Source organism: Pseudomonas sp. GW821-FHT05D12 (assembly GCF_059419825.1).
Genome location: NZ_JBWKSN010000015.1, coordinates 54,807 through 112,477, shown reverse-complemented (window position 1 = coordinate 112,477; position 57,671 = coordinate 54,807). Strand labels below are relative to the sequence as shown.

Sequence of the window (57,671 nt, the reverse complement as noted above, 5' to 3'; positions counted from 1 at the left end):
TGAGCGCAACGAGAGGGCTGCCCGGAACTGGAAAGCGGGCAAGCATTTACCTTCCCTTCCTGCGCTGGTGAAAAACTTGGAGGACTCTTTCAATGCGCAAGCATTGATTGGAAATCCAGTTGAGCAACGGCTCCAAGACGGTATTGTTACCTGCGCTGTAATTGCACGAATCACCACCTTCATTACGCAGGATGTTCAAAAGGTCTTTGGCAGGGAGTTTCTGAAGGAGACCTTGAGCCAGACACGGCTTTACGCTGGATGGATGGCGGTAGAGATCAAGGAATACCTTGCCAATCTAGATCAACACCTTATTAAACATGCTTCAGAAATTGAGCCACCCGACGAGAGTGGGAAAAAGTTTGGACTAGAGAGCCAGGCTTCAATCCGCATGAAGAAGAGAGTCAGTCTAGGTATCAAAATGGCACCTCACTTTTGGGGGGGCTTTGAAGCTAAATGCCAGACTGCAAGCGACCTTATGATGGAACACACAGACCATGATGGGCATGTGCCCGATAACGTTACTTTGTGGTTGGAGAAGCGCTACGGCGCCTATGCAGCGCGGATCCGCGCAGACGTTATTTCTCGCTGGAGATTAGACAAGCCCGCTGATCTTGACACGTATGTGCAGCGAGGCATGGTGATGAGGAACCTCCAAAATTTAACCTTGGAGGACGTAAATTCTTTCCACGAAGAGTTGAGCTGCGCCTCCGTAGCAGGGCGTTTGTCATGGCTTGTGGAATGGCTTAAGGGGATCGTTTTCTACAGGTCAGCCGATTACGCCGCTTCCTCTATTTACTACACCCAAGCATTCAAGTTGGCTAAGTATTCAGCTGGGGATCTGCAGTACCCACTGGTGAATCAATATCTGGAGGTAATGGCAAAAACCAATCGGTGGCTGGACTTCAAGCAAGGGGCGCTGTGGGCTAGCTATCTCGACTTACCTGTGAGGTGGTTACGGGATAGAGAGCCCACTAACGCAAACATTCGTAAAGCATTCAACGTCTTGGGGCTATCACAGATGCAATACACGCGGATGTGATTCGCTTGCCGCTAAGGAAGATCTGGATATTGAGGTTCTACAAGCTCATTGATAATGGCGTTCAATGTTCCAGTCGTTTTGAGGGACCAGACCTTCATGTCAGTGATGCATACACTGATAAACCGTCCACGACTCCGAGTGATGCGTCGCTCGGAGCAAAATCACATTCCGGGAATGCCTCTTTGATCGCATCGATCACGTAGGGCGCTCGGGAAATGCCCCCAATCAAGAACAGCACTGGGGAATAGTCTTGGGTTACATCCGTACCTCTCCAAGAAGCTCTTGAATGAACGCATGAGGCGTTCTGCTCCGAGTGCTAAGTCGGCTTTCGGCATACGATCGCTACCGATTTGATGAAGCAACCCAAGAGCAACCTTCACATCTTCTAGGACCTGTTGGGGTACCGAATTATCGCCACGACCCTGAAATATGTTCATGTGGATGTTGAGCAGATGAGGCATGCACTGGAGGCAATGCGGTAGCGGGCGATTTACTGTCTGGATTGAGAACCTAGCTTGAGAAGAGCCTGCAGCCATGCAGGTTTTTTGATTGGCCTAGCGATTAGAGTGCTTGGCTATATTTACAGAGCTCGTCTCAATTTCCTCCATGTACGGCTGAGCGGCGGTCCCAATTTTCCATGTATCGTCCCGAAAACAAATTTGTACATTTAATTGACGCCACTATAACGCCACCATATGATCGCCGCTCATTGATGGCACTTGGCTATATAGAGGGATCTACACATGTGGCGTTGCAGGCGTCGGACCAGGCTCAGCCTGCTGTCCGTTTTTTTATGCCTGGGCTTAGCCGGGACGGCCCAAGGCGCAACCCCGCAGAACACGCCGGGCGTTACCGACCTGATCCGCGATCGTCAGGATCGCCTGCTCGAAGAGCAGCAGCGCCGCCTCGAAGAACTCAAGGATCTGCCCGGCAAAACCGCTGCCTCCGCCAAACCGACAGCCCCGGCAGACACCCGTTGCTTCCTGATCAAAACCATCGAACTCACCGGCGCTGACGCGCTCTCCGAAGGCGAGCGCAACAGCTTGCTCAAGCCGTACATTGGCCAGTGCCTGGGCGTACCTCAGCTCAATGATCTGCTCAAGGTCATCACCGACCACTACCTCGCCAAAGGCCTCGTCACCAGTCGCGCCTACCTGCCGCAACAGAACCTCGCCAGCGGCAACCTCAAGGTGCAAGTGGTGGAAGGCCGTCTGGAAGGCATGAAGGGCGCGGAGGGCAGCGGCATCACCGACCGCCAACTCGCCATGAGCTTTCCAGGCAAACCGGGCGACCTGCTCAACCTGCGTGAAATCGAGCAAATGGTGGATCAACTGAACCGTCTGCCCTCGAACCAGGCCCAGATGGAGTTGGCGCCCGGCAAAGAAGTGGGCGGCAGCGAAGTGCTGGTCAAAAACACCCCGCAGAAACCCTGGCGCGTCGGCCTGTCGCGCCACAACGGCGGCCAGCGCGCCACTGGCGAGCAGCAGTGGGGCGCCAGCCTGGATTGGGACAATCCACTCGGTCTGGCCGATCAATTGTCGCTGCGTGGCGGCCACGATGCGGTCAGTGACCACCAGAAAACCTCGCGCAACTCTATGCTCAACTACAGCCTGCCGTTCGGTTGGTGGAACCTCAATTACAGCTACAGCGAAACCGAATACCGCTCACTGGCCCAAGCCAGCGGCTTCAACTTCAAGCAATCGGGCGATAGCCAGAACCATCAGTTACGCCTGGAACGGGTTATTCACCGTGACGCCCTGAGCAAAACCTCCCTCAACACCGGCGTGGCCTACCTGCGCACCAACAACTTCATCGAAGACAGCAAGCTCGCTCTGAGTAGCAACCGCCTCAGCGAAGCCCAGTTCGGCATCAACCATGGTCGACGTATTGGCGGTTCGTTCCTCAACATCGACCTGGGCATGCAGGACGGCATCGGTGCGTTCGACGCCCAGGCCAATCACAACCCACGCCCCGGCCAGGCCGATGCGCGCTATCGCAAATACACCGCGACGCTCAGCTACCTGTACCCGTTCAAACTGTGGGGCGAGTCGTTCAGTTTCAGCAGCCTGATGACCGGCCAGCGCAGCGAAGACGTGCTCTTCAGCCCACAACGCATGAGCCTGGGCGGGCAGTCATCGATTCGCGGCTACAAAGATCAGACGCTGACTGGCGACAGCGGCGGCTATTGGCGCAACGACCTGCGCTGGAGTCGCCCGGTGACCTGGGCGTGGATGCAGCCAGTATTCAGCGAGTACGGCACCAGCCTCGGCTACGACCAAGGCGCGATCAGTCACGGACGATACAACGCCGAACAGCATGGGCGTATGAGCAGCAACTCGGTCGACCTGTTTGCGCGTGGCCAGAACGTCGCCGCCACTGTGACCTTTGCACACTCTTTGGAACGACCGGGGCCGATCACTGAACGTGAAGCGCCGATCTATTTCCGTATGGATTTCTTCCTTTAAATTTTTACCGCCCTTTGGGCATCGAGACATCACATGGACGTTCGCCAGTTCGCCTTCCTCGCGCGCCAACCTTCTGCGGCCCTGAAAACCCGCTCCAGCTTCCTCGGGCTACCCAAGCGCGGGTTGGCACTGGTACTGGCCAACGCCATGTTCTGGCAGCCGTTGCTGGCTCAGGCAGATGGCATCGTGGTCAGCGCGCCCGGCACCAGCCTGGGCCAGGCGGCGAATGGCGTACCGATCGTCAATATTGCAGCGCCCAATGGCAGCGGGCTTTCGCACAACCAGTTCAAGGATTACAACGTCGGCCAGCAGGGACTGATCCTAAACAACGCCACCAGCCGCACCCAGTCCACGCAGTTGGGCGGGATCATCCTCGGCAACTCCAACCTCAAGGGCAATGCCGCAAATGTGATCCTCAACGAGGTGAACGGTGGTAGTCCGAGCCAGTTACGCGGGTTTACCGAAGTGGCGGGGCAGTCGGCACATGTGATCGTCGCTAATCCCTATGGCATCACCTGCAATGGTTGCGGCTTTATCAACACACCGCAGGCGACGCTTACTACTGGTAAAGCGGTGATTGAAAACGGCCAGGTCAGTCGGTATCAGGTCGATCAAGGCAGTGTTTCCGTCGACGGCGCTCAACTCAACGCAAACAATATTGACCGCTTCGAGATCATCACCCGCTCGGCCAAGATCAATGCCGAGATCCAGGCCAAGAACCTGACAATCATCGCCGGCGCCAATGACGTCGACGCCAAGACCCTGAAAACAACGGCACGTGCCGCTGACCCAGCGACCACCCCTCAACTGGCCATCGACTCTTCGGCGTTGGGCGGTATGTACGCCGGTGCAATCAAATTGGTGAGCAGCGAAGCCGGTGTCGGGGTAAAACTCGACGGCAAGATGCTCGCCAGTGGCGGCGATATGCAGCTGGATGCCAATGGTCACCTGAGCCTGGCGCAAGCCACGGCGGCTGAAGCGGTTGTAATCAACGCCCAGAGCCTCGATGCCCAAGGTGCGATCTATGGCGGTACTCGAGTCGAAGCAACCACCCAAGGCACACTGACCAACCGCCGTTCCATCGCTGCTCAGGACAGCGTCAAGCTGACCAGCGACGGTCAGCTCGACAACCTCGGCATGGTCGAGGCCGGGGTCACCCCGGAGAACACCCGCAATCAGACCGGTGATGTGAGCCTCACCGCCAAGAACATCAACAACCATGGACAGAGCGTCATCGCCAGCCGCGACCTCAAGGTCACTGCCACTGAAACCCTCGATAACCGTGCCGGTACACTCTCGGCCAACACAGGTCTGACGCTCAATGCTAAGGACACCGACAATCGCGGCGGGACCCTGACCAGTCAGGGAACGGCCAAAACTACCCTTGGAGGTACGCTCGATAACCGCGACAACGGCACCCTGGCCAGCGGTGGTGAGCAAACGCTGAAAGCGACAGCGGTGAAGAACACCAGCGGCATCATCAGCAGCCAGGACACTCTGGGCCTGGACGTGGCCAGCCTAGACAATAGCAGCGGCAAAATCACCGCCAAAGGTGCGCTGACCCTGGACGGCACCACCGTCGAAAACGTTAAGGGTCAGATCACCAGCCAGGGCGACATTCTCGCTACCGCCAAAATCTTCAATCAGCAAGGCGGCAAACTGATCAGCCAAGGCCAGCTCACTCTGACCGCCGACATCATCGACAACAGCCTCGACGGCTACATCGCGTCCGCCAATGCAATGGGCCTCACGGCCCACCAGCAACTGATCAACTCCGGCAAAGGCATCATCAGCACCCAGCAGGGTCTGACCCTCAACGGCGGTGCGGTGGACAACGCCACCGGCAGCCTGCTCAGTCAGAGCGGAATCACCGCGACTCTGAGTGAGGGACTGAACAACCAAGATGGCAGTGTCATCACTCAGACCGGCGAACTCGATATCGATGCCAAGAGTGTCGATAACCGTGGCGGCGTTTTAGCCAGCGTTGCAGGCAAGCTTAAAGCCACCCTGGCAACGGTGCTGGATAACGGCAAGTCGTTAACTGTCGTGGGCGACGCGGGGCTGATCCAGGCCGATTCGCTCGACTTGGGTGCGCAACAATCAGTACTCAATAACGGCGGCCAAGTGTCCGCCTTGAGTGGCGATGCACTGATCACCACTGCCACCCTCGACAACCAAGACGGCGCCCTGCTGGCCAAGCAAAAGCTGACGGTTCGTGCTCACGACCTCAACAACATCCAAGGCCGAGCGGCCTCAGACGCCATCGATTTTGGCCTCACTGGCGAGTTGAGCAACCAATCTGGCCTGGTCGAAGGCAGCAGCGGTTTGCTGATCGACGCCGCGTCCATCAACAACCAGAACGGCAAGCTGCGTTCTCTTGGCCAGCAAGGTACCGCCAGCGTGGCCAGCCAGCAATTGCTGGATAACCAGAGCGGCATGATCGAAGCGGCTAACCATGACGTGTCCCTGCGCATGGCCAGCTTCAATAACGCGGGTGGCAATATCCAGCACGTCGGCACCGGGACCTTTGGCGTCGATCTGGCGAAGTTCAGCAATATCGGCGGAAGCGTTGCCACTGCCGGCACACTGACCGTCGATGCCGCGACCTGGGACAACAGCACTGACGTTAAAGCTGATGTGCTCAATGTCACCGTCGGCCAGTTCAACCAGGCATCCACCGGCAAGCTTGCAGCCAGCCAGAGTTTCACCGGTAAAGCCGACACGTGGATCAATGCCGGGCGTATCACCAGCGGCGGCGCGTTCTCCCTGACGGCTACCAACGTCACAAACACCGGTACCCTGGGTGGTGCCGGCAAGGTTGATGTGAACGCTGACGCTGTACGCAACGACCACGGCCTGATCTTCAGCGGCACTGACATGGCGCTGCGCCTCAAGAACCTGACCAATTACTACGCCGATATCTACAGCTTGGGCGGCCTGAGCGTAATGGCTCGCGACGGCGTGGAGCGCAGTGCGTCGTTGGAAAACATCTCCAGCCATATCGAGGCCACCAACGACGTATTAGTGCGCAGCGACAGCGTGATCAACCGCAAGGATGTGTTCAGCACTGTCGACGAAGCCGTGTCGGGCTACCTCAGCGTAACGTGCTACGACTGCAGTGGTGATCATCACAACGTCGACTACGTTGCGCATGAAGTCTCCAAGAGTGTGGTGGCGACAGATTCGGCCAGCTCTTTGATCCAGAGTGGCGCCAAACTGACCGTCGAAGGATCAAGTGTTCTCAATAAATACAGCACTATGGCCTCGGGCGCGGACCTGCTGATCACCGCTGACAACTTCGCAAACATCGGCGCGACTACCGGCACCAGCACGCGTACACGTACTTGGAACACAGGCCGCATAACTGACGGTACCGATGACCGTTTCCGTGCGAACTGGATCTACCCCTACAACGCACAACCTAACCCCAAGGTGTTGCCAGTTGGCGCACTCAATTCCTTCAGTCTCGTAGGTGATACCACCACCGTGACCCCGGGCGATCCGATCGCCTCGGTGATTCAAGCGGGTGGCAACGTCAGTATCTTGGCTACCCAGCAGTTGGAAAACAGCAGCATCGTACAGTTCGCGCCGCCTACACCTGTTCCGGACAAAGGCGGCGCCACTGCGGTGACCAAACCCGCCGTGGTCGTGCTGAACCCACAACTGCCACCCGACCTGGCACAGCAACAAGTCAATCCAACCACCATGCCGGGCTTCGCTTTGCCGAGCGGTGCGAACGGGTTGTTCCACGTGGTCGATAGCGCCGCCGCAGCCAAAAGCAGTCAGGACCTGAGCCAGGCCTACATCCAGGGCTCGGACGCCAGCCGCGTGCTCGTAGGCCCTAAATACCTGGTCGAAACCAACTCTGCCTTCACCGACCTCAAGCAATTCATGAGCTCGGATTACCTGTTGGGCAAACTCGGCTACGACCCTGAAACCAGTTGGAAACGCCTGGGGGACGGCCTTTATGAACAACGCCTGATCCAACAAGCCGTTACTGCCCGAACCGGCCAACGCTTCATTGCTGGCCAGACCACCGATGAAGGCATGTTCAAGTATTTGATGAACAATGCCATTGCCAGCAAGGATCAACTCAACCTTTCCGTGGGTGTAAGCCTCACCTCCCAACAAGTCGCCGCACTGACCCACGACATCGTCTGGATGGAAGACCAAGTGGTGAATGGTGAACACGTGTTGGTGCCCGTGTTGTACATGGCCCAGGCGAACAACCGCCTGACGGCGGATGGCGCGCTGATTCAAGGCAAGGATATGACGCTGATTGCCGGGGCGGATTTGAAGAGCTCTGGGACCTTGCGCGCCAGTGAAAATCTCTCGGCAGCCGCAGGTAACAATCTAGTGAACACGCGGCTAGCTGAGGCAGGGGAGAAGCTTAAGCTGGTGGCGGGCAAGGACCTGGTGAACATGCAAGGCGGCATCCTCAAGGGCAAGGATGTTGACCTGAGCACGTTGACCGGCGATATCCGCAATGACCGTACCATCACCACGATTGAAAACAGTGGGAAAGGGTTCAGCTCCAAGACTGCGGTTGTGGATAGCGCTGCGAGCATTGAAGCCGGAAACAACCTGACGATGCATGCTGCGCGGGACCTGTTAAACGTGGGCGGGGCCATTACGGCAGGCAAGAGCGCGTCGTTGAGTGCGGGTAACGATGTTGTTATCGCTGCGGCTCGCGAAGAAACCGGGTCGATGCGCCAGGACAAGCGGCATTTCTGGGAACAAAGCCAGACGGTGCAGCACGCTAGTGAGATCAAGGTCGGTGAAGATCTTGATGTTAATGCAACGAATGAACTGACGATGGTTGCCAGTCATGTTAAAGCAGGCGGCGACGTCAACTTATCAGGCACCGACGTGAACCTCCTCGCGGCTGCCAACGAGGAGTCGAGCGAGTATCGCTACAAACGTAGCGGCAAGAAAATCAATCAGGAAGAAGACCATGCTCGGCAGCAGGGCACAACGATTGAGGCCGGCGGTGATGTAAAGGTCGCTGCACTACATGATGTGACGATGGTCTCCAGCAAGATCGACGCCGGAAATGAGGCCTATCTGGCTGCCGGGAATAAGCTGAATTTGTTGGCAGAGCTCAACCGCGACTACTCCCTCTATGACATGACCAAAAAAGGCAGTTGGGGGAGCAATGCGGCGAAACGAGATGAGGTGACGCAGCGCACTCACGTCGGAAGCGAAATAAAGACGGGCGGCGATCTCACACTCAAAAGCGGTGGCGATCAGCGTTATCAAGTGGCAAGCCTGAACAGCGGTAAGGACCTGACGCTGGATAGCGGTGGCCGTATCGTGTTCGAAGGTGTGAAGGACTATCACGACGAGAGCCATACCAAGAGCAAGGGCGACTTGGCTTGGTACAAGATGAAGGGCGAAGGAAAGACAGACGAGACCCTGCGGCAAAGTGCATTGATTGCTCAGGGTAAATTGGTGATCAAGGCTGTTGAAGGCGTTCGAATCGACATCAAACAAGTCGATCAGCAGAGTGTAAGTCAAACCATTGATGCGATGGTTCAAGCCGATCCGAATCTCGCCTGGATGAAGCAAGCAGAAGCACGTGGCGACATCGATTGGCGCCAGGTCAAGGAAATTCACGATAGCTTCAAGTACGAGTCTTCTGGGTTGGGGGCAGGGGCGAAGATTGCGATCGCAATCTTGATGTCGTTCATCATGGGCCCAGCAGGTTTCGGGTTGCAGGGCGCCAATTTGGCCGTAGCGACAAGCCTGGGGACTACTGCTGCCACGAGCACCATCAATAACAAGGGCAATCTTGGGTTGGCGGTGAAAGAAACGTTCAGTGCGGGCAGCTTGAAAAACGCTGCAGTTGCGGGCGTGACGGCGAGTCTCATCAACTACGCAGACACCAAGTGGTTTTCCGACGCGAGCGGAGCGACTAATGGCGGCTCAACAGTTGCCTCCAGCGGGCCGATACAGAATCCTGGCTATGCCTCAAGCATGCTCAAACCGGAAAACTGGGCCAATACTCTCCTGAGAAGTGGCACTCATGCACTCATCAACGGCAGTGTTTCTACGGTCATTACCGGCGGAAGCTTAGGTTCTAATCTGGGAGAGGCGTTCATTGGTGAAGGCATTGAGCTAGGCGCCGCAATTGGGAACAAGAAGATTGGTGACTTGGCGGCGAATCTGGATGTTACCCCCAAGATAGCTGAAAAGCTGGTTTTGCATGCGGCATTGGGTGGGTTGATCGCCAAGGCTCGCGGAGAGAGTTTTGCCAGTGGAGCAATTGCTGGTGGTGTGGCTCAAGGGCTGACGCCTATTGCGAATGGCCTGTTGGCGGAGTATGTCAGCTCACGCTTTGAGGCGGCCGACCTGAGTGCCGCAGGGAGCCAGTTGAAGATCGGAACTGCGCAGATCATTGGTTTGATTGCTGCGGGAGCCGCGGGTGGGAACCCGGCGACAGGTAGCCTGATTGGCGGAACGGCGGAAAAGTACAACGATCAGGGGTTTCACCTTGACCCTACCGATCAGTTTAATGACGATGGCTTGCCACCGCAGAATACGCCGTCTGACGTCGATAAGCTCAAAGCGGAAATATCGTTATTCATCCTGATGGGGCTTGTCCCTGAATTGCTGGGCGGGGCTGCCGAGGGGTTCATAGCTAGAATCACTGGGATGTTCAGTAAGTCTCCAAGTGAAGCATTAGCTGGAGCGGGGACCAGGGCCGGTGCGGGTGGCGCGTCAGAGATTGGTGCGAATGTTGGAGGTGCAGTCGCCGAGGATGTAGGAGCTGCGGCAGAGGAGATAGTAGCCGGTACAAAAGATAGTGCGTTCGCTGGGAAAAACATTGATGATTTGTCGAACGCAGGAAAACTACTTGATCCGGCCGATAAATCAGGACAACTTTCATTAGCTGGTCGAGCACTCCAAAAACACGGTAGTCGTGAAGGCAGTGCGTTTCCTAGCGTTAAAGGAAGCCCTTCTGAAATCAACGCCCAAGGTCAAAAAATAGCTGACGAGATCTTGAGCAATCCGGCGACCACCGTAACCTATAAAGACACCGGTAGATTTGGGAAGGTCATGGATGTGATTGCCCCCGATGGCCGCGGGCTTCGCTACGATTCGAATGGAAAATTTATTGGTTTATTGGAGCCGCCGAAGCTATGAATATTTTATCTACTGTGATTACAAGCCCCCCAGATCGGGAGAATTGTGTATTCGAGATTTGGGCGGGGGCGAGTCAGTTGGCTGAGGTATCACATGAGCCAGGAAGACCAATTGAAATAGAAATATATCCCCCTGTTGAGGGAGGTAAATGGAATTTCAATCTTGATGACCTTATGACGGCTTTGCATCAGGCGACTAAGAATTTAGCTTCTCACGAATAAGTTGGCGCAAAAGCGACAGGCGAAGCTTCAGGATCGGCAAAAAACTTCTCAATTGCCGATCGTGTCTTTGGTCAGCTCAATGATCCTCGAATGGGGCGACTTGCAGGAAAGCTTGATGCCGATGTCTTACAGAAGCTTGCTAATAATCCCAGCGCTACTCGCTTCATGGACGCAAGGACAGGGCTTATCAATGTAATTCAAGAAGTTGAAGGGAAGCTGATTCGAATTACCGTGCCAAGAGACGAGATGAAGATTATTTCTGTTGGCCCAATTAGACCTAACCAAGTTAAAAAATTGTTAGGAAAGGGCGATTTTGTCCCGCTACCTTGAATTTTCGGAGGGCTTGTGGCTTCAATTCATATTGAGGAAATTAAAAAAATCCTGTTTGCGCAAGGCAATAAAGATTCCTTGCCAAATCAAGATAATGGGGAGGGCTACTTTGTAGAGATTAGATTTGACAGCTCTACTCGCAAGGCATCTGGGATTCTTGATGAAGAGTATAAGGATAAAGTAATAACTCTGGACTGCCCTTACGGCACAGTAGTTATTTTGTGCGATGAAGAAGGGCAGTTAAAATCAATTGAGTTAAGTTAGCTGCACTAAATTGACATTCCCAGCACCGGCCTTGCGCCGGTGTTTTGCACCCTATTTGCACCCTTTTTTCCGCCTTCCTGCACTTATCCTGTAGCCTTCTTGTACTCAAGTTGTAACCTTTCGAGCACGTTCAAAGACATTACCAGCAAAGACGCAATGAAAGGCTACGTTGTTTCGGGCTTTATGGGAGGTATCGGCGGCTCTCTTGGCTACAACCCGACTACCTTAGGGTTTGACTGGAACAGCGTGGGTCAGGTGGTCCTAAAGACCGGCGCCGAAACAGTCGTCCAGACGGCCGTTAACGGCGGTAGCCTGGGCGATAACTTTGCAAATAATCTGCTGGGCTCAGTGATCAATATTGCTGGGGCGGTGGCCGCCAATCAGATAGGTAACACCAACCTGGTCGACGGCAGCCCTACCAAGATCGCTGCACATGCGCTGCTGGGTGGGTTGAAGTCGATGGCCATGGGCGGCGACTTCCAGACCGGTGCGTTGGCTGGCGGTGCCAATGAAGCGTTGGTGCAATACCTCGCGAAGCTGGCACTGCCAGACAACTACAACCCGAATCTGCCGGGTAATCAGCAGGCGCAAGTCAACCTGTTGGCGATGTCGCAGCTAATGGGCGTATTGGCTGCCGTGGTGACAGGAGGCGATCCGGAAATTGCGGCGAACATCGCCGCAAACGCCACGCAGTACAACTACCTGAGCCATTCGGATTTGGAGCGGGCGTCCAAGGAGCTTTTAGGCTGCGGTAACGACACAAAATGTGCAGAAGATGGTTATACGAAATACCGCGACCTGAGCGCGAAGCAGACGGCTGAGGCCTTTGTCGCCTGTGCGGATGACATAAACGCCTGTGCACGCATCTCGAAACTGGTCAACGACGCGGAGATGGACTCGGCCAGATTCAAGGACATGGCCGCCAGTGCACCTCCTGCCGTTGCGAACATGCTTAATAGGCTGATTGCCGAAAATTATGGCTTTCAGAATGACTTGGCAGGCGTTACATCGGGTACAGTTACCGAGCTTTTGGCCTCCAAGTTTGGTATGTCTCCTGAGCGTGCTGCAGCGCTTGTCGTTGCAGTCAGATTGGGCGTTGCGGCGTTCAATGCGGCAAAAGGTGGTGGTGGTACTACAGTTGACAGGAGTGGGCCAACTGTTGCACCTCCCTCAAAACCTGGTTCCCCTGCGTCGCAAGCCGATGGTGACTTTGGCTACTTAAATCAACCTGGACCAAGTAAACCACCGGCCTTTTTTGATGCTCAAGCTTCAGCTAAGGGTTTTATTAATAATGGTAGGATTAACGCCGCAGACTTACAGAAATTGGTTCCGCCTGGCACGCCAGATCTATTCAAACCTTCAGCTACTATCACCGACGGTAGCAAGTTCCAGTACACATTGAATGGCCAGCGGGTCGAGATAAAGTGGCATGCTCCGGATGCGAACGCTGCCATAAATCATGTAGGTTCGAACTCGGGAGCTGGATGGACCGCGCAAATAAAAATAGGAAATAAATTGCTGGGTCAAGACGGCGTGCTGTACCGGAGGCCTTCGAATACAACGCATATACCTGTGGATTTCTAAGCATGAAAAATTTTGAATATTATGCGTCGCTGCCAGATTTCATGACCAAGGAGGGACTTGAAATGGCGTTTGCAGAGTTGTTGAATGAGTTCGAACCTGAAAAAAACGGCAGCGCGGAGCTTATAAAGTCATTGGTGCAATTGAGTGAACGACAGTGGCATACCTACAGTTTGTTAGACGATAGTCTCAGAGAGCGAATTGAACATTGCTTGTTGTCTTTATGGAATGGTCATGATTTGGAGCAGGCTGAAGAGGTTATTAGCATAATGGCGAGCTTAGGGCTTGAAGCGATCAATACTTTCCTGGCCTCTCGCTCGCCTAAAGACGTGTCACCGGAGGTGTTTAACGAGATATCACTCGCGTTATCCGAGTTTGGTGGCTCTGTATCAGACCCGTATATTGGTATGCGCTAATTAGCGGCGACATAGTTGCGAATAATTGCCTGCCTTCCTAAGGATAATCAATGTTGAAACTCCTGATACCCGTTATTGTTCTTTCATTTCTGACGGGCTGTACAAACCACTTAGCTATCAATCAAGAGGCCGTCAGCTCGTCCACTACGCCTATTGCACATTCATTCGAGCAAGCCATCCAGTTGGCTAGTGCAACGCCGTTGCCGGTTGATCGTGGTCTATTTCCAAAACGCTGGGAGATCGGCGCAACTGACCCTCGACTCGAGGTTGGTCAGGCGCCCGGTAACTACCGGGTGTTCGACTTTACTCTGCGCAAAGGCCAAACCTACGTCATCAACGTCATTTCGATGTGCAATAACATGTGTTTCGGATTTTCGAAAACAATACTGAAACCGCGCGTAACGGTAGTCAATGCGCAGGGTAATCTCGTTGCAGACCACCTCGCCGGGCATAATCCGTTGGTGATCGAATGGTCCGGCGTTGCTTCAGCCGACGGCACATATTTTCTGATTGTTGCTGCGGATAATCAGGCGCCAGGCGCGACGGTATTGACCGTGAACGCCCCCGTACCTGGATATACCGGAATGGCAGTCCCGGTGGGTATGGCGAGCGCCCCGTTCGGCAAGGTCATAGCCTATGTGGAGTTTCCTGATGGCTGAGGTTTTTTAAAGTAAAAGCATCTGTGATGGTCCTTTGCCAATACCCGCTTAAGCTAGAGAACTCTACGATGCTGGGAGGGGCGGCACATCACGGCCTAGGTGGTCGGTATGTGAGGGTAGACGATAGCCTACGAATTAGGAAAATAAGTTCAGATCCACACCGCTTGCGGGACGCGGAAATTCGTCGACTTGGGACGAGCAAGCTGTAAGATCAAAGTCGGCCGCCGATATCGGCGTTTTTCAAGGTAGTTGTCGCGTCCACCGTCGTACTACGGGACCTTTATTACCACGCTCAGCTCCCTTCCAGGGTTCAGATACACCGTCCCGATAGGGTTCCAGTTGCGGGTCTCACCTGACCATCGCTCCGGTTTTTTCTTTCTGGCTTGCACGTATAGCGCATCTCGGCGAGCCAAGATTTCCCGGTCTTTCCCTTCGTGACGTTGAGCGGGTGTAATGAGGCTGCTGCTCCGGACGCTGCAAATACCTATAGTTCAGAAAGTCTTGACCGGATGAATAGAGGGCTCGCGCCTCAGCGATATAATACGGATTTTACGAGGAGGCTAAGGGTGACGGTAAGTAAGTTAATTTCCTCGACGATAATGGGGGCGGGTATTTTGGTCGTCATGTTGTCCGTAGGATGCATGTTGGCATTGTTTCCAGTCCTGTTTATTTCCGCAGCGTTTGATGTGGAATTTGATGTGTTATTTGTATGGTTGGGAATGCCATTCTCGATTTTATTTGCGGTGAGTTGGTTTTATAGGTATGCGGACTTCGCAAAATTAATCATCTTTAGGCGTTAGTGAGGTGTGCTTATGAGCAAGGCCCGAAACGCGACGAGCTGCTGTTGGCTCATGCTCATGGCTGTGAAGCGCTTGGCCGAGTGTAGTGACCGGTCAACTCGGGCGAGATACGAGGTTGAGCGCGAGATGGCGTCAGGTACTCGTGATGCCTTGGCGCATCAGGTCGATGTCAGCCGAAAAGCGAGGATAGTCGAATGTGCGGCCCCGCGTATCCCAATGATTCAATGACTAACAGTGAGGCTGTGGTTGATGACCAGTTGACTGTCGCCACAGCCCGTACCGAAATTGAGGGACGTTGTCTTCGGACAACAGCCCTGGTCTACAGGGTTTCGGCGGCAGTAGGGGGGGCGATTTTCGCACCCGCAGGCTGATGCGAAAAAATTATGATCCCCTCGGGAATTTATACCAATAGTTTTGGTAGCGATCAGGTTCTGCGCTCTTACAGCGCTTATATGTTAACTGCTTCGTAAGCGTCTGGAGAATACACCTGTCCCAAAACCCCGTCTTGGTGTGTTCACTGGCGATGGAAAGGTACAATCTATCTCTTATATTTCGCTGAGACGGATTTCATGCATTTATACATCGTGCGGCATGGTGAAACCTGGGCTAATGCCGAACATCGATACCTTGGATCTCTTGATCCAGAACTTACCGCGCTGGGCCGCCAGCAAGCTCAAACGCTTTGCGAGCAATTGCCCGCAAGCCTTGATGTACTTGTCGTTTCTCCACGCCTCAGGGCGGTACAAACCGCGAGTATTCTGAACGAACACCTCAAGCTCTCGCCTGAAATAATGGACTGCTTCAGAGAGCGGGATGTCGGCGTTTTCGAGGGTTTGACCCAAGGCGATGCCAAGAAGCGCTATCCGCAACTCTGGTCGCAGAACATCACTCGACTTTGGGATGCTGGGCCGACCGGTGGTGAGTCGATCTCTGACGTTGTGAAACGAGTGCGAGACGGTTTAGCTGAGCTGGAATCTAAATATTCCTCCAAAACTGTTTTGCTTGTAGCACACGGCTTCGTTGCAAAAGTAGTCAGAGCACTGGCCATAGGAGACTTTTCAGACTTCTACGAATGGCAGCTTTCAAACGGTAACATGCTGTTTTTGCAAAGCTTCAATATGCCTACACAAGATCTTGAAACTCTGAGGCGCTCTCTACCCATAGCGTGATGTGGGCTGCTGCCATTTTGCGGCAGATTCCCGCTGCGGTGAGTTTTCGTCGCGCTGCAACAGAGGGCGTAAGCGTCCTTTCAATGGTGATCTACGAGAGTGGCTGGGCAAACAACGTTCGCGCCTCTCCAGCAAGAGTAATTGAGATCAGCAAAGGGGTAATGATGTGTGGGGCTTTCATTGGCTGCATCAGCAGGCAGTGCATGCTGGTGTGTTCATTTAGGAAAGGTACACGGTATCAAACCGCACAGGTATGCGCACCAGACAAACGGGTATGGAAAGACTCGGGTTTATTGATTTTTATTCATTTTGAGAGGCGCGCTGACTTAGTTAGAAGACAAACCTCAAGCTAAAGGCAATGTGGTCGATATCGAGACGTTCGTAAACCTAACGTGTTGATTTGGAAGGGAGACCAAGCTGTTGAGTGAATCATTTAGATATTTCCATATTGGTGCAACTGTCCTAGGCGGTATAGGCGCAGCTGTTATGTTGATCGCCATACGTGACCCAAAGACTCCCAAATGGATGGATGTGGCGGCGTCAATTCTTCTGCTTCTGTGGGCGGCGCTTTTTTTGGGGATGGTTCAGAGTATTTTGGGGCTCTTGCCGGACTCTTCTATAGAGGACAAGGATCTCAGAGACCAGTATCAGGTCGCGCTGTATTTGATCCCGTTTTTTAGCGCTGGGCTCGCGACCAATCTGTTGTCAAACGTCATTCTTAGCCAGCGGGATTACAACGGTACGATGTCATTTTTCGAGGCCGCACAAAAGACGCTTTGGGCGATCTGGATGTGCTTTCTTGTCAGCACATTGGTTGGGCTAGTCCTGTATGTCTTCTACAAGAAGGTCAGGAGTAAGGAAGGGTTCTCGACCCTAAGCTAGCGAATCTCTTCGAGAAATCTTCCCGCGCAGGACCTTCGCACTATTATGAGTTTGCGAAGGTCTTACTGTGCTGACCCACTGAGAGACCTCGTCGACTCGAAAGGTCGATATTCGTGCTGTCAGAATATTTAACGATTTGGGCCGCGATTAGTGGAGCTGAGACAGGAGATACATCCACTTATTTGGCCTCACTTTTGTAAGGCAAGTAGATTCACCACCACCCTCGCCAGGTGGTCGAAATCAAGGCGCTGAATCCTCCGTCGAAGGGCCGCTGAAAAAATTTTCAGGGCGCCGCTTGAAATTTTTCCCCCTGAACCTATTTAGGTTTTACGCGATGCCGAAGACGGGTCGCGGCTCAAATCACTTGGAGAAAACTCAGGAGATTTTGCAATGGCTACTACGCTTTCGTTGGCCCCACTGTTCCGCCACTCCGTTGGCTTTGATCGTTTCAACGACCTTTTTGAATCGGCGCTTCGCAGCGAGGCCGGTACGACCTACCCACCGCACAATGTCGAGAAGCACGGTGATGATCACTATCGCATTGTCATCGCGGCTGCCGGCCTGGTGGAGGACGACCTGGACATCCAGGTGGAAAAAGGTGTGTTGACCGTCGCCGGCGGCAAGCGCGAACACAATGAGGGCATCACTTACCTGCACCAGGGTATTGCCCAGCGGGCATTCCGTTTGTCGTTCCGCCTGGTCGACCACATCGAAGTGCAGGGCGCGCAGCTCGCCAATGGCCTGCTGAGCATCGACCTGCTCAGGGTGGTGCCGGAGGAAGCCAAGCCGAAACGCATCGCGATTGGCGGTGCTGCCAAGGCCGATGTGAAATCCATCGGCGAGCAGTAAGGTGAAATGAATAAAGGCGCTCCTTGGAGCGCCTTTATTCTGCCTGGCGATTGACCGTCTTAGCGGCAAATCGGCCGACCTCAACGCATGCCGAATTTTTCCAGCGTCGGCGCCAGCCCCAGCAGATCCACGGTGCTTTTGCCGGCTTCCAGCCCCGCACGGATGCCATCTTCCTTGTCCTCGCGATTGCGGCTCAGGCGAATCACTTCCTCGACCCGAGACTGCTCCACCACCACCAGGCCGTCGCGGTCGCCGACAATAATGTCGCCTGGGTTGATGTGCACGCCGCCGATCACGATAGGTACGTTGACCTTGCCCGGTTGGCACTTGTTGGTGCCCTTGATGCTCAGGCCGCGCGAGAAGGTCGGGAAGCCCATCTCGATGATGGCGTTGGCGTCACGCACGGCGCCGTTCATCACCAGGCCGACGATCCCGAGTTTCTGCGAGGCCAGGGTCAACAGGTCGCCCCAGGGCCCGGCTTCCATGAAGCCCTTCGCGTCCACCACCAGCACGTCGCCGGGCTTGGCCTTGGTCAGGGCGTAGTGGATGGCCAGGTTGTCGTCGGGGCGGCAATCCACCGTCAGGGCCGGGCCGGCCAGGCGCAGGCTCGGGTCGACCGGGCGCAGTCCGCTGTCCAGCGCGCCTGTCTGGCCCTGGGCTTCGTGGATGGTGGCGGTGCCCAATTGCTTGAGGGTGTCGAGTTGGTCTTGGGTGATAGGCATGATGCTTTCCGTTTTTATTGAAGGTCGGTTTTTCAGGCGGCAGGGGTGTGGCGGCCCAGCCAGTCGAGTGCCTGGTCGAGGCTGGGTTTTTCTTCGCTGATCGGCTCAACCGCCAGGCCCTGGCTGCTGTGGCTGAAGCGCTGGCGCACGCCACCGAGCACGCTGCTGGCGATGCCCAGCGAGGCGAGCTGGCGCTCGGCGTCTTCGACTTCGTGCAGGCGCCGCGTGGCATGCACCACATGGGTCGACACGAGCATTTCGAGGAAGGCGGGCAGGGGCGCCTGGTCGATATCGGCCAGCACTTCGTACAGCGCCCCCCGCAATTGCTGGCGCTCGGCGGCCAGCAGCACTTCCACGGCCAGCGCCTCCATGCCTTTGGTGAACACGCTGCGCAGGATCTTCAGGGTGATCGCATCCCCCGGCTGGCTGGCCGGCAGGGCGCGTGCACGGGCACCGGCCGCGTTCAACAATTCGACCAGCGCATCGGCCTTGGCGCCGGCACACAGCAGCGGGGTCTGTTCGCGCAGGTAGGCAATGGCGCCCATGATCGCCACGTCGACGTAATCGATCTGTTGCTGTGCGGCTTCCTCTGCAGCGATCCGTTTGCGTTCGGGCGCGGCGGTGGTGAGGTCGGCAAACAGGGCGCCGGGCTTGAGGTGCGCCAGGCATTCGCGGGTCACCTCCAGCGACTGGGTACCCACCACGCAGGACAGCACGCAGTCCGAGTCGGCCAGCCATGCGCCGATGGATGAGTGGATCGGCACGCCGATGTTATCCGCCAGTGTCTGCGCTGCCGGGGCAATGCGTTGCTCACACAGCAGCAATTGCGCCGTGGTGGTATTGGCCAGGGCCTGGGCATAGCAACGGCCCACTTCGCCGAGCCCTACGATTGTTATTTTCATGTCGCCTCCGGATTCAGGTGGCAATACAATTAAAATACAATCTGGCCGATTGCAAACGATTTTTGTACAAAGTGCCAGAAGGGTGCCCAGGCGCAGGTGACGAAATCGACTGCTTGCATGGCGGGGGCGTCCACGGTAGAACCGCTGAAATTCAAATGATCAGAAGGGAAAAATGGCCAACGATCTCATCTACGAGACCTTGCGCAACCGCATCATTGCCGGCCAGTACGAGCCCGGCACGCAGCTCAAGGAAGAACCGCTGGGCAAGGAGTTCGGCCTCAGCCGCACGCCGGTGCGCGCGTCGCTGAAGAAGCTGGTGGACGACGGGCTGGCCGTGATCGAGGCCAATCGTGGTGTGTTCGTGGCCGGCTGGACCCAATGGGATCTGGAAGAGATGTTCAGCTTTCGCGAGCTGCTCGAGCCCCATGCGGCAATGCTCGCGGCCCAGCGTGCGACGCCACAGGACGTGGCCGAGTTGCAGCGTATCAACGAGCAGATGGCGGCTGCCATCGCCGGCAAAGGCGCGGATGTGACCCTGCGTGTGCAGGAAGCCAATCGGGCGTTTCATGGCCAGGTGCTGGAGATCGCCCGCTCGCAACGGCTCAAGTCGATGCTCGCCACCCTGATCGACATGCCGGTGATCACCCGCTCGTTTTTCCTCTACCGTCCGGCGGACCTGGAGCGCAGCCTGCAGCAGCACCTGGACATCACCTACGCCATCGAGCAGAACGACGGCGAGCTGGCCCGGCACGCCATGCAGACCCATATTCGCATGGCCTACCTGCGCTTTATGGCACGCCGCAGCGAGTCGCCCATTCGTCGATAAAAAAATACAAAACTAAAACAATATGCGTTAGAGTCGGCGCCACGAGACCGGGCAATGACTCCTGCCTGAGATTCACAAGGACCCGAAGAAACACCTGACGTGAGGCTTTCAACACGCCTCAGCGGGAGCCTGCACCCCGGATTCGGCACACACGGCACATTCCAATAATAAAATCAGGTATTCCGTATGAGTATTCAGGACTCCACCACTGAAAAACCGTCGCGTTTTCGCTGGATCGTCGCTGGGCTGTTTTTCCTCGTGTACACCGTGGCGTCGGCCGACCGCGCCAACCTCGGCGTGGCCTTGCCGTTTATCCGCGAGGAATACCCCATGACCAACGCCGAGGCCGGGGCGCTGCTGAGTGTGTTTCTGCTGGCCTACGCCCTGGCGCAGATTCCCTCGGGCTTTGCCTCCAGCCGCTTCGGGGTGCGCAGGATTTTCTCGTTTTCGATGATTGCCACGTCGGTGTTCACTGCGCTGATGGGCACGGTCAATTCGGTGCTGGCGCTGAAGATCTATCGCTTTGCCCTCGGCGTTGCCGAAGGCCCGCTGCCGATTGGCATCGCCTCGACGATCAACCAGTGGTTCCCGGCGAAAGAGAAGGGCACGGCCACCGGTATCTTCCTTGCGGCGGTCAAGTTCGGCCCGGTGATCGTGCCGCCGTTGTGCGTGGCGATCGTGGCGATGTGGGGCTGGCGCGAAATTTTCTACATCTTCGCCGTACCGGGGATTTTGCTGTCCATCGCCTGGTATTTCCTGGTGGCCAACCAGCCCGCGCAAAGCCGTTTTGTGAACGCCGGCGAGCTGGCGTATATCACCGATGAAAGCAACAACGTCATCACCCAGAAAACCGCAGGCGCCCAGCGCCACTTCAAGCGCCTGGATAGGTTTATCCGGGTCCGGCCGGTGGCGCCGATCGCCACCAGTCGTCGCCTGTTTCGCTCCTGGAACGTGGTCGGCTGCGCGCTGAGCTACAGCTTCCAGGTGGGTATCACCATGGTGCTGTTGTCGTGGATTCCCACCTACCTGATGACGGTCAAGCAGTTCTCGATCATGCACATGGGATTTGTCTCGGCCGCGCCGTGGGTGGGCGCCATTTGCGGCAACCTGCTCGGCGGGATCCTGTCCGACCGCGTGCTGGGCAAGCGGCGCAAGCCGGGGATGATGCTTTCGGCGCTGGCCACGGTCGGCACCATGTACGCCCTGATCAATTCACCGAATGATCCCACGCTGTATGCCGCGCTGTTGTTCCTCACCGGCACGCTGATCAGCATTGGCTACTCCTCCTACATGGTTTACCCGATGGGCCTGGCGACCAAGAAAACTTTCCCGATTGCCAGCTCCATCGTCAACATGGGCGGGCAGTTGGGCGGCGCGGCAGCACCGTTCCTGGTGGGTTTGCTGCTCGACAGTTATGGCTGGTCCCAGGTGTTCCTGTTCATGGCCATCGGCTCGTTCGCCAGCTTCCTGGTGTTGCTGACCATCGCCGAGCCGGTGCCGGTGAGCGACTGACTGTCATATTTTTAAAGTATCCAAACCCCGTTATTTAGATATTTTTCATAGGTGGACGGCACTGATAGGCTCGTAAAAAAACAAGAGAAGTGCCCGGTCATGTTCATACGCCTGTCCACCTCCATGAAACCCTTCACCACCCTGCTGGGTACCCTGGCCCTGATGGGCACGCTGACCAGCTGCGCCAAGGTCGATGTGCACACCGAAAGCGTCGACAAGCCCGAGGCCGATGCGCGCCAGGTGCTGCGCCTGGGCCATGACGGCAATGCCTACCCGTTCCTGGTCTACGCCAACGCCGACCTGTACAACCCGCCCAGTTCCATCGAACGCGCCGTGGTGATCCTGCATGGCGTGCAGCGTGACGGCGACGAGTACTTCAAGACCGGCCGCAAGCTGCTCGGCAATGCGCACCTGCAGAACACCAGCACACTGCTGCTGGCGCCGAATTTCCTCACGCCGACCGACGCGGGCATCAGCGATGACATGCCGCTGTGGCCACGCGACAAGTGGATGCACGGCATAGAATCGCAATACGGCCACAAGGGCATCCCGGCGTTCCAGGTGCTGGACGATCTGGTCGCCTATTTGTCCGATCGCCAGCGTTATCCTGCGCTCAAGGAAATCGTGATGGTCAGCCACTCGGCGGGCGCGCAGTTGATGCAGCGCTACGCGGTGATGAATGACCTCGACGGCGGCCTCAAGGCCCACGGGCTGAGCATTCGCTACGTGGTCGCCAGCCCGTCGAGCTACGTGTATTTCGAAGACAGTCGCCTGCAGGACGGCGCGTTCAAGCCGGTCGTGACCATCATGTGCCCCAGCTACAGCCGCTACCGCTATGGCCTCGACGGCGCGCCGACGTACCTGCTCAAGCAGCACCTGACCAGCCGCCAGGTGTTTGCCCGCTATGCCGCGCGCGACATCACCTATCTGGTCGGCGCCCAGGACAACAATCCCACCAGCCGTGTGCTGGACAGCTCCTGCGGGGCCGGCTACCAGGGCGCGACACGGCTGGATCGCCAGTTGAACTACGTGAGCTACGAGCAGTTCCTGGCCAGCCAATGGCAGATTCCCCTGCGCCATCCCCAACACACGATCCCGGGGATCGGCCACAACGCGGCACGCCTGCTGGGTGACAAAGCCGTCGCGCGGATGCTGTTTCCCTGAGTTCAACGCTGCTGCCTGACGCCGCGTCTCGATAAAAACAATAAGAGCATTGTATGAGCCAACCTCTCCCGTATACCCGGGCGCCCCGCGCCTGGGGGCCTGGCGCGTTGTCGCTGCTGGCCGCTGCCCTGATCGCCGCCCATGCCCAGGCCGATACCCTGCCATCGTCCGGCACCCTGTTCGATAACAGCCGCTCGGTGCTGCGTCCCACGGACAACGCCCAGCCGGCAGCGCCCGGCAGTGTGCACATCGAAAGCCAGCGCGATGAGCCGGCGCCCACAGCCAGCGCCTCGACCTTGCAGCTGCAGGTCAAGCGCTTCGTGGTGAGCGGCAATCGCGAACTCAGCGATGCCCAGTTGCAGGCCGTGCTGCAACCCTATGTGGGCAAGACCCTCGGCCTCGACGGCCTGCGCGAAGCCGCGGCGCAAGTCACCGCGCTGTACCGGGCACGGGGTTACCTGGTGGCGCGGGCGTATCTGCCGGCCCAGGACATCCAGGACGGCCAGGTCATCGTGGGCGTGTCCGAAGGGGTGATCGGTCAGGTCAGCGCCTTGCCGGACGCGAATGTGCGCCTGCGCCCCGGTGTGCAGCAGCAGTTCGTCAACGCATTGCCGACCGGCACGATCATCCGCGAGCAGGATCTCGAGCGCGTGCTGTTGCGCCTGTCCGACATCACCGGGGTGTCGGTGCACGCCATCCTGCGCCCCTCGCAACAGCCGGGCGCGGCCGACATCGTGCTCAAGCTCAGCGAAATGACCGCCTGGACCGCCCGCGCCGCCATCGACAACTACGGCAACTACTACACCGGCACCAACCGCCTCACGTCGAGCGTCAGCCTCAACGATGCACTGGGGATTGGCGACAGTTTTACCGTCACCTCGCAGAACTCCTTCGAAGGCCTGGATATCAAGGGCGTCGGCTACCAGCAGCCGCTCGGTGCCACCGGGATTTCGGTGGGCGCCAACTACGCCGAGCTGGAATACAGCATCGGCAAGAACCTCAAGGGCCTGGACGCGGACGGCACCGCCGAGGTGTCCTCGGTGTTTATCAACAGCGCGCTGCTGCGCTCGCGCGACAGCAACATCAGCTTCAACCTGGCCGAGGATCACCGGCGTTTCGAAGACTCGGCCGGCGGTTTTACCGTGAACAAATCCGCGGTGTTTCGCAGCGCCACGCTGTACGGCAACTGGCGCGATGACTGGCAGGGCAACAATGCCTGGAGCCTGGCGTATGGCATTGGCGACCTGGATAAAAACACCCCTGCCGACGCCGCGCTGGATGCGCTCACCGCCAATGCCGCTGGGCGCTACAAGAAGGCCAATGCGAATTTCAGCCGCCTGCAGTACCTGGGCAACGGCTACTCGCTGTTCGGTTCGTTGACCGGCCAGTGGGCCGACAAGAACCTCGATTCTTCGGAAAAACTCAGCCTCGGTGGCCCCAACGGCGTGCGCGCGTATCCGGTCGGAGAAGTGGCTGGCGACGAAGGGCTGCTGGGCCGCCTGGAGCTGCGCAAGTACCTGGGGCGTGTGTCCGGGGCGATTGCCGAGGGCACGCTGTTTGCCGATGCAGGCAAGGTCACGGTCAACAAGAACCCGTGGGACAACAGCGAAAATACCCTCACGCGCTACGGCTATGGCGTGGGCCTGAACCTCTATCACCGCGACCTGGTGATGAACGCCAGCCTGGCGTTTTCGCCGGGTGAAGACCCCACCAGCGACGACCGCGCGGCCAAGCGCCTGTGGTTCTCGATCTCCGGTTCGCCGCAGGCGTTTGCCGGCTTGGCCAGCGACATCGGCTCCAAGGGCGAAGACTTCGAGGTGGCCGAGACCGACACGGTGTTCTACGGCAGCATCGGCATCGTCCCCGAATACGTCGACCGGCGTGGCGCGACCTCGGCCGGGCCGAACGACCAAAGCCGCCTGGCCACGCCCAACGGGCGCAACATGGCGAGCTTCTGGCGCGCCCGCGACAACGTGTCGGCCATCGGTGTGCACGGCGGCTACGGCCTGAGTGAAGACTGGAAGCTGCTGTGGCAGCTCGAATACGGCATCTCGATGAACTACACCGAGAGCAATGATGATTCGGTGGTGAAATCCGCGTCGCCCAGCACCAAGTTGCGCAACACCGGCGCGGCCTTCAATAACGGCGACTACGGCACCTTGCTCTACGGCGTGTGGGACATGCCGATGAAAGAGGCCACCACCAGCCTCGACCCGTTCAACGGCAAGACCAGCGCCGCGTACTTCAACATCATCGGCTCGCCGGGCTTCAGCGCCGGCTTGTCCACCAACGTCAACGGCCCGCAAAGCTACAACGACACCTCGGTGAATGGCGACGCGGCGTTCAACCGGCGCCAGGCCGGCGTGGTGCAGTACTGGACACCGGAGTGGAACGGCCTGCAGCTCAAGCTGGCCTACTCGAACAACGGCATGAGCGCCGCCAGCGACGTCGACAAGGGCTACATCTACGGCAGCAGCCTGGTCTGGAACTACCGGGGCTTCACCGCCGTGGTGGCGGCCGAACGGCACATCAACTACTTCGGCATCACCAACCTGGCCCGCAACGCGCGGGGCGTGGGCAGCAGCACGCATGTCACCGACGGTACCTCCTCGGATGACTTCAGCTTCCGCTACGGCCTGGCCTATACCTTCGGCAACACCACGGTGTCGGCGATTGCCGATGACCTGTCGTACTCCGAAGACGGCGTGATCAATAACAGCACCACCTCCAGCGACCTCTCCGAGTACCGCCGTCGTGCCTACCTGCTCGGCGTGTCGCACAAGATCGGCGCCTGGCGCCTGAAGGCCAGCTACGGCAAGGCGCTGGCCGGCAAGTGCGAAATGATCCGCGCCACCGCCGTCGACTGCGACACCCATGGCATGGGCGCCACCCAGTACGCCATCGGCGCCAACTACAAGCTGACCAAGAACATCGATGTGTTCAGCCAGTACGTGCTGCTGAAAAACAACTCCCTGGCCAACTACAACTTCGCCCTGACCGGGGTCTACGCGGCCAGCGGTTACTCGCCGGGCGCGGGCACCACCATCAGCGCCATCGGCACTGGCATCAACTATTCGTTCTGAGGAGCAGGCCATGAGCAAACAACACCGTCACACCGCACTGCCTGTACTCAAGCCCCTGAGTTTTGCCGTGCTCTGCGCCTTGTACGGCCTGGTGCCGATGCCTGCGCTGGCCCTGGACAACAATGCCTTGCCCACCAACGGCCAGGTGGTCGCGGGCAGCGGCACCATCACCAGCAACGGCAATGTCCTCACGGTGAACCAGGGCAGCGACCGCCTGATCGCCACGTGGGACACGTTCAATATCGGCAAGAACGCCCAGGTCAATTTCCTCCAGCCTGGCGCGTCGTCAGTGGCGCTCAACCGGGTGACCGGCAGCGACGGCTCGCAGATCCTCGGCCACCTGAATGCCAACGGCCAGGTGTTCTTGATCAACCCCCAGGGCGTGCTGTTTGGCGCCGGCTCCATGGTGGATGTCGGTGGGCTGGTCGCCAGTTCGCTGAATATTTCCAACAGCGATTTCATGGCCGGCAAGCACGTGTTTGCCGGCCAGGGCGGCGGCGCAGTGGTCAACCAGGGCACTATCCGCGCGCGGGACGGCGGCAGCGTGGCGCTGCTCGGCAGCCAGGTGCGCAACGAAGGCACGGTGGTTGCGCGGCTGGGTTCGGTGGTGCTCGGCGGCGGTGAAAAAATCACCCTGGATTTCACCGGCGACGGTTTGATCAATTTCGAGGTCAACGACCCGGCCATCGGCGCCAGCGTGATCAATCGCGGGCTGCTCAGCGCCAACGGCGGTGCGGTGACCATGACCGCCCGCGACTCCCAGGCCATGCTCAGCAATGTGGTGAACAACCAGGGCGTGATCGAGGCGCGCAGCCTGCAACAGCGCAACGGCAGGATCATCCTCGATGGCGGCGACAGTGGCGTGGTGGTCAATGGCGGCGTGCTCGATGTCTCGGGCAAGCAGGTGGGGGAGCGCGGCGGCAACGTGACCATGACCGGGCAGTATGTCGGCCTGTTCGACAGCGGCCGCATCGATGCTGACGGCGACCTCGGCGGCGGCACGGTGTTGATGGGCGGCGATTACCAGGGCAGCGGCAACCTGCACCAGGCCGACAGTACCTTCATGGGCAGTGACGCGCGCATCAGTGCGAATGCCTTGAGCAGCGGCGACGGTGGCAAAGTCATCCTGTGGTCCAAGGACAACACTCAATTTTACGGTGACATCAGCGTGCGCGGCGCCGGCCGCCAGGGCCGTGGCGGGCTGGTGGAAACTTCCGGGCACGCGCTGGACATCGCCGGCATCGTCGACCTGAGTGCGGTGTCGGGGCAGGGCGGTACGTGGCTGATCGACCCGTTCAACATCAACATCACCAGCGGCGCCAGCAGCGGCACGTCGACCAGCTCTCCGTTCACGCCGAATGCCGGCGCCAGCTCCAACCTGAGTTCGGCGACGCTCAATGCGTCGTTGTCCGAGGGCGCGAATATCCTGGTGACCACCTCATCGGGCGCCGGCACCTCGGGGGACATCAACGTGCTGTCCAACGTCAAGGGCGTGGGTAACGCGACCCTGACCCTGCAGGCCCACCGCAATATCGTGATGACCAACACCAGCATCAGCAATGGCACCGGCAAGACCCTGAATGTGTCGCTGGTGTCCAACTTCAACAACAGCGGCAACGGCTCGGTGGCCTTGAGCAACGCGAGCATCAGCACCAACGGCGGCAACCTCACCGTCAGCGGCGCGGTCGACCCGGCGACGTCCTGGGCCAGCACCAACGTCAGCAATGGCGTGGGTATTTCCTTGACCAACGGCACGCGCATCAGCACCAGCGGCGGCGACATCACCTTGCGCGGCGCCACCTCGTCGAACCTGGCCGCAGGCTCCACGGCGACCGCGATCAATATAAGCCGCAGCACCCTGGATGCGGGTGGCGGCAATATCAGCATCACCGCCGTGCAGGCCAGCACCACCGGCACCGGCGATGCCTTCGTGCTCACTGGCGGCAGCACACTCCAGACCTCGGGTGTCGGCAATATCAACATCGACAGCAGCAACCTCGGCAGCGGCAATGGCACGCGCATCTTCAGCACCAGCAACACCATCGCCACCACCGGCAGCGGCAACCTCACCCTGCGTGGCAGCGCGGTGTCGGGCAGCGGCGTGCTGGTGTGCTCGACGGCGGCAACGTCGACGCAAACCCTCAGCGTCGGCAGCGGCACCCTGACGGTGCAGGGCGCGGCGGATTCGGGCCGAGGTGTTTTCCTCGCGGCTTCGACCACCGGCGTGGTGACGCTGAACGCGGGCGCGGGCGGCGATATCTTCATCGAGGGCCGCAGTGCCGGTGACTCCGGCACGGTGGTCAACTCCACCGGCACCGGCTCGGTGATCAACCTGACCACCCAGGACGGCGACCTGACCTTGAGCGGCACCTCGGGACCGGCCTCCAGCGCACCGGGCCTGAGCATTCGCAGCGGCGCCTCGGGTGCGGGCAATGGGGTCAATGTGCTTTCCAGCAGCGGTGATATTCGCCTGCAAGGCACCGCACAAGGGGCGGGGCCGGGGCTGTCGTTCAACGCCACCAACGCGCGCGGCTTCAACAACGTGATGACCGGCGGCAGCGGCAACCTTACCGTCACCGCGCGCAGTGCCAGTGGCGCCGCCTTGAGCTTCGACAACGGCACCAACACCCTGCAAGTGGTGGACGGCACCCTGCGCCTGGACCTCGATACGCCGTCAGGCAACTACCTCAACCAAGGCAACGGCACCGCGTCGATCACCGCCACCGGCAACGGCGCGGTGCTGACCAGTCGCGGCGGCTTGATCCACAACAACCTGCTGGAGACCCGTACCGAGCCGACGCGCCAATACCATCAGAGCCAGATGGTCGGCGGCGCCTGGAGCCAGCCGCTCACCGCTCGCAGCCGGGACGCCGATGAGGTGCAGATCGACGTGGAGCGACCGCTATGACCGAGCCGCTGTTCTCCCTGGAGGGCTTCGAATACCTGTGCTACACCCGCGACCATGAAGGCGGCGCGCGTGAACTGGTGCGTTTGCTGCAACTGATCGACCGCAACTACGGCAAATTCTCCGAGCAGTTTTCCCTCAGTGTGTCGCCGGCAATCAGTCCTGGCGAGCTGGAAAGTCACGTGCTGACGCGCATTACCTGCGCGATCACCGCACTGTTTTCCGACCCCGGTTTCAGCCTCAGCCCGGGGGGCTTTGGCCAGTTGATCAACCTGCAGCGCTGGCTGTCCTCGCTGTTTGCCGCGAGTGCCTTTATCAACGCGGATCACATCCTGCGCGCGCTGAACCTGCTGGGGCCTGACGGTGGCGACTACCGCCTGGCCGAGCAGGACCTGGTGAAGTTCTGCCTGTTGTATTCGCCGGAATCCCAGTTGCCGCTGGACGTGGACCTGCTGTGGGCGCAGAACCCGACGCTGGCGGCGGCGCTGTGCATGGCACTGCTGTCGCCGCGCTTTCTCGGCACCCCGGCCGCGCACTCCAAGCGCGAGGCCTTGCTGGCCTGGCTGCCGGGGCGCCTGGAGCAACTGGACAGCCTGGACACGCTGCCACTCAACGTATTGCACGACGTGTACATGCACTGCAGCTACGCCGACTTGCCCGAGCGCCATCGCATCAAGGCCTCGATCAATACGCTGATCGAACGCAAGCTCGCCAGCGTGGGCATCACTAGTGTGCCCCCGGCTGCCGCGCCGGTGCGTGACAAACCGCTGATGCTGGTGCTGCTCGAATGGTTCTCCGGCGGGCATTCGATCTACCGCACGCACTCGCTGACGTTGCAGGCGGCGCGGCGGGATTTCCACGTGGTAGCGCTGGGGTATGCGGCGAACGTGGATGAGCTCGGACGGGCAGTGTTCGATGAGTTTATCGAGCTGTCGGAGCCGGATGACCTGTTTGCCTGCCTGCGGCAGATCTCGGCCATCGCCGGTGCACGCCGGCCCGAGGTGTTCTACATGCCCAGTGTCGGTATGTTCCAGATCACCCTCTTCGCCAGCAACCTGCGCTTCGCGCCGCTGCAGGTGGCTGCCCTCGGGCACCCGGCGACCACGGCGTCGCGGCATATCGACCTGATCAGCGTCGAAGCGGATTTTGTCGGCGATCCCGCGTGCTTTACCGAGCGCCTGCTGCAACTGCCGGCGAACGGGCAGCCGTATCGGCCCTCGGCGATCCCGGTGCAGTTGCCACGGCTGCCGCGCGAGGACGCGCCGTGGGTCAACGTCGCCATCGCCGCCACCACCATGAAACTCAACCCGACCTTCCTGCGCGCGTGCGAGGCGATTGCCGTGCGCACGTTGCACACCTGCGGCAAGCGCGTGCGTTTTCACTTTCTGGTGGGGCAGGCGCAAGGGCTGCTGTTCCCGCAACTGGTGCGGCTGATCGAGCGGTATGTCGGCGATGCCACGGTGTACCCGCATCAGCCCTATGCCGATTACATGGCCACGTTGAACCGCTGCGACCTGTTCCTGAGCCCGTTTCCGTTCGGTAACACCAACGGCATCATCGACGCGCTGACCGTCGGTCTGCCGGGCGTCTGCAAGACCGGCCCGCAAGTGTTCGAGCATATCGACGAGGGGTTGTTTCGCCGAGTCGGCCTTGCGCCGTGGTGCATTGCACAGACCCATGAAGAGTACATAGCGGCCGCTGTGCGCCTGGCGGGCGACTTTGCCGAGCGCAGCGCGCTGTATCGGCACCTGGACACCAGCGCGCCGCTGGAGATTCTGTTCAAGGGCGAGCCTCATGCGTTGAGTGAGGCGTTGTTGGCAGAACTGGGCTGAATCGCGGGATGAGGCCGAGCCTATTGTGATGAGCACACTTCCTTTGTGGTGAGCGGGCTTGCCCCGCGTTGGGGGGGCGGAGCCCCCCTAAAACCTGAGTACCGGATCTACCTGAGAGACCGCAGCGGTCTTATTGGGGCTGCTGCGCAGCCCAACGCGGGGCAAGCCCGCTCGCCACAAAAAACGGGCCTGCTCACCACAAAAAAAGGCCTGCTCACTCGTGGGTCTGCTCACCACAACAATTGCTGCTGCCATAAACAAGCACACAGGCCGTGGGAGATTTTGTTTGAGGGCGAGCCTTATGCGTTGAGTGAGGGTTTGTTGGCAGAGTAGTTTGAATCGCAGAGGGAAGGGTGAGCCTATTGTGATGAGCACACTTCCTTTGTGGTGAGCGGGCTTGCCCCGCGTTGGGGGGCGAAGCCCCCCTAAAACCTGAGTACCGGATCTACCTGAAAGACCGCAGGGGTCTTATTGGGGCTGCTGCGCAGCCCAACGCGGGGCAAGCCCGCTCGCCACAAAACAAACCTGCTCGCTACAAAGCAGGCCTGCTCATCACAACCAGTCCGCTTCCCCATTTTGCTCGGCGGCGCGCCGTTACCAGCGATACGTCAGCGAGCTGACCAGCTGGCGCTCGTCGCCGTACCGGCAAATCGCGAACTCGCAGTAGGTGTAGCGTTTGTTGGTGACGTTGTTGGTGTTGAGCGCGACTTCCCAGTGCGGGTCGATTTCGTAGCTGGCGCGGGCGTCGTACAGGGTATAGGCGGGCATGGAGGAAGGCACGCCGGAGGCCTGGGTGGTGCCTTTGTAGCGGGCGCCGCCGCCGATGCGCAGTTGCGGGATACCCAGCGCCGCCAGGCGATAGTCGGCCCACAGGGCGGCCTGGTGGTAGGGCGTGTCTTCGCTGCGTTGGCCGATTTCGCGGGCGATATCGCTTTTGGTAATGCGCGCGTCGATGTAGGCGTAGGAGGCAATCAGGCTGAGGTCGGGGGTGAGCTCGGTCTTGGCTTCCAGTTCGAAACCACGCGAGCGCACTTCGCCGACCTGTACCGAAAAGTTGATATCGGTGCGGTCCTGGCTCAGGACGTTTTTCTGCTCCAGTTGGTACACCGCCGCACTCAGCAGGGTCGCGCTGCCTTCGGGTTGGTAGCGGATACCGATTTCATACTGCTTGCCCTCGGTGGGCACAAAGCTTTCGCCGGCCTTGTTGGTGCCGGCTACCGGGAAGAAGGATTCGCTGTAGCTGATGTAGGGCGCCAGGCCATTGTCGGCCTTGTACACCAGCCCCGCGCGCCAGGTGGTGGCTTCATCGCTCTGGCTGCTCTTGGCCGAATTGCGGAACAGTTCGGTGTCCTGGTCCGCCCAGTCATGACGGCCGCCGAGCAGCAGGATCCAGCGTTCATTGAACTTGATCTGGTCCTGGAAGTAGATGCCCTTTTGCAAGGTGTCGATCTGCGAACCACGGTCGGTGGCCGGGTTGCGATTCACCACCACCGGCTGCCCATACTGGTAGGTGGCCAGGTTCAACGGCTGGGCGGCGCCGCGGAAATTGTGCGAGTCGTAGCTGGTGTCGTAGCCATCAAAGCCCAGCAGGAACGTGTGCTGCCAGTCTCCAAACTGCCACTTGCTCTCGATATTGGTGTCGCTGGCCAGGCCCCGCGAGCGTTCACGGCGGTCGCTGTATTGGCGCTGCAGGATGCCGGTGTTTTGCGCGTTGGTGATGTTCTGGCCGCCGATGTTGACCTGCAGGTAGCGCCACGTCACATCCGACTGGTAGTAGCGCAGCTTGTTGCTGATGCGTGTGTGCTCATCGAAGCGGTGTTCGAACTCATAGCCCAGCGCCGACATCTCGCCGTTCATTTCGTCGTAGTCGGGCTCGCCGATAAAGTCGTGGCGGCCGATCTGGAATTTGCCGCTGCCGACGCCCTTGGTCAGTTGATAGGGCAGCGGCGCGGAGAAGCCGGTCTCGGTCTTCTGGTAGAACGACAGCAGGGTCAGCGAGGTGTCGTCATCCGGCCGCCAGGTCAGGGCCGGGGCGACGTAGACCTTGTCGTTGTTGATGTGGTCGGCGGCGGTATCGCTCTTGCGGTCGAGCAGGGTCAGGCGGTAACTCAGGGTGTCGCTGTCGCCTAGCGGGCCGGTGAAGTCGGCGGACAGTTGCTTGCGGTTGTTCTGCCCGGCTTGCAGGTTGACCTCGTGGTAGGGCGTCTGGCTGGGACGCTTGCTCACGGTATTGATCAGGCCGCCCGGCGACAATTGCCCATACAGCACCGACGCCGCGCCGCGAATCACCTCGGCGCGTTCCAGGCCATAGGGCTCCTGCACGCCGTCGTAGGAGTTGTTCTGCAGGCGCAGCCCGTCGCGCAGGGAACCGCCGGTGGCAGATTCGACGTCGAAGCCGCGAATGCGGAAACGGTCCGAGGTGCGGTTGAAACTGGTCGGCTGGCTGGTGAAACCCGGCGTCAGGTCGAGGGTTTGCGAGAGGGTTTCCGATTGGCGATCACGGATCTCGTCGCTGGTGACCACCGACAGCGATTGCGGGGTTTCGATGATCGGCGTGTCGGTCTTAGTGGCACTGAGGTTGCGTGTGGCCACGTAACCCTTGACGTGTTCGGTGCTGCTTTCTTCGGTCAGGCCCGTGATTGCAGTGGGGCCCAGCTCCAGCGAACCGCTGGTGTTGATCGGCACCAGCACATAGCCGTTTGCTCCCTGCACGGCCTGCAAACCGCTGCCGCGCAGCAGTTGGGCGAACCCCTGGGCAATTGCGAAGTCACCGTGCAGGCCGGCAGTCGTCAGGCCGGCGACGGTCTGGCTGTCGAACAGCAGCGCCGCATGCGCCTGTTGCGCGAACAGGTTGAGCGCCGGGCCGAGGGGGCCGGCAGCGATCGCATACCGCGCCGCCTCTTGTGCCGCCACCGGGCTGCAGAGGCCCAGGCTCAGCGCAGCAAGGCTGGCCAGGTTGATCGCCAGGGCGAGGGGCAACGGAGAACGCTTGAAGTGGCGCGGCATGGAAGAAATTCCTGTTATTGAGGTGCTTTCTTCCTTGACGGGGCAACCCTGAAAAGCGGAACCCGGCACGCGAAACTATTTTTCGTGGCGTTCGATCTGCAGCCACAACGGGCTGAACGCGCGGATGCGCACCGGCAGGCCATCGGCAATCAACTGCAGCGCACGGCGCGGGTTATCCAGCGGCAATACGGCAGACACGCGCAGGTCGGCCAACTGCTGGCGATCAAACTGCACATGGCCGCCGTATTGGCGCGCCAGTTCGTCGAGCACCACCGGCAGGGGCCGGTCCTGCACCACCAATTGATGGTGTTTCCAGGCGTCGTCGGTGGCGCGCGGGTCGATTTTGCCCAGCACCTTCACGGCATCCGGGGTAATGCGCGCCTGTTGGCCGGCGCTGACGTGCACGGCCTGATGCTGGCTGGCGTCGGTGGCCGCGACGGTCGATTCAAGCATGCTCAGCAAGGTGCCCGGCGCCTCGCGCCTGACCGTAAAACGTGTGCCGAGCGCGCGCATCTGGCCGTCGTCGGTCACCACCGTAAAGGGGCGCGTCGCATCGTGGGCGACTTGCACCAGGATTTCGCCGCGCAGCAAACGCACCTGGCGCTGCTGGTCGTTGAAGGTCAGGTCCACGGCGCTGTTGCCGCTCAAGGTCAGTTGCGAGCCATCTTCCAGGGCGACCTGCTGCCATTGCGCCGGCGCCGTGCGCTGGTCGGCCAGCCAGTAGCTCGGCGGGTACGCGCGCAACGCCAGGGCCACCGGCAATGCCACCAGCAACCCCAGCAGCACGCGCCCGGCCGGGTTGCGCCGGCGCACGCGGGCGGCTTCCAGCGCGGCTTGCACCGGGGCCTGTTGCGGGCGCAACGCCTGCAAGCGCCCGACAAACCCTTGCAGGCGCTCGAAAGCCGCCGCGTGGCGTGGATCGGCCGCTTGCCAGCGCTCGAACTGCTGCTGCTCGCGCTCGCTGAGATTGCCCTCATTGAGGCGGATCACCCAGTTCGCGGCCTGCTGGTCGAGGTCGGTGCTCATATGTCCAGCGCGTGGTTGCAGTGCATCAGCGCATTCATCAGGTGCTTGCGCACCATGCGCTCGGAAATCCCCAGGCGGCTGGCGATCTCGCTTTGGCGCAGGCCTTCGAGGAAGTACAGCAGGAACGCCTGCCGCGCATTCAGCGCCAGGCCGTCGAGCACAAAGGCGATCTGTTCCAGCGCTTCCAGGGTGACGAGGATCTCTTCCGGCGACTGCTGGCACTGCTCCATCATCTCGATGGTCAGGGCCAGCTCGCGCAGGTAGGCGTCTTCCAGCTGGCGCCGGCGCGCGCGGTCAATGATCAGGTGGCGCGCGGTGGTGGTCAGAAACGCACGCGGTTCGCGCATTGCGCCGAGGGCATCGCGGGACGCAAGGATGCGCAGAAACGTATCGTGGGAAAGATCCGCAGCGTTTTGCGGGCAACCGAGCTTTTTGCGCAGCCAGCCGAACAGCCAACCATGGTGCTCGGCGTAGAGCGCATGGACCGCCTGATTCAAGGGAAGGTTGCTGGCCGACATGGAAAGATACGTCTGCGGATAAGAATTATTCGCAAGATTAGCGGTGTGCCATCAGCGAAAGCAAGCGTGGCCGGTGCCGAACGCTGTATTTATCTTGGCACTGCTGATAAACAGGGCGTGTCATCCATCAAACCGCTACTCGCTGCCGTTGAGTCAGAAGCCTCCCTCATGAAGCGTCATTTCGAAGATTTGCAGCTGGGCAGTATCGAGCTGTTTTGCCTGGCAGCCGAAGCCAGCAGTTTCACCGCCGCCGCGCAGGTCGCCGGCGTCACCCCGGCTGCCGTGAGCCGCAGCGTCTCGCGCCTGGAAGAACGCCTGGGCTCGCGGCTGTTTGTGCGCACCACCCGCAGCATTCGCCTGACGGACAGCGGCCGGACGTTTTTCGAGCAATGCCGCCAAGCCCTGACCCAACTGGTGGAAGCCCAACAGGAAGTGATGGGCGCGCAGTCCGTGCCCTCCGGCCTGCTGCGCATCAGCATTCCGACCACCTACGGCCATCATCGCCTGCTGCCGCTGCTGCCGAAGTTTCGCGCGCTGTACCCGCAGGTCACGGTGGATATCCACATCAGCAACCGCAATATCGACTTCGTCGCCGAGGGCTATGACCTGGCCGTGCGCGTACGCGCGCAACCCGATTCGTCGTTGATCGCACGCCTGCTGGAAGATGCCGAACTGGTGGTGGTGGCCGCGCCGTCCTACCTGCAACGCGCCGGTACCCCACAGACGCTGGAAGATTTGCCTACCCACGAATGCATCCAGTACGAACTGCCGAGCAATGGGCGCCGCATCCCGTGGTTGTTCCAGGTGGACGGCAAGGCGCACGAGTTCGCGGGGGAGGCGGGGTACAGCTGTTCCGACGATGTCCTCGGCGGCGTGACCCTGGCCAAGCATGGGGCGGGGTTGTTCCAGACCTACAAGTTCATCGTCGAGCAGGAATTGGCGGACGGCAGCCTGGTGCAAGTGCTGCAGGCGTATGGCGGCCGTTCGCGGCCGTTTACCCTGCTGTATCCCCATGGGCGTTATGTGCCGCACCGGGTGCGCGCGTTTGTGGATTTTCTGATGCAGCACCGGGATGAAAGGGCGGCGCGATAGAGGCGGCGACATCCCAGCCCAGCATGAGCTGGCTGATCGCCGCATCGAGGGTCGCATAGGGCACATTGTCCCGGGCCAAGATCGACACCCCCTGCAGAAAACTGTCAAACACGCTCGCCATCACCGCCGGCTGAGTGTGCTGCGGCAACTGGCCCAACCGCATCGCCCGCTCCACACATGCGACGATCCCCGCCCGGGTGCGCAGCCGCGACTGGGTCAATGCATCGGCCACGCGTGCATTCTCCGGGCTCGGCGCGCTCATCACGCCCAACGCGACCATGCAGCCCTTGGGGTGCCCGTCTTCACACTGCATGCGCACCGACTGGCGCAGCGCGGTCTCCACCGCCTTGCGCGGCAACAGGGTTTCGTCCCACAGGCATTCGGTGACTTGGGCGTAGGTCGCCAGGTAGCGCTGCACGCACTCATCGAATAGCGCTTCCTTGGAGCCAAACGCCGCATAGAAACTCGGCGCGGAGATACCGCCACCCAAGCCCGCCTTGAGCTGGGCCAAAGACGTGGCGTCGTAGCCGTGCTGCCAGAACAGGTGCAACGCCTGTTCCACAGCCTGTTCACGGTCGAAAGTGCGGGGGCGGCCCATTTGTGCCATGTCGGGTCTCCGGTGGGGAATGAGATAAATACTAGTCGATACATAAGTCGTTGACAACGCGCAGCGACTGCCCGCAACATTTATATCGATCAGTATCTAAGTCTTGCCCAAGGAGTATCCCGTGACGCCCTCACTGACCCTATCGGCCTCGTCCGAACGCTTGCCCATCGGCGCCTTGCTCGCGCTGGCCATGACCGGCTTCATCTGCATCGTCACCGAAACCCTGCCTGCCGGCCTGTTGCCGCTGATCAGCGACGGCCTGGCGATTTCGCCGTCGATGGCCGGGCAAATGGTCACCGCCTACGCGCTGGGCTCGGTGCTGGCGGTGATCCCCATGACCATCGCCACCCGTGGCTGGCGCCGGCGCAATGTGTTGCTGCTGACCATCGTCGGCTTCCTGCTGTTCAACTCCATCACCGCGTGGTCGTCGCACTATGGCGTGACGCTGGTGGCGCGCTTCTTCGCCGGTGTCGCAGCGGGGCTGGCCTGGAGCCTGCTGGCCGGTTACGCCCGGCGCATGGTCGCGCCGCACCAACAAGGCAAGGCACTCGCGCTGGCGATGGTCGGCACGCCGATTGCGCTGTCGCTGGGTGTGCCGCTGGGCACCTGGCTCGGCGGACTGGTGGGCTGGCGCACCACGTTCGGCCTGATGTCCGGCGTGAGCCTGGTGCTGATTGCCTGGGTGCTGGTGAAAGTCCCGGACTTCGCGCCCCAGCCCGCGCATCAACGCGTGTCGCTGGGCAAAGTGCTGACCACACCGGGCGTGCGGCCGGTGCTGGCGGTGGTGATCAGTTGGATGCTCGCCCACAACATCCTCTACACCTACATCGCCCCGTTCGTGGCGCCGGCCGGCCTGGCCGAGCGCGTGGACCTGGTGTTGCTGGTGTTCGGCATCGCCGCGTTGGCCGGCATCTGGATCACCGCCCGGCTGGTCGAGCCGCTGCTGCGCAACACGGTGCTGGCGAGCCTGCTGCTGTTTGCCGGCGTGAGCGTGGTGTTCGGCCTGTTGGGCAATCTGCCGGCGGTGATCTACCTCGGCGTGGCAGTCTGGGGCCTGAGCTTCGGCGGCGCCGCGACCTTGCTGCAGACCGCCCTGGCCGATGCGGCGGGAGATGGCGCGGATGTGGCGCTGTCACTCAACGTCGTGGCCTGGAACAGCGCGATTGCCGGCAGCGGCGTGGTCGGGGGTGTGTTGCTGGAGAGCTGGGGCGTGGCGGCGTTTCCGTGGGCGATGCTGGGGTTGATCGGGGTGGCGCTGGTGCTGACTTGGGCGGCCCGTGCCCATGCCTTCAAACCGGGGGCGCGGGGAGCGGGTAAACCTGCGGCGGTCGGGCACTAATCTGAATTTAGCTAGTCCATAATCCTCGAAATATCATCCACTTGGCTCCGCGCGCCGGAGCCTGCCGCTTTATTCCCTTTCGAAGATTTACCCATGCACCTACGCAATATTGCAGTCGGGCTGTCTGCCCTGTTTTTGTTCTCCACCACCGTTGATGCCCGCACCCCCGCAAACCCCTACACCCCTTCGGAACAACGCGCCTCGTTCGACGGATGCGCTGAACTTTTCCCGGCGAAAAATCCGATCAACACGGCGACTGTCCCGGCGGCGATGAAACCGCTGGCGCTGTGCTCGGACACCTTTGCAGTGCTGTACTCGCAAACCAGCAAGACCCCGCTGGTGGTGGTCGAGCGCCTCAACGCCGCGCAATTGCAGGAGGCCAAGGGCGAGGAACGCACCAACCAGTTCTACCCCGATCCGCGTATTCCCAAAGGTGGCCGTGCGGAGTTGAGCGACTACCGCAGCCAGCACCCGGCCGTCGACCGTGGCCACCAGGCGCCGGCCGCCGACGCGCCGAACGCGCATGCCATGGCGCAATCCTTCGCGCTGTCGAACATGGTCCCGCAGGACCCGACCAACAACCGCAAGATCTGGAGCAAGGTCGAAGCCGACGTGCGCAAATTCGCCAAGCGCGCCGGCGGCGATGTGTATGTGTTCACCGGTCCGCTGTTCGATCCAGGCTACGGCACCATCGGCGACAACCGGGTGTGGGTGCCGACGCGCCTGTTCAAGCTGGTGTATGACGCTTCCAGCCAGCGTGCCTGGGCCTACGTACTGCCCAACACCGAAACCCGCATCCAAAAGCCGATGGACTACGACACGTTCGTGAAGAGCACCGGGCTCAAGTTGTTGGGGAATCTCCCGGTGTCGGGCTCGGTGGGGCGGACGTAATCGAGGCAGGCCGATCCAGCTGGCGCTTGATCGTGTAGACCGCCACCCCCACCGCCAGGATGCCTGACACCGCGCCGACCACCAGCGCCCAGCGCGGCCCCAGGTGGTCGGCGACCCAGCCGACGATGGGCGCGCCGATGGGCGTGCCGCCCAGGGCCACGCCGACGCGCAGGGCGATCACGCGGCCGCGCATCGCCGGTTCGGTGGTGAGTTGCATCAGGCTGTTGGTGGTGTTGCTGAAGGTCATCGCGCCGACACCGATGATCACCAGCGCGACCGCGAATAACCAGTAGTTCGGCGCCAGGGCCGCCAGGGTGCAGCCCACGCCGAAGATCGCGGCGCCATTGAGCAGGGACTTGAACTGCGGCCGTTCGCGGCCGGCGGCCAGCAGTGCGCCGGCGATGGTGCCGATGGCCAGGGTCGAGGTCAGCAGGCCGTAGCCGCGTGCATCGGTATGAAACGCGGTCACGGCCATGGTCGAGATGAAAATCGGGAAATTCATGCCGAAGGTGCCGATCAGAAACAGCATCAGCAGGATCGCCTTCAAGTCCGGCCGCGCCCACACATAGCGCAGGCCTTCGGTGAGGCTGCCTTTGGTGCGCAAGGCTCGCACCTTGGCGTGCTGCCCCGACACCCGCAGGAAGAACAGCGAGGCCAGCACCGCAAAAAAACTGCTGCCATTGAGCAGAAACGCCCAGCCGGTGCCCACCGATGCGATGGTCAGGCCGGCCACCGCCGGGCCGATCATGCGTGCCATATTGAATGAGGTGGAATTGAGCGCGATGGCGTTAGACAAATCCTTCTCGCCCACCAGCTCCGCGACGAAAATCTGCCGCACTGGCGCGTCGAACGCCGAGGCGCAGCCGGACAGGAACGCAAACACGTACACGTGCCACAGCTCGACAAACCCGGTGATGGTGAACACCCCCAGCGTCAGCGCCAGCAGGCCCATCACCGCCTGGGTGACGATCAGCAGCTTGCGCTGGTCGTAGTGGTCGGCGGCGAACCCGGTCCATGGCAGCAACAACAATTGCGGGCCGAATTGCAGCGACATGACGATGCCGACAGCGGCGGCGTTGTGCGGGGTGAGCTGGGTGAGCACCAGCCAGTCCTGGGCGGTGCGCTGCATCCAGGTGCCGATGTTGGAGACCAGCGCACCGGCAGCCCAGATGCGGTAGTTGGGGCTGCGCAGGGAGCGGAAGGTGCCGAGGAAACTCATGGCGTTATTCGTTCCCCCGGGTGTCGAGCAGATCAATGATGGCCTGCGTGGTGCCCGACTCGCCCAGGCGCGGGAACACGTGCTGGAGGCTGTAGGCGTGGGCCTCGGGGTTGGCATCGGTCATTGCATCGATGGCGAGCGTCACGTTGAAACCCAACTCATAGGCCTGGCGCGCGGTGGCTTCGACCCCGGTGCCGGTGGCCACGCCGGTGACCACCACCTGCGTGACGCCGAGGGCCTTGAGCCGGGCCTCGAGGTCGGTGTTGGCGAATGCGCCCCAGCTGCGTTTGGTCACTCGCAGGTCAGTGGGTTGTGGGTTGAGTTCGGGGATCAGCTCGGCCCAGTCGGGCGCCAAGGCTTCGCTGCGCCGTGGTCGCTCGGTGCGTCCCGGCGCAAAGCCTGTGACGTTGACCAGCACCACCGGCAAATCGTGCGCGCGGAAGGCATCGAGCAGTGCGCGCGAGCGCTGCACCACCTCGCCGATCGGGTGCATGAAGGGATAGCCGATGATGCCGTGTTGCAGGTCCACGATGATCAGTGCGGTTGTTGCATCCAGCGAGGTGACAGCCATGCTATTTCCTCAAGCGGGTAGGGGAGAGTCAAAAGTCGGCGAGGCGCTCCAGCAGTTTCACCGCAGCGGCGAGTTCGTCTTGTTCCTGGGGCGACAGTTGTTCCTGCAGCGCGCGCAGCAGCCAATCGTCTTTGGCCGCGCGGTTTTCGCTCAGGTGTTTGCGAAAGCTCGGCGTGAGACTGATCAGCGTCTGCCGGCCGTCGCTTGGGTCCGGCTTGCCGCTCACGGCCTGCATCACTTCCAGCCCGGCCACGGTGATGCGCATCGACTGCGGCTTGACGCTTTCGGCGCGGGCGAGGGCAGAAACAGTGCTCGGTCCATCGCGATCCAGGCGCAGCAGCACGGACTTTTGCGCGGTGGTGAAATCATCAGGATGGGTTTGCTCGCGCAGGCGGCGGATCAGCTTGCCCAGGGAGATACGCAGCTCGGCGGCCAGGGTGGCGGCGGAATGCGATGAAGGGGTGGAGGGTGGTTTAGTCATGCTGAAACCGTAGCATGGGCACAGGAAAACTGTACAGTTTAGCTGTATTAATTTTTTTTCATGTGGGGGTGGGGGAGGGCGAGCAGTTTCTCTGTAGGGAATGGATTTGTTGTGGCGCGCAAGCTTCCTGTGGTGAGCGGGCTTGCCCCGCGTTGGGCTGCGTAGCGGCCCCAAAGCCATTCCCTGAGTAGTTCCTGATACACCGCATTCTGCTGGATTGGGGCTGCTGCGCAACCCAACGCGGGGCAAGCCCGCTCACCACAAGGGATGATCGTTCGTCACAAAAAGTCGGCTGGGGACTGAAAGTCGGGCAGGCACAACACGGCCACCTTGATAATCCAATGTGTCCTGTGCGTACGCCCCCCAGTTAAATTTTTTCTTGTGGGGCGTGGACCGGTTAGCAGTGTCTTTGTGGCGAATGGATTCGTTGTGGCGAGCAAGCTTCCTGTGGTGAGCGGGCTTGCCCCGCGTTGGGCTGCGTAGCGGCCCCACAGCCATCCACTCAGTAGTTCCTGACACACCGCATTCTGCTGGATTGGGGCTGCTGCGCAACCCAACGCGGGGCAAGCCCGCTCACCACAAAGGATGACCGCTTGCCACAGAAGGTCGGCTGGGGACTCTTGGTTCCAGGGCATGATCAGTTACCTCCTGATCATGCGTATTAGCCTGTAAACCATGTCCCCGGTTAGAAATGTAAACGATGTCCCCGGTTTGTACCGGGGCAAGCCCGCTCGCCACAAAGGGTGATCACTCACCACAAGGAATGACCACTTACCACAAAAGATGAGCACTCATCACAACAAGCCTGCTTACCACCAAAGATGATCACTCCCCACAACAAGCCCGCTCACCACAGAAGACGATCGCTCCTCACAAAAAAGTCTGTCAGGCACAACGCGCCCCCCGCGTGCCCTGGGTTTATACTCGTCCCCCTCGCATTCAACTCCTTCACACCGAGATACCCCATGAGCAGTTCTCTCCCTCTCGCCCCCGCGCGCACGCCTGTTGCGCCGTTGGTGGCTTTTATCATCCTGGTGCTTGGCGCCCTGTTCCTGCAAAACAGCGTGGGCTCGCGCCAGGTGTTGTTGCTGGTGGTCGGCGCGGCGCTGGGCCTGACCCTCTACCACGCCGCCTTTGGTTTCACCTCGGCCTGGCGGGTGTTCATCAATGATCGGCGCGGCGCTGGCCTGCGTGCGCAAATGGTGATGCTTGCGGTGGCGGTGCTGCTGTTCTTCCCGGCGCTGGGGGCGGGCACGTTGTTCGGGCAGCCGGTGGTCGGGCTGGTAGCACCGGCGGGCGTTTCCGTGGTGTTCGGTGCGTTTATTTTCGGGATCGGCATGCAGTTGGGCGGCGGGTGTGCGTCCGGCACGCTGTTCACCGTGGGCGGCGGGAATGCGCGCATGCTGGTGACGCTGTTCTTCTTCATTTGTGGCTCGTTGATCGCCACGCACCATGTCGACTGGTGGTTTGCACTGCCGGCGTTCCCGGCCGTGTCCATCGTCAAGAGCTTCGGCGTGGTGCCGGCCTTGATCCTCAGCCTGGCCGTGTTCGGCCTGATTGCAGCTGTCACCGTGCGCTTGGAAAAACGCCGTCATGGCCAACTCGAAGCCGGCGTGACCAGCGAGCACCAGGGCCTGCGCCGTTTCCTGCGCGGGCCGTGGCCATTGGTGTGGGGCGCGATTGGCCTGGCGCTGCTCAACTACGCGACCCTGGCACTGGCCGGGCGGCCGTGGGGGATTACCTCGGCGTTCGCCTTGTGGGGCGCCAAGGTGGCAAGCGGATTGGGCGTGGATGTGGCCAGCTGGGCGTTCTGGCAGATGCCGGGCAACGCCAAGGCGCTGGCCGCGCCGGTGTGGGAAGACATCACCAGCGTCATGGACATCGGCATTGTCCTCGGTGCGCTGCTGGCTGCCGGCCTGGCCGGGCGTTTTGCCCCCAGCCTGAAAATCCCGGCGCGCTCGCTGGTCGCGGCAGTGATCGGCGGCCTGCTGCTCGGCTACGGCTCGCGCCTGGCCTACGGCTGCAACATCGGCGCGTACTTCAGCGGCATCGCCTCGGGCAGCCTGCATGGCTGGGTGTGGCTTGTAGCGGCGTTTATCGGCAATAGCGTGGGCGTGCGCCTGCGGCCGTTTTTCTTTGCCGGCGAGCGGCCGCAGGTGGCGTTGAGCGGTTGCTGAGTCACGCCTCGGGGGAAAGGCTGGGCTCTTGGGCCGCTTCGGCCGCCAGCTTTTCCCGATCCGCCTTGCTGATATAGCGGTCCTTGCTTTTCGGCGCCAATTTGGCGCTGGCCTTCTTGGCCTTGGCCTTGAACAGCTGCTGGAGTTTTTTCTGGCGATTCATCGGTTTTTACCTGGTGGATACAGGCCGCGATGATACCAGTTTAAAAATCGCCAGCCGCTGCCTGGGTCGCTTTTTAGCGCCGATCTGTGCATTGAGTCACCGTGTCTTTCGCCAATAATCGGGCCCTGAATCCCCGACTATTGAACGCCACAGGGAAGACACGATAAGCCTCCACACCCGCACCAAACGCTTGGCCTGCCTCATCGCCGACCTGCCATTTGGCAGCTATCAGCAAAGGCTCGGATCAAACATGCAGCGCATTTGATGCAATTATTTTTTCAGAGGCTTTTTTGCGGCGCTGTACGTCCCAAAAACTCACTGATCAACGCCACCACCTGCTGCTGAATCTGCGCCCGAGGCCGTGCGCCCTCGCCGTCGCGGCAGATCATGCCATCCCCCGGGGAATCCTCTTCAATCAACGCCATGCCGCCCGGCTTGCAGATCGTCATGAAGCTAAAGTGCGTGGCGTCGCCGATTTCCACGTACTGCGTGGATGCTTTTGGCAGGCGCTTGACCATGTCGGCGGATTCCAGATTGGGATCCATATCCTCTGACGGCACGCCCCCCGCGATCACCAGCGCCGGCACCGGCAGCGCGGCCAGGCTGGCGTCGGTCAGGCCGCGTGACAGGCCCAGGTCCAAGGACACAATGGCGCTGACGCGAGTGTCGCTCAAGTCCGCCGCCAGTTGGGCTTTGCCGGCAGGCGTACCGGCGGGGTTCATCTGCTGGTAGCCAATGCAACCACCGAGCTTGGGGTGTGCGCTGCAGTCGCGGCTGAACAGGTCGGGGTCGAAGCGTGCGCCGGCGATTTCCAGCACGGTCCAGCCGCCGAGGGAATGGCCCACAGCGGCAATCCGCGTCTTTGCCACCGCGCCAAACTGCGTCGGTTGAGCCAGCACCGCATCGATGGCGCGGCTCAGGTCGGCCGGGCGTTGCCACAACTGCGCGGCGGCCTGCGGGCTGCGGTCCTTGCTGGTGGTGCCAGGGTGGTTGACCGCCGCCACGATGAAGCCCCGATGCGCCAACGCACTCGCCAGCCATACCTGGTTGAGCCAGTTGCCGCCGTACCCGTGGGACAGCACCACCAGCGGATGCTCACCGGCAGCGGGCGGCGCGTCGGGGACGGCGAGCGCGCCGACGAACACCGCGTTGTCGGCGATCAGCTCAGGTGTGGCCGAGGTGCTGGCGGGGTACCAGACGACCAGCTCGAGTGGGCGAGTGTTTTTCGCATCCGCCAGGGTGGCAGTCCGCAAGCCCACAGGGCTTTCGGCGGCCACGGCGGGAGTGGCCAGGCACAGCAGGAACAGGGCGCGCAGTGCAGTTTTCATTGTTGTTATCGTCCTTGATTCGGGTGGCGCATCATTACCTGAAACCTGCCGCAATGCATCCCCGGCTGGCCACAAAAAAGCGGCCAACACCGCCGACGTTGACCGTTGACGATACCGTGCGGCAGCATGCGTCGACTCGTTACACCTAGCCTGGAACCCTATGCCTAGCCCTGTGGACCTTCATGAGTTGTTGACGCACGTCAGCGATGAACCGTCGTTCATCCGTTTTATCGAGGCGCTCGGTACCGATTTCGCCCACGAGCGCGAGATCGAAAAGACCTCGCCTTCATCACCCTATGGGCCCGGTGCGCTAGGTTGGGAAAACTGCTCTGTCGATGCGTTCTTCGAGGCGGCAACCGCATGGGCAGAAGCCAGCGCCGGGCTTGCCCAAACGCAAGCAACGGCACCCAATGTGTGGCAACGCTGCGCGTCGATTGTATTCGCCGGCAAGTTTTATGAGTGAGCCCCGCACACCCGCCGCCGCCGCGGTGAATCTGCTCACACGCGGCGTATTACCGGAGACCGAACTCAACAGGCTCTTGGCACAAGCCGAAGCCAGCGGCTTGACCCTGGATGACCTGGCCGACCCATGCGAGAAATTCGGCGTGACACCGCAAGCGCTGCTGAACGGCCTGTCCATCAGCGTTGCCGAGCGCTATCTCCAGGGCACTTTGACCTATGCGTTCTGCGACGGCGTGCTCAACGGGCTCATCGGCGCCATCGTTGACGTGGGCATGTCCCGTGACCTGCCGCAGCCTGCGTTTTCGCTGTATCAGGCGTTCGATCAGGGCGAGTGGCGGCGCAGCGACGACCCGCCCGAAACGGACCCCGGTGAGAAATATGTGAAACCGTTGGTCTTGCAGATAATGCGCAAGCTTCGGGATTAGTGGTTGTCTGTCAGTGCCAGGCGCGCGGGCTGATTCGGGCAATCCGCCGTTCAACTTGCTATTGGCCAACCCAGCCCCATAACTATCCTTGTATCCATTGAGCGGAAGGACAGACCATGACCAACCCAACCGAAACCGCCATCCTTGCCGGCGGCTGCTTCTGGGGCATGCAAGACCTGTTGCGACGCTACCCCGGCGTGCTGCAGACACGCGTCGGCTACACCGGCGGCGACGTGCCGAACGCCACCTACCGCAACCACGGCAACCATGCCGAAGCGATTGAAATCGTGTTTGACCCGGCGGTAATCAGTTACCGGCAGATCCTGGAATTCTTTTTCCAGATCCACGACCCGAGCACGCCTAACCGGCAGGGCAATGACCTCGGCCCGAGCTATCGGTCGGCGATTTATTACCTGAGCGAACAGCAGCGCGATATTGCGGAAGATACGGCGGCGGATGTAGACGCGTCGAAGCTGTGGCCGGGAAGGGTGGTGACAGAGATCGAGCCAGCAGGCCCGTTTTGGGAGGCGGAGCCCGAGCATCAGGATTACCTGGAGCGGATTCCCAACGGCTACACCTGCCACTTCATTCGACCGAATTGGAAGCTGCCGAAGCGAGGCTGACAGGGAGTTGCGGCAGAGAAGCCCGAGCGGAGCCTGATTCAGGGCCCGCTAGGTGGCTTCTTTCTGGACCGCGAACACCCACCGCCCCAGTGGCCGAAAATACACCCAATCGAAAACATCAAAGAGCACCCAACTGCGGGTCTTTACCGAAAAAGCCTGAACCTGTGGGCTCGGGGAAATACTGATGCCATGACTGACGGAGAAAACGCCCTCAGGCACGTCCCCACTGCGAGACGGCTTCCTGTCGTCAAGGAGGCCGACTTGCAACGTGCCGACCACATCCGCCAGTGTCAGCGCTAAGACTTCGCCAGTTGCAACACGGCCGACAACCGCGCCGTTAAAGAGCACCAGCAGGGGGACACGTCGCCCATGGGCGCTATCAAAAAAGCCACGCTTGCGACAAATCGTAATGTCCATAGACCGTTCTCGATTGAGGCATCACATCAAGTTTCTTTCGTTTCCACTACCAACTATCCCGCTCACCGAGGAAGTGAATGTGGAAAAGCGTAGCGGAGAACGGGCCAGGCGCAGGTATCAAAAATAGGCGAAGGGATTCGGGTCAGACCCTGAAGCCCAAAACCCCTCAACTTATGGCCACTTAGGTGCAGCACTTGTTGGTGATGACTCTTCTGCGTGTACCGCGATCGTTTCAGCGGTGGAGGGCGTTTGGGCCCAACCCAGCACAAAGATGCCAACGGCAAACAGCAACGGCGCGCCATAGACTTTGTAGTACACCCAAACCTCAAACGGAGCGAAGAGGGCAAACAAGGCATTCAAGAGTGCCAGGGCAATCAGTAGCAATGACAACTGAAGCACATAGGTCCGCCAGTGAGCCTGTGTACGCTTCAACCGCGCACCGAACACGGCGTGCAGCACATTGACGCGACCTCCGAGTTCCAGGACGGCGATCAACAGCGCAAACAAACCAAGCGTGAACGGCGGCCCGAACCGCAGAAAATCCTGGCTGGCAAGCAATTCAGCACCGATAGTGAACCCCAGCGCCAGGCTGAATACTACGGAGTAGATGAAATACGCCAGGTAGGTGCGCCATAGGAGGCTGAGGGCTAGGGAGAAGCGTTGTTTTATCATTGCTGCCTACGTCCTTGTGGTTGGGGAGGGCGGCATTCTAATGTTTTGGGTGTCTGTTTGGTGTTGTCGATTGGGTTTAGGCTGAAAGGAATCGTGCTTTGCTGGCTTTCTACTACTGTGGCCGGTTGGGGAGATCTTGATTGCTTGTGACTGGCTGCTTTCGGCCAAAAGCGGTCACCTACCGCAGACAAAATCGGAGGCGATTCATTATTCTCGGTCACGCAGAACTCCCCCTGTTGCGTTAAGCCTAGTGATTTTGGCTCGCCCCCCCGATGACCGAATTTTCTTTTGACGATCTTCAGGTATTTTCGTTTTCTTTAAACGTTTTGCTTCAAAGAGAAAGTAGCAAGGATTCTCCTTGACGTTCTTTCTATAATCAGCATACGTTTTCGTACCGTGTAAAGCCGCAGTTAGTGTTCCGAGCAGACTCATCCCGGAAGTGACCACCGCAGCCGCGAGCCCGCTAAAGGCAAGTCCGAGATCGGCCAATGCAGCCCTTCTAACAGATTTTATTTTGTTTGATATAGCCCTGACTTGTACTTCAGACATTTCATGTTCTATATCGACAATCTTTCTTTTGATTATTTCGGAGTCGCTTTCATATCGAAGCTCTCTAAATCTTGCCTCTAAATCCGTCCTGAAACTCTGAAACGCTTCCCCGTCATTGTTACGAAGATTCATAAGATCACGAGAGCTTATTTTATCCATGTAAGGCAACTTCATTTTCAAAACACATTCTATCGCATTTTCCGGAATTCCTTTATCAACCTCCACCATTGAGCTGCGTAGAAGTTGACTATCGAAATTAGAGGAGCAAGCGTAGACAGAACTTAAACTATGAGCTAAGGAAATGTCAGTTGTAAGCCCTCTAAAATAATTAGCTGCGCTTCTAGTCATCGACTCCGTTACCCATTTGTCGAAATGGGCTTGGCTAGGTGGAAACGAAGGAGTGTTCAATCTAAATTGAGCAATTCGCGTCTCATCGTCAAACGACACCGTTTCTTGAGACATGAGATTGTAGATATAGCCGGCCCCAGCGCGTGTCCCTTTAAATCTTATAAATATTGTCCTACAAGGCTCTAACCGATCAGTAACTATCAAACCGTCTGGTGTCGCCTTCGCTGTAAAAATCTCACTTTTTTCCCTAAATATTTGCAAAATAGGTGTTGGTATAAGATCGGTATACCCATTCGCACTATAGTAGATTGGTATTTTAACGGGTGCTTCGGCGTGCAAGCTTATAGGGTAAAACTTGAGGTATCCTCCGACAACCATGTCCCTTTTCCTTAATACGTCTTTTACCGCTCCCGCTAACGCGAATCTGTCTAATTTTTCCGCGCTTGAGCCCATGCCCAAATAGCCTGACATGGTCGAAGACATAGGGCTTTTAGGTGCTGTAAAGGGGAATATCGGGTCTGGCAAAATCATCTGCTCGACATATAGTGCCGCTCTCTTCAAACTGTTAAGGCTGCTCATGTCTGCGCTGCCTACGCAGCTCAAACTTCCTGCAGTTTGGTTTATTTCAAGAGTTAAGCGACCTAGCTCAGCAATACAATGCTTTCTATAGCTCTCCAGCTCATATTCTAAACTCTGATCAGACTCTCCATCATAGTTGGTGGAAATTAGCGTCGGGTCCGTCAGCAAGCTGTGCGCCAGAAAATCAAAAATTGTATTGCTCATAAATTGCTCCAAGCCTAAATATATAAAATAAAGCGGCACTGTCAGTTGAGCATGCGGTAAAGCGAAAGTTGCAGTCGACGTTTTAAAAGCTATTCATCAAAAAAATAGCAGATAGCCATACAGAAGTCTACGTCCCATGAGCTATGTTCCGTTACGCACCGCTCATAATAATAGCTTGTACACTGCAGAGCTACCTTGTCTGTCCACTTTTGGCGGAAATCAAACGGCTGCTAAAGACTTAAAGTCGGCGGTCGCAAGGGCCGCAATCGGCCAGAAGCGGGAAGTCATACATTGCCTTTTATCTCAGCTATTCATAAACGGCCGCGGCAGCAGCGATGGCCAACTCACTTGAGAACTAGCATCGTGATGGGACGTCGTAGCGCTGTGGAATTGCAAACGCTAATCTTCTCGCAGACCAGTGGAGGACAAGTGTATGATGGTGAATATCACAGATGCCCAAGGCATACTTGTCTAACTAATGGGTTAGGGAATGGCGATGGCGGATAAGAAAAATCAGCATTTTGTACCGCAATATTATTTTAGATTTTTTTCTGATAACAAAAAGTTTGTTCCTCTGATTAGTTTAGTAGATGGAAAAATTATCCCGACAGCGTCTATCAGGGACCAGGCTTCGAAAAGTTATTTTTACGGCGACAAGGATATGGAGGAAAGAATTAACGAGTTGGAAAATTTATTTTTACCGCCATTAAGAAAATTAAAGGACTATAAGTCTTTCGATCAGCTTTCACTCGAAGAAGTAATCCTTGTAATACAGGGGGTCGTTTTCCAAAGGTCTAGAACATTAGCAGTCAGGCTTGACCAAGAGTCGACAGGTCAGGAGTGGGCTGACATGATGTTAGAAATCGCGATTAACACTACTGAAGAACTTACTGCAGAGGATCGAGCGCGACTTAAAGATAATTTCAGAGCTGTACCAAATATGGCTGAGATTCAAAAAATTCAGATGATTGAAGCCATAAAAAATGCGCATTTTTTATCCGACCTAGGGATGGCAGTACTCAAGAACAGAACCAATCGACGATTCATATTTGGCGATGCCCCAGTGGTATATTTTAACTATTTTCAGAAAAATATAAAAAATAGAGGGGTGCTTGGTATGCGTAACCCCGGTCTTCAGATCTACTTCCCAATAAGTCCTCGGGCGGCGATTTTTCTTTACGACACAAATGTCTACAAGCCCGAGGTCAATAAGTTATCGCAAATCGACATCCGGCTTAAAGCTGATGTTGATAATCTAAACCTGCTTCAGATTCATAATTCCGCATCGGCAATCTATTTAAGCTCATTAGATGATAGTTACGCACTTCGTGCCTTATGGGAGAAGTCGCAACGCACGCAATTTAATGCTAAAGGGAAACATAGGACTTTCTCCGTTAATCACGAAGGAGAAAAAAAAGAAATCTTTCATCAATACGATGAGCAGCTTCAGCTCGTGCCCCAATTAATATTCTGTCCTTGCCCAGAGCTCGCGAAAAGTGACCTTTTGATTGACCGTAGTACTTGGGACGGAAAGGCGTACATACCCGAAGTGCGGCAATGGCACTTTCCTGACAAAACGGTCATTCCCGAGCGATGACTTCCGACCCATAGCTGCCGGTCGGTATCAATAGAAATTAGCGGTTTTCTTTCGATCATGAAGGACTACAATCAACAAGAAACAGCCAGTCAGATCGATATGCCAATTAGGGGCAATCCAATATAGTATTACCTGAGGGATTAGAAGTAGGGCAGAAAGCATGCACGGTCTGGCTACCGGACACCCGAATTTTGATAGGCTTGTGTTTTCGGTTCTACCTGGAGCGCGTAGGTGCGGATCGCTATCGGTGATAAAACTAGGATGGGTTTAAAAGGGAGATAATGATGGAATATCTTTTGAGTTTGTTATCAGGCGGGGCTAGTGGCGCAGTATTGGTATGGCTCTCCAAAAGCTGGATCTCAGAACGTTTGAAACAATCAATTGGCCATGAGTACTCTCGGAAGTTAGAGCAGCACAAGCATGAGTACTCCCAAGAGCTAGAAAAGCACAGGTCGGAACTTAATGTGCAACTTGAGAGAGCAAAGCATTACAATCAAGTTAGTCAGATTAGAACGTCTCTGTTTTTTGATCACCAGCGGAATGCGTTTGCAGCAATCATTAGAAAGACAGTTGAGGTGAATGACAAGTGGACTGAAGATTACGATCCGCAAGAGCGGTTGTATAGCTCTGTTCCGCGAGATGAATATCTAGAGTTGGTATCATTATTTCATGAGCATCAGTTGTTTTTAGATGACGAGTGCCTCGTATTTATGACACTGCTGATGGATGCGTATACAGACTCTTACCCTTACTTTGATGGCATGGAAACGCATTATAATGACAACTCTGAGGTCTTTGGATTTGTCGATTATATCATCCCGAGAATGGCTTCTATTTTTAGGAGTAAGATTGGTGTTGGTGATAACTCAGTTCACCTTCGTCAGATTATAGTTTTGTCTGCCATGATCCTCATTAATGGGATTAATTTGCAGATATTGGGTTTTGATTTTCCACCCAATGGCGTACTTCATGTAAAAAATAAGCATAGGGCTGCCGACATCGTGAAAGCTGGCATGGAGAACCTGGCGGAGCTTGAGCGAAAGTTGACCGAGCTAGATCAGTATCTTAATGACAAAGATGTCGGCTTTGTGGATATCCAGCTAAAAGTTAGGCGATGCTTAGGTGTTATGAATAAGATATTAATAGAGGGTGGCAAATTTTGATCTGCATCATTGGTTAATTGAATGGGTTCAGACGATCTCGCCTATTGTTCGATAAACTACCTTTATGATGCGCTTGTCATTATGGCCGCCCCATCGGCATGCGTGCCCAAAATCGCCCATTTCAGTGACTGCTTTTTGCTGAGAGTAGCCTCTCGCCACCCTCTGCCTTCGATTCAAGGCGGCCCTTACCGGCCGTTGCCACTCGTTTTCTATCAATTCACTGCGACGGAGCCGCGGAAGGCTCGAGAGTCTCCGGGTTAATTTCCTCCAAGCTAGTGGAGTTGGGAATATCGTCCAATGTTTCCAAGAAATCAATCAATTCATGCTTAACAGAGTCAGCAGTTAGCAACACTGAATCACTTAGCTCAGCATCAACGTTGTGCACAATGATATCTCGGGACAGCTGGAGCTTTATCAACTCTTGAGCAAGTTCCACCGGGATAACAGAATGATTTAAAAGTTTGTCGATTATCATCCGAGTAGAGGTCTTATTCTTGATGAGGTCGCGTGCTTGCACATGGTCCAGCGCGTTCATCGCTATTTCAATGAGTAACTGCTGTATTGAAATCCAAATACCAATCAGTTCGGCATGAGTACTGTTTACCGTAGTGGCTATATTTTCTGCAACTTCCTCTTTCTGCTCGGCAGACATATGGATGCTATCGAGTTTACTCAGCGCTTCGGCCAGTTTCTCTTTAACTTCCCCCGAGATTTTTAGGATGTTTTCAAAATCTTCATGACCGATGAAATTATTATGAGCCACCAAACAGCGCAGATCATAAAGCCTTGCCCATCGAGTCTGCAGGTACTCGCTCTTGCAATTCACAATGGGCTGAAAATATCTTTCCCAGTTTGAGGTGGGTACCAACTCCTTGAGCTCTTCTATATTGACATCATTGGTTGTAAGCGCCGAGCGGAGCTTGTCTAAGAGCTTCGAAGAATTAGCTGTCGAATACGGCCTGAACAGAAAGTCAGAAAGCTGTATAAAGTCAGTCTCGAATAGATAATTATTCCCGGCCGAACTCTTCTTTGTTCGAATCGACTCGGAAACCTCTTTCGGCACCGCCTCTTTGGTCCAGCCCAAACCAATTTTTGTTAGCATAAACTTGGTGATAAGCTTACGCATCATATTCTCAATTTCATGAATCACCGGATAAGCTGCATACGACAAACTGCTGCTTACATCATCCCACAACACTTCAACCGGCTTTTCGGAAACCTTGGCCAAAATCGTACGAATCGACTTCAGCAGAGACAGGAAGGTAGAGACATCTCTATCACTAGGGCAGCCCAGCCGGACATGATAAAAAAGATGGCTGTTATTCTGTATTTCCCCTCGCTGTACGTCATAATCAAATCTCAAGCCGTCAAAAATAATGTACTTATTCTTTATATCTACGCTGCCATAGGATTGAATCAAATTATTAAAAGACGGCGTGGTATTACAAAATCCCTCTTTTGAATTGATTATCGCGAGGTACTCAACTTTCAGGTTTTCCATGACCAAATATTCCAATTTTCATTAGCTTCATAGTATCACTTTGATATCGGTGTGTCAGTCCTCATCATTTAGCTATTCAATTTTCCGCCTCAACCCTAACCTCGAAGTCCAGCGCCATGTCCCCGTCAAGGATTACTACTTGTACCGTTACTGTCGGAGATAGCGAACTCGGACCATGCTGCCCAGGCCGAACGCCGACGTGATCTACTCCATGAGCAGGTAAGAGATCTGATGCTAACGTAGGCCTGTCGTGTGAGCCTTGGAGCTATGTCCGCTGATGGCCGATTGCTGCCTGTTGTGAAGGGCAGTAACTGGTCAAACTCGAACGTTAATATGGCAAGAATTGGTTTACCCTTTATCCTGAAGCCCGCAGAACTCAATGAGCAGACTCCCAACACTACTCACGCAAGCCCGATCAGCCCTTTCCATCCAACAGCAGATCCCACATGAAAAATGGGCAGCGATCGCCTCACAATGCGGGCCGGCGGAAATTGCGGAGATCGAGAGGCGCATCGAATCCCTCAGGGCCGAGTTGGAAACGGTCGAGGCGTGGGATGGTGATACGAGGGATGACATCCACCTCGCGATCTACCAGTTTTCTCAGTTACTGAGAATGGCGGGTGGTGCGCCCTGATCATTCACGGGGGGTGAGGGATCGAAAGCCGTCGGGCATGACTGGCTGCTCGGCCAATACATGGCTTGTCTGTTCATGCCTTCCACAAAGCCGCTCAGTCGCACAATCGCCGATTCGTCATGTAGCAATCACGACGACTCGGCGATTTTTTTGGGGTACTAAAACTGAACGCTTACCCGCCTGCCACAGCCGACTCCCGCTCCATCAGCCTGTCCATCAACAACACCCCCAACTCACTCAACTGGTGAATCGCCAGGACCACGTCCCGCTGTTTGCCGGTCAAGTCCTCTGACAGGTCGAGCAGCAACGCGGTTACCGAGGAGAAGGTTTCGTAGCTGTTGGTGATCAGGGTTTCGTTGCTGGCGTTGGCGGCGACGGTGAATAGGCCGAGGGGGGCCACGGGAGGGGCAGTTTTTGGATTGAGGTAGTGATCGATTGCACGGTGCGCAGCCTGGTTAAATTTCAGGTTCGGCTCGTTCGGAGGGTTGGGCGTGACTTTGAACATGTGTGTTGTACCTGATTAGGGCCAACACCTTTTCGCTACTAAACGAGAGGGTGGCGGCTGTACGCAGGTTAGTAGACCGGGGAAACACACAAAGCCGGCGCGCCCGAGGGCGCCCTGCGTACAGCCACCATCAAGCACAGACAAGAACATCTGATTGATGAGGCTCATGCACTTTATGTTGTCACACGGGCTACTAAACCCGGTTACTGAATTTTCAGCGACCGAACCACCTTAGAGACGCCCACTCAAGCGCACAAGCCGGCGGATTCTGACGTAACTGTAGGCAATGGGGCAAGCCGCTGAAGCTTGCTGTAGGACATGTCCTCACTGTGCGTCGGGTGTATCAGTGAGGGGCATCGCCGAGAGTGCTTTGAGTTTGTTGGCGGGGCCGGTGAAGTGCGTTTTACCGTTCAGGGTCGTCACTGTGATTCTTTCCGAATCGCAGCGATGCAACAGCGTGAACATGGGTTTTTTGGGGCCGTATACACCTGGCTGTCGCTCGGAATATTTCAAGCTGGACATGGCGTTTTGCAGCGCGATGGGGCTGACGGGGGCGGCGAAGGTCCACTCCGACAGGGCGGCCTCGCGGTACATATTGAACGCCATGCCGATGGATGCGCCGAAGGTGCCGCTGTAGAGGAGGGCGCTCTTGAAGGTGTCGGTGATGCCGACGCGGTGTGCGACGAACAGCACCAGGGCCATCACGGCAAAAAACAGCAGGAGTGTTTCCAGCAGTGCCAAGGCCTTGTAGGGGTCAACCGTCAGTTGGTCTTTGAGCGTGAGTCGGGTGATGGGTGTGTCGGTGTTGGGCAGTTTCAAGCGTTACCCCTCCTGGGTGGTGTTGTCCTGATCGAGTAGGGGGCGCAGTTTACGCAAAGTGGGGTGCTGGGGGCGTGAGATTTTTATTGTCTGTGCGGGCGTCTTCGCAGCCTCGCTGGGGCTCGACAGCTCCTACAGGGGGAGCGGCGGTGGTTGTGGGCGGTGTGGTTTTCGGCGCGTCCCAGGGGCGCGCCGAGGTGTGTGAAAGTAGTCGGCCGCCTCACTCGGGTTTCTTGTAGGACTTGTAGTCGTTTTGCAGCACGATGTGGTCGGCGACGTATTTCGCGTCGTGCCACACGCCGTAGATGAACGATGACGCGCGGTTGACCAGGTTGGGCAGGCCCAGGAAGTAGATGCCGCTTTCCGCCGAGATCCCACGTTTGTGGAAGGGCTCGCCTTTTTCGTCGAACGCATCGACCTTCAGCCAGCTGAAATCGAACCTGAAACCGGTGGCCCAGAGGATGGTGGTGATGCCGGCCTTTGCCAGATCCAGGCTGAGGATGGGGTTCACCAAGCACTCAGGGTCGGGCAGCAGTTCCCAGGCTTCAGGCTCCAGGGGGAACGGCAACCCGTTCGCCTCGATGTAGGCATCCGCGTCACGCAGTACATCGAAGTAGGCGCGGTCGCCTTCGGCGACGTTTTCGGCGAGCCCAGGTTGAAAGGTCATGACGCCGCCCTGCCAATCCTGGGTGACGCCGACCAACCGGATGCCTTGGTGCGCGAGGCGGCGGAAGTCGACGGTCTTGCCGCCTTCGTAGCCACTGACGGCAAAGGCCACGTGCTTTTTCTTCGGCTGGATTTTGACTTCGTCCCACAAGCCCAACGCACCCAGCCACCAGCAATAGTCGCGGCTGCGGTAGGCGCGCGGCGGGCGGTAATGTTCGCCGACCGAGAGGTATACGGTTTTGCCGGCCTTTTGCAGTTCTTCGGCGATTTGCGAACCGGAGGCGCCGGCGCCGACCACCAGTACGCCACCTTCGGGCAGTTGGCCGGGGTTCTTGTAGGTGGAGGAGTGCAGTTGGTGAATCGGTGCGCTGGCAGGCACGATGTTGGGGATAGAGGGGCGCTGGAACGGGCCGGTGGCGGCGACCACGTTGGCGGCTTCAAACACGCCGGCCGAGGTGGTGACTTTGAAGCCGGGGCGGCCGATGTGGCGTTCCACTTGCTGGACTTCTACACCGGTGCGCACGGGAGCTTGCAGTTTATCCACGTAGGCTTCGAAGTAGTCGGCCATGCGCTCCTTGGGCGGGAAGGCTTCGGGGGAGAGGCCTTCGAAGGTGAGGCCGGGGAAGCGGTCGTGCCAGGCGGGGCCGTTGGCGACGAGAGAATCCCAGCGCTCGGAGCGCCAGCGTTCGGCGATGCGGTGGCGTTCGAGGACGATGTGGGGGACGCCCATGAGGGACAGGTGTTCGCTCATGGCGACGCCGGCCTGGCCTGCGCCGACGACCAGGGTGTTGATGGTTTCTACTGACATGGGCGGTTCCTGGGAGGTAAGAGGTGTGTAGGCATCACCGAGTTTCAGCTGTGGGCGCTGGTGGTGGTTTCTTGTAGCAATGCCGCCACGGCGGTGAGTGCCAGTTCGTAACCGAGTGCGCCAAGCCCTGCGATCACGCCGGTGGCGGCTTTGGAGACGTAGGAGTGGTGCCGGAAGCTCTCGCGCTTCCAGAGGTTGCTCATGTGCGCTTCGATGATCGGGCCGTCGAAGGCCAGCAGCGCGTCAAGGATCGGCACCGAGCTGTAGCTGAGCCCGGCGGCGTTGATCACCACGGCGTCGGCGTCAAGGCGTGCCGCTTGAATCCAGTCCACCAGCACGCCTTCGTGGTTGCTCTGGCGAAAGTCCAGGCTCAGGCCCAGCTCGGCAGCGTGGCGTTCGCAGCGCGCCTGGATGCTGGCGAAGCTCTCGCGGCCGTAGGTGCCGTTTTTATCCAGCCCGTAGAGGTTGGCGTTGGGCCCATTGAGGAAAAACACGCGGTGGGTCATGAAGGGCT

45 protein-coding genes and 2 pseudogenes (1 of these 47 only partly in view) are annotated in these 57,671 nt (G+C 58.4%); 26 read left to right on the top strand and 21 right to left on the bottom strand.

Features of this window, described 5'->3' with window-relative positions:
• The 8 genes from AC07SI_RS25490 to AC07SI_RS25455 form a co-directional block, all read left to right on the top strand.
• Positions 1 to 1,039, top strand: partial view of a hypothetical protein gene (locus tag AC07SI_RS25490; RefSeq protein ID WP_495006740.1) — the 3' portion only. 593 nt of this gene lie to the left of the window's left edge; only the last 1,039 of its 1,632 coding nucleotides appear in the window; its start codon lies off the left edge, out of view; its stop codon occupies positions 1,037 to 1,039.
• A gap of 743 nt (positions 1,040 to 1,782) precedes the next feature.
• A complete protein-coding gene (locus AC07SI_RS25485; RefSeq protein ID WP_495006739.1) occupies positions 1,783 to 3,504 on the top strand; it encodes a ShlB/FhaC/HecB family hemolysin secretion/activation protein in 1,722 nt (573 codons plus the stop codon).
• 33 nt (positions 3,505 to 3,537) lie between these two features.
• Positions 3,538 to 10,650 (top strand): two-partner secretion domain-containing protein, encoded by a 7,113-nt coding sequence (locus tag AC07SI_RS25480; protein ID WP_495006738.1) that lies wholly within the window; start codon positions 3,538 to 3,540, stop codon positions 10,648 to 10,650.
• 311 nt (positions 10,651 to 10,961) lie between these two features.
• On the top strand, positions 10,962 to 11,201 hold the full coding sequence (locus AC07SI_RS25475) for a hypothetical protein (protein ID WP_495006737.1): 240 nt from the start codon (positions 10,962 to 10,964) through the stop codon (positions 11,199 to 11,201).
• Between the two features lie 15 nt (positions 11,202 to 11,216).
• Positions 11,217 to 11,465, top strand: coding sequence for a hypothetical protein (locus AC07SI_RS25470; RefSeq protein ID WP_262134037.1), 249 nt, complete (start codon positions 11,217 to 11,219; stop codon positions 11,463 to 11,465).
• Between the two features lie 39 nt (positions 11,466 to 11,504).
• A complete protein-coding gene (locus AC07SI_RS25465) occupies positions 11,505 to 13,049 on the top strand; it encodes a DUF637 domain-containing protein (protein ID WP_495006736.1) in 1,545 nt (514 codons plus the stop codon).
• Positions 13,050 to 13,051: 2 nt separating this feature from the next.
• The gene (locus AC07SI_RS25460; RefSeq protein ID WP_034107512.1) at positions 13,052 to 13,462 is read left to right on the top strand and encodes a hypothetical protein; all 411 of its coding nucleotides are present in this window, start codon (positions 13,052 to 13,054) and stop codon (positions 13,460 to 13,462) included.
• Between the two features lie 50 nt (positions 13,463 to 13,512).
• The gene (locus tag AC07SI_RS25455) at positions 13,513 to 14,121 is read left to right on the top strand and encodes a hypothetical protein (RefSeq protein WP_495006735.1); all 609 of its coding nucleotides are present in this window, start codon (positions 13,513 to 13,515) and stop codon (positions 14,119 to 14,121) included.
• A 269-nt stretch (positions 14,122 to 14,390) separates the two neighbouring features.
• Here the strand turns inward: AC07SI_RS25455 and AC07SI_RS25450 are convergent.
• Together AC07SI_RS25450 and AC07SI_RS25445 are read right to left on the bottom strand one after the other, a co-directional pair.
• Positions 14,391 to 14,576: pseudogene (locus AC07SI_RS25450) on the bottom strand (IS3-like element ISAzo10 family transposase); the annotation flags it as partial.
• Between the two features lie 400 nt (positions 14,577 to 14,976).
• Positions 14,977 to 15,060: pseudogene (locus AC07SI_RS25445) on the bottom strand (RAQPRD family integrative conjugative element protein); the annotation flags it as partial.
• Positions 15,061 to 15,490: 430 nt separating this feature from the next.
• On the opposite strand from AC07SI_RS25445, the gene AC07SI_RS25440 reads away from it, so the two are divergent.
• The 3 genes from AC07SI_RS25440 to AC07SI_RS25430 all read left to right on the top strand — a co-directional run bounded on the left by AC07SI_RS25440 (position 15,491) and on the right by AC07SI_RS25430 (position 17,821).
• Complete coding sequence (locus tag AC07SI_RS25440; RefSeq protein ID WP_201145584.1) at positions 15,491 to 16,090, top strand: histidine phosphatase family protein; 600 nt, start codon at positions 15,491 to 15,493, stop codon at positions 16,088 to 16,090.
• Positions 16,091 to 16,510: 420 nt separating this feature from the next.
• Positions 16,511 to 16,972, top strand: coding sequence for a hypothetical protein (locus AC07SI_RS25435; protein WP_162946119.1), 462 nt, complete (start codon positions 16,511 to 16,513; stop codon positions 16,970 to 16,972).
• Positions 16,973 to 17,362: 390 nt separating this feature from the next.
• Entirely contained in the window at positions 17,363 to 17,821 is a 459-nt protein-coding gene (locus AC07SI_RS25430; protein ID WP_065904350.1) for an Hsp20 family protein, read from the top strand.
• A gap of 80 nt (positions 17,822 to 17,901) precedes the next feature.
• Here the strand turns inward: AC07SI_RS25430 and AC07SI_RS25425 are convergent, their stop codons facing one another.
• Together AC07SI_RS25425 and AC07SI_RS25420 are read right to left on the bottom strand one after the other, a co-directional pair.
• Positions 17,902 to 18,561 carry a 4-carboxy-4-hydroxy-2-oxoadipate aldolase/oxaloacetate decarboxylase gene (locus AC07SI_RS25425; protein WP_226939943.1) on the bottom strand — a complete coding sequence of 220 codons (660 nt, stop codon included), beginning with the start codon at positions 18,559 to 18,561 and terminating at the stop codon, positions 17,902 to 17,904.
• Positions 18,562 to 18,575: 14 nt separating this feature from the next.
• Positions 18,576 to 19,445 carry an NAD(P)-dependent oxidoreductase gene (locus tag AC07SI_RS25420; RefSeq protein ID WP_201145582.1) on the bottom strand — a complete coding sequence of 290 codons (870 nt, stop codon included), beginning with the start codon at positions 19,443 to 19,445 and terminating at the stop codon, positions 18,576 to 18,578.
• A gap of 172 nt (positions 19,446 to 19,617) precedes the next feature.
• Between AC07SI_RS25420 and AC07SI_RS25415 the strand changes: the two genes are divergently transcribed.
• The 6 genes from AC07SI_RS25415 to AC07SI_RS25390 all read left to right on the top strand — a co-directional run bounded on the left by AC07SI_RS25415 (position 19,618) and on the right by AC07SI_RS25390 (position 30,767).
• Positions 19,618 to 20,271: a GntR family transcriptional regulator gene (locus AC07SI_RS25415; protein ID WP_495006734.1), complete on the top strand. Its 654-nt coding sequence runs from the start codon at positions 19,618 to 19,620 to the stop codon at positions 20,269 to 20,271.
• Between the two features lie 186 nt (positions 20,272 to 20,457).
• The gene (locus tag AC07SI_RS25410) at positions 20,458 to 21,783 is read left to right on the top strand and encodes an MFS transporter (RefSeq protein WP_495006733.1); all 1,326 of its coding nucleotides are present in this window, start codon (positions 20,458 to 20,460) and stop codon (positions 21,781 to 21,783) included.
• Between the two features lie 99 nt (positions 21,784 to 21,882).
• Complete coding sequence (locus tag AC07SI_RS25405) at positions 21,883 to 22,947, top strand: hypothetical protein (protein WP_495006732.1); 1,065 nt, start codon at positions 21,883 to 21,885, stop codon at positions 22,945 to 22,947.
• A gap of 53 nt (positions 22,948 to 23,000) precedes the next feature.
• A complete protein-coding gene (locus AC07SI_RS25400; protein ID WP_495006731.1) occupies positions 23,001 to 26,030 on the top strand; it encodes a porin in 3,030 nt (1,009 codons plus the stop codon).
• A 10-nt stretch (positions 26,031 to 26,040) separates the two neighbouring features.
• On the top strand, positions 26,041 to 28,938 hold the full coding sequence (locus AC07SI_RS25395; protein WP_495006730.1) for a two-partner secretion domain-containing protein: 2,898 nt from the start codon (positions 26,041 to 26,043) through the stop codon (positions 28,936 to 28,938).
• Entirely contained in the window at positions 28,935 to 30,767 is a 1,833-nt protein-coding gene (locus tag AC07SI_RS25390; protein WP_495006729.1) for a peptide transporter, read from the top strand. Before AC07SI_RS25395 ends, AC07SI_RS25390 begins: the two co-directional genes overlap by 4 nt.
• Before the next feature lie 594 nt (positions 30,768 to 31,361).
• Here the strand turns inward: AC07SI_RS25390 and AC07SI_RS25385 are convergent.
• From AC07SI_RS25385 to AC07SI_RS25375, 3 genes are all read right to left on the bottom strand, one after another.
• Positions 31,362 to 33,773, bottom strand: a complete 2,412-nt coding sequence (locus AC07SI_RS25385; protein ID WP_495006728.1) for a TonB-dependent siderophore receptor — start codon at positions 33,771 to 33,773, stop codon at positions 31,362 to 31,364.
• Positions 33,774 to 33,848: 75 nt separating this feature from the next.
• The gene (locus AC07SI_RS25380) at positions 33,849 to 34,799 is read right to left on the bottom strand and encodes a FecR family protein (RefSeq protein WP_495006727.1); all 951 of its coding nucleotides are present in this window, start codon (positions 34,797 to 34,799) and stop codon (positions 33,849 to 33,851) included.
• Positions 34,796 to 35,317 carry a sigma-70 family RNA polymerase sigma factor gene (locus AC07SI_RS25375; RefSeq protein WP_120449255.1) on the bottom strand — a complete coding sequence of 174 codons (522 nt, stop codon included), beginning with the start codon at positions 35,315 to 35,317 and terminating at the stop codon, positions 34,796 to 34,798. The genes AC07SI_RS25380 and AC07SI_RS25375 overlap by 4 nt, the downstream gene beginning before the upstream one ends.
• A gap of 168 nt (positions 35,318 to 35,485) precedes the next feature.
• Between AC07SI_RS25375 and AC07SI_RS25370 the strand changes: the two genes are divergently transcribed.
• Positions 35,486 to 36,409 carry a LysR family transcriptional regulator gene (locus tag AC07SI_RS25370; protein ID WP_065904366.1) on the top strand — a complete coding sequence of 308 codons (924 nt, stop codon included), beginning with the start codon at positions 35,486 to 35,488 and terminating at the stop codon, positions 36,407 to 36,409.
• Here the strand turns inward: AC07SI_RS25370 and AC07SI_RS25365 are convergent.
• Positions 36,312 to 37,016 (bottom strand): TetR/AcrR family transcriptional regulator, encoded by a 705-nt coding sequence (locus AC07SI_RS25365; RefSeq protein WP_495006726.1) that lies wholly within the window; start codon positions 37,014 to 37,016, stop codon positions 36,312 to 36,314. The genes AC07SI_RS25370 and AC07SI_RS25365 overlap by 98 nt on opposite strands.
• A gap of 121 nt (positions 37,017 to 37,137) precedes the next feature.
• On the opposite strand from AC07SI_RS25365, the gene AC07SI_RS25360 reads away from it, so the two are divergent.
• Both AC07SI_RS25360 and AC07SI_RS25355 read left to right on the top strand, forming a co-directional pair.
• Positions 37,138 to 38,355, top strand: a complete 1,218-nt coding sequence (locus AC07SI_RS25360) for an MFS transporter (RefSeq protein WP_495006725.1) — start codon at positions 37,138 to 37,140, stop codon at positions 38,353 to 38,355.
• A 93-nt stretch (positions 38,356 to 38,448) separates the two neighbouring features.
• Positions 38,449 to 39,246 (top strand): DNA/RNA non-specific endonuclease, encoded by a 798-nt coding sequence (locus tag AC07SI_RS25355; protein WP_495006724.1) that lies wholly within the window; start codon positions 38,449 to 38,451, stop codon positions 39,244 to 39,246.
• Here the strand turns inward: AC07SI_RS25355 and AC07SI_RS25350 are convergent.
• The 3 genes from AC07SI_RS25350 to AC07SI_RS25340 are packed head-to-tail and all read right to left on the bottom strand — an operon-like array spanning position 39,197 to position 41,517.
• Positions 39,197 to 40,465, bottom strand: a complete 1,269-nt coding sequence (locus AC07SI_RS25350; protein WP_106803119.1) for an MFS transporter — start codon at positions 40,463 to 40,465, stop codon at positions 39,197 to 39,199. The two genes, AC07SI_RS25355 and AC07SI_RS25350, sit on opposite strands and share 50 nt — an antisense overlap.
• Positions 40,466 to 40,469: 4 nt before the next feature.
• The gene (locus tag AC07SI_RS25345; protein WP_495006723.1) at positions 40,470 to 41,036 is read right to left on the bottom strand and encodes an isochorismatase family protein; all 567 of its coding nucleotides are present in this window, start codon (positions 41,034 to 41,036) and stop codon (positions 40,470 to 40,472) included.
• Positions 41,037 to 41,064: 28 nt separating this feature from the next.
• Positions 41,065 to 41,517 carry a MarR family winged helix-turn-helix transcriptional regulator gene (locus AC07SI_RS25340; RefSeq protein WP_262134021.1) on the bottom strand — a complete coding sequence of 151 codons (453 nt, stop codon included), beginning with the start codon at positions 41,515 to 41,517 and terminating at the stop codon, positions 41,065 to 41,067.
• Between the two features lie 965 nt (positions 41,518 to 42,482).
• On the opposite strand from AC07SI_RS25340, the gene AC07SI_RS25335 reads away from it, so the two are divergent.
• Positions 42,483 to 43,694 carry a YeeE/YedE family protein gene (locus AC07SI_RS25335; RefSeq protein WP_120449247.1) on the top strand — a complete coding sequence of 404 codons (1,212 nt, stop codon included), beginning with the start codon at positions 42,483 to 42,485 and terminating at the stop codon, positions 43,692 to 43,694.
• A gap of 1 nt (position 43,695) precedes the next feature.
• Here AC07SI_RS25335 and AC07SI_RS25330 read toward each other — a convergent pair whose 3' ends face one another.
• The gene (locus AC07SI_RS25330) at positions 43,696 to 43,857 is read right to left on the bottom strand and encodes a DUF2986 domain-containing protein (RefSeq protein ID WP_065904377.1); all 162 of its coding nucleotides are present in this window, start codon (positions 43,855 to 43,857) and stop codon (positions 43,696 to 43,698) included.
• A 278-nt stretch (positions 43,858 to 44,135) separates the two neighbouring features.
• Positions 44,136 to 45,185, bottom strand: coding sequence for an alpha/beta hydrolase family protein (locus AC07SI_RS25325; protein WP_120449246.1), 1,050 nt, complete (start codon positions 45,183 to 45,185; stop codon positions 44,136 to 44,138).
• A 160-nt stretch (positions 45,186 to 45,345) separates the two neighbouring features.
• Between AC07SI_RS25325 and AC07SI_RS25320 the strand changes: the two genes are divergently transcribed.
• From AC07SI_RS25320 to msrA, 3 genes are all read left to right on the top strand, one after another.
• Complete coding sequence (locus tag AC07SI_RS25320) at positions 45,346 to 45,648, top strand: DUF7660 family protein (RefSeq protein ID WP_495006722.1); 303 nt, start codon at positions 45,346 to 45,348, stop codon at positions 45,646 to 45,648.
• Positions 45,641 to 46,072 carry a hypothetical protein gene (locus AC07SI_RS25315; protein WP_495006721.1) on the top strand — a complete coding sequence of 144 codons (432 nt, stop codon included), beginning with the start codon at positions 45,641 to 45,643 and terminating at the stop codon, positions 46,070 to 46,072. Before AC07SI_RS25320 ends, AC07SI_RS25315 begins: the two co-directional genes overlap by 8 nt.
• Positions 46,073 to 46,188: 116 nt before the next feature.
• Entirely contained in the window at positions 46,189 to 46,695 is a 507-nt protein-coding gene (gene msrA / locus AC07SI_RS25310; RefSeq protein ID WP_065904383.1) for a peptide-methionine (S)-S-oxide reductase MsrA, read from the top strand.
• Between the two features lie 48 nt (positions 46,696 to 46,743).
• On the opposite strand, the gene AC07SI_RS25305 is transcribed toward msrA, so the two are convergent.
• From AC07SI_RS25305 to AC07SI_RS25295, 3 genes are all read right to left on the bottom strand, one after another.
• Complete coding sequence (locus tag AC07SI_RS25305) at positions 46,744 to 47,112, bottom strand: hypothetical protein (protein ID WP_495006720.1); 369 nt, start codon at positions 47,110 to 47,112, stop codon at positions 46,744 to 46,746.
• Positions 47,113 to 47,283: 171 nt separating this feature from the next.
• Entirely contained in the window at positions 47,284 to 47,784 is a 501-nt protein-coding gene (locus AC07SI_RS25300) for a septation protein IspZ (RefSeq protein ID WP_495006719.1), read from the bottom strand.
• Between the two features lie 207 nt (positions 47,785 to 47,991).
• Positions 47,992 to 49,464, bottom strand: coding sequence for a hypothetical protein (locus AC07SI_RS25295; RefSeq protein WP_495006718.1), 1,473 nt, complete (start codon positions 49,462 to 49,464; stop codon positions 47,992 to 47,994).
• Positions 49,465 to 49,960: 496 nt separating this feature from the next.
• On the opposite strand from AC07SI_RS25295, the gene AC07SI_RS25290 reads away from it, so the two are divergent.
• Positions 49,961 to 51,061: a DUF4238 domain-containing protein gene (locus AC07SI_RS25290; RefSeq protein WP_495006717.1), complete on the top strand. Its 1,101-nt coding sequence runs from the start codon at positions 49,961 to 49,963 to the stop codon at positions 51,059 to 51,061.
• A 284-nt stretch (positions 51,062 to 51,345) separates the two neighbouring features.
• Positions 51,346 to 52,224 carry a hypothetical protein gene (locus AC07SI_RS25285; protein ID WP_495006716.1) on the top strand — a complete coding sequence of 293 codons (879 nt, stop codon included), beginning with the start codon at positions 51,346 to 51,348 and terminating at the stop codon, positions 52,222 to 52,224.
• A 217-nt stretch (positions 52,225 to 52,441) separates the two neighbouring features.
• Here the strand turns inward: AC07SI_RS25285 and AC07SI_RS25280 are convergent, their stop codons facing one another.
• The 5 genes from AC07SI_RS25280 to AC07SI_RS25260 all read right to left on the bottom strand — a co-directional run bounded on the left by AC07SI_RS25280 (position 52,442) and on the right by AC07SI_RS25260 (position 57,663).
• Positions 52,442 to 53,725, bottom strand: coding sequence for a hypothetical protein (locus AC07SI_RS25280; protein WP_495006715.1), 1,284 nt, complete (start codon positions 53,723 to 53,725; stop codon positions 52,442 to 52,444).
• Between the two features lie 806 nt (positions 53,726 to 54,531).
• On the bottom strand, positions 54,532 to 54,864 hold the full coding sequence (locus AC07SI_RS25275; protein ID WP_495006714.1) for a DUF6124 family protein: 333 nt from the start codon (positions 54,862 to 54,864) through the stop codon (positions 54,532 to 54,534).
• Between the two features lie 324 nt (positions 54,865 to 55,188).
• Positions 55,189 to 55,683, bottom strand: coding sequence for a hypothetical protein (locus AC07SI_RS25270; protein WP_495006713.1), 495 nt, complete (start codon positions 55,681 to 55,683; stop codon positions 55,189 to 55,191).
• A gap of 220 nt (positions 55,684 to 55,903) precedes the next feature.
• Positions 55,904 to 57,157, bottom strand: coding sequence for a flavin-containing monooxygenase (locus tag AC07SI_RS25265; RefSeq protein WP_495006712.1), 1,254 nt, complete (start codon positions 57,155 to 57,157; stop codon positions 55,904 to 55,906).
• Positions 57,158 to 57,201: 44 nt separating this feature from the next.
• Positions 57,202 to 57,663 carry a type II 3-dehydroquinate dehydratase gene (locus AC07SI_RS25260; RefSeq protein ID WP_495006711.1) on the bottom strand — a complete coding sequence of 154 codons (462 nt, stop codon included), beginning with the start codon at positions 57,661 to 57,663 and terminating at the stop codon, positions 57,202 to 57,204.
• Positions 57,664 to 57,671 lie beyond the last annotated feature (8 nt).

Excerpts from the sequence above, each read along its gene's own strand:
- AC07SI_RS25400 (WP_495006731.1), top strand. The coding sequence starts at position 23,001 with ATGAGCCAACCTCTCCCGTATACCCGGGCGCCCCGCGCCTGGGGGCCT.
- AC07SI_RS25410 (WP_495006733.1), top strand. The coding sequence starts at position 20,458 with ATGAGTATTCAGGACTCCACCACTGAAAAACCGTCGCGTTTTCGCTGG.
- AC07SI_RS25260 (WP_495006711.1), bottom strand. The coding sequence starts at position 57,663 with ATGACCCACCGCGTGTTTTTCCTCAATGGGCCCAACGCCAACCTCTAC.
- AC07SI_RS25380 (WP_495006727.1), bottom strand. The coding sequence starts at position 34,799 with ATGAGCACCGACCTCGACCAGCAGGCCGCGAACTGGGTGATCCGCCTC.
- AC07SI_RS25345 (WP_495006723.1), bottom strand. The coding sequence starts at position 41,036 with ATGGCTGTCACCTCGCTGGATGCAACAACCGCACTGATCATCGTGGAC.
- AC07SI_RS25290 (WP_495006717.1), top strand. The coding sequence starts at position 49,961 with ATGGCGGATAAGAAAAATCAGCATTTTGTACCGCAATATTATTTTAGA.
- AC07SI_RS25390 (WP_495006729.1), top strand. The coding sequence starts at position 28,935 with ATGACCGAGCCGCTGTTCTCCCTGGAGGGCTTCGAATACCTGTGCTAC.
- AC07SI_RS25285 (WP_495006716.1), top strand. The coding sequence starts at position 51,346 with ATGGAATATCTTTTGAGTTTGTTATCAGGCGGGGCTAGTGGCGCAGTA.
- AC07SI_RS25320 (WP_495006722.1), top strand. The coding sequence starts at position 45,346 with ATGCCTAGCCCTGTGGACCTTCATGAGTTGTTGACGCACGTCAGCGAT.
- AC07SI_RS25340 (WP_262134021.1), bottom strand. The coding sequence starts at position 41,517 with ATGACTAAACCACCCTCCACCCCTTCATCGCATTCCGCCGCCACCCTG.
- AC07SI_RS25395 (WP_495006730.1), top strand. The coding sequence starts at position 26,041 with ATGAGCAAACAACACCGTCACACCGCACTGCCTGTACTCAAGCCCCTG.
- AC07SI_RS25335 (WP_120449247.1), top strand. The coding sequence starts at position 42,483 with ATGAGCAGTTCTCTCCCTCTCGCCCCCGCGCGCACGCCTGTTGCGCCG.
- AC07SI_RS25275 (WP_495006714.1), bottom strand. The coding sequence starts at position 54,864 with ATGTTCAAAGTCACGCCCAACCCTCCGAACGAGCCGAACCTGAAATTT.
- AC07SI_RS25455 (WP_495006735.1), top strand. The coding sequence starts at position 13,513 with ATGTTGAAACTCCTGATACCCGTTATTGTTCTTTCATTTCTGACGGGC.
- AC07SI_RS25420 (WP_201145582.1), bottom strand. The coding sequence starts at position 19,445 with ATGAAAATAACAATCGTAGGGCTCGGCGAAGTGGGCCGTTGCTATGCC.
- AC07SI_RS25385 (WP_495006728.1), bottom strand. The coding sequence starts at position 33,773 with ATGCCGCGCCACTTCAAGCGTTCTCCGTTGCCCCTCGCCCTGGCGATC.
- AC07SI_RS25315 (WP_495006721.1), top strand. The coding sequence starts at position 45,641 with ATGAGTGAGCCCCGCACACCCGCCGCCGCCGCGGTGAATCTGCTCACA.
- AC07SI_RS25440 (WP_201145584.1), top strand. The coding sequence starts at position 15,491 with ATGCATTTATACATCGTGCGGCATGGTGAAACCTGGGCTAATGCCGAA.
- AC07SI_RS25355 (WP_495006724.1), top strand. The coding sequence starts at position 38,449 with ATGCACCTACGCAATATTGCAGTCGGGCTGTCTGCCCTGTTTTTGTTC.
- AC07SI_RS25375 (WP_120449255.1), bottom strand. The coding sequence starts at position 35,317 with ATGTCGGCCAGCAACCTTCCCTTGAATCAGGCGGTCCATGCGCTCTAC.
- AC07SI_RS25295 (WP_495006718.1), bottom strand. The coding sequence starts at position 49,464 with ATGAGCAATACAATTTTTGATTTTCTGGCGCACAGCTTGCTGACGGAC.
- AC07SI_RS25475 (WP_495006737.1), top strand. The coding sequence starts at position 10,962 with ATGGGGCGACTTGCAGGAAAGCTTGATGCCGATGTCTTACAGAAGCTT.
- AC07SI_RS25415 (WP_495006734.1), top strand. The coding sequence starts at position 19,618 with ATGGCCAACGATCTCATCTACGAGACCTTGCGCAACCGCATCATTGCC.
- AC07SI_RS25460 (WP_034107512.1), top strand. The coding sequence starts at position 13,052 with ATGAAAAATTTTGAATATTATGCGTCGCTGCCAGATTTCATGACCAAG.
- AC07SI_RS25305 (WP_495006720.1), bottom strand. The coding sequence starts at position 47,112 with ATGGACATTACGATTTGTCGCAAGCGTGGCTTTTTTGATAGCGCCCAT.
- AC07SI_RS25350 (WP_106803119.1), bottom strand. The coding sequence starts at position 40,465 with ATGAGTTTCCTCGGCACCTTCCGCTCCCTGCGCAGCCCCAACTACCGC.
- AC07SI_RS25280 (WP_495006715.1), bottom strand. The coding sequence starts at position 53,725 with ATGGAAAACCTGAAAGTTGAGTACCTCGCGATAATCAATTCAAAAGAG.
- AC07SI_RS25370 (WP_065904366.1), top strand. The coding sequence starts at position 35,486 with ATGAAGCGTCATTTCGAAGATTTGCAGCTGGGCAGTATCGAGCTGTTT.
- AC07SI_RS25365 (WP_495006726.1), bottom strand. The coding sequence starts at position 37,016 with ATGGCACAAATGGGCCGCCCCCGCACTTTCGACCGTGAACAGGCTGTG.
- AC07SI_RS25480 (WP_495006738.1), top strand. The coding sequence starts at position 3,538 with ATGGACGTTCGCCAGTTCGCCTTCCTCGCGCGCCAACCTTCTGCGGCC.
- AC07SI_RS25265 (WP_495006712.1), bottom strand. The coding sequence starts at position 57,157 with ATGTCAGTAGAAACCATCAACACCCTGGTCGTCGGCGCAGGCCAGGCC.
- AC07SI_RS25405 (WP_495006732.1), top strand. The coding sequence starts at position 21,883 with ATGTTCATACGCCTGTCCACCTCCATGAAACCCTTCACCACCCTGCTG.
- AC07SI_RS25330 (WP_065904377.1), bottom strand. The coding sequence starts at position 43,857 with ATGAATCGCCAGAAAAAACTCCAGCAGCTGTTCAAGGCCAAGGCCAAG.
- msrA (WP_065904383.1), top strand. The coding sequence starts at position 46,189 with ATGACCAACCCAACCGAAACCGCCATCCTTGCCGGCGGCTGCTTCTGG.
- AC07SI_RS25485 (WP_495006739.1), top strand. The coding sequence starts at position 1,783 with ATGTGGCGTTGCAGGCGTCGGACCAGGCTCAGCCTGCTGTCCGTTTTT.
- AC07SI_RS25325 (WP_120449246.1), bottom strand. The coding sequence starts at position 45,185 with ATGAAAACTGCACTGCGCGCCCTGTTCCTGCTGTGCCTGGCCACTCCC.
- AC07SI_RS25430 (WP_065904350.1), top strand. The coding sequence starts at position 17,363 with ATGGCTACTACGCTTTCGTTGGCCCCACTGTTCCGCCACTCCGTTGGC.
- AC07SI_RS25300 (WP_495006719.1), bottom strand. The coding sequence starts at position 47,784 with ATGATAAAACAACGCTTCTCCCTAGCCCTCAGCCTCCTATGGCGCACC.